The following is a 55788-nucleotide window of genomic DNA, read 5'->3' on the forward strand; positions in this document are numbered from 1 at the left end:
GAATCAGCGCGACCAGCGCCACGCCGGATCGCTCAGGTGCTCGGCGAAGAAATCCGACAGCGCCTTGATCTTCACCGGCCGTGTGCGTGCCGAGGGCGTGACGAAATACAGGCCGCCACGGGTCATGCTCCAGTCCGGCAGCAGCACTTCCAGGCGGCCATCCCTGAGGTATTCACTGGCGATGAATTCCGGCAGCTCGGCGATGGCCAGGCCTTCCAGCAGCACCGGCAACATCGCATCGGAGTTGGTGACCCGCAACGGGCCGGTAGGCACCACGTCTTCTTCGGTGCCGTCGGCGTGGGTGAAGCGCCACACCTGGCTGCGGGCACGGTAGGCATAACTGAGGCAGGTGCGGCTGGCGAGTTCGCGGGGATGTTTGGGTCGACCATGCTGCTCAAGATAGGCAGGCGAGGCGACCAGATACTGCGTCACCGCGCAGATGCGCCGCGCCACCAGCGACGAGTCCGGCAGCGCGGCAATCCGCAGAGCGGCGTCGAAGCCCTCGGCGATCAGGTCCACGGAGGCGTCGGACAGGTGCAGGTCCACCGACAGTTCCGGGTATTTGCGGATCAGGGCCGGCAGCAGCGGGGTGATCCAGCGCAGGCCGAACGACATCGGCACCGCCAGACGCACCTGCCCACGGGGCTGTACCGACAGCTCCTGGGCTTCGCTTTCCACTTCTTCAGCCTGACGATAAATCTCGCCGGCCCTGGCGGCCATGCTGGTGCCGAACTCGGTCAGCGCCAGTTGCCGTGAGGTGCGGTTGAACAGCCGGCCACCGAGACGCTCCTCCAGCCGTGCCACAGCCCGCGACACCGTGGGTACCGAAACGCCCATGATCCGCGCGGCGGCGGCGAACGAACCTTCTTCAGCCACTTTGGCGAACATGGCCAGACCTTCGAAATCGGGAAGTTTGCTCATTTCATTTCTGCAACGATGGATTGCGGACAATTCTATTTTGACAATCGTCCGCCGTCGATATGCTTCTCCCACATCGCAGCCACTACCGGCTGCCAGCAAACGCTTACCTACCTGGAGAAACATCATGACTCGCAAACTCGAAGGCAAAATCGCAGTCGTCACCGGCGGCACCACCGGCATCGGCCTGGCCACCGCGCAACGTTTCGTCGCTGAAGGTGCTCACGTCTACATCACCGGTCGCCGTCAGGCCGAACTCGACGCCGCCGTCGCCAAACTGGGCAACGCCACCGGCGTGCAGGTCGACTCCAGCAAGCTCGATCAGCTTGACGCGCTGTTCGCTCGCATCCAGCAGGCCCACGGCCATATCGACGTGCTGTTTGCCAACGCCGGTGGCGGTTCGATGCTGCCGCTGGGCGCGATCACCGAAGAACACTACTACGACACCTTCGACCGTAACGTCAAAGGCGTGCTGTTCACCGTGCAGAAGGCCTTGCCACTGCTGGCGAAGAAGGCTTCGGTGATCATCACCGGCTCCACCGCCGGCAGCTCGGGCACCGCAGCGTTCAGCGTGTACTCGGCGTCGAAAGCGGCCGTGCGTGCCCTGGCTCGCAGCTGGATTCTCGACCTCAAGGAACGCGACGTGCGGGTCAACATCCTCAGCCCTGGTCCGATCCGTACTCCAGGCCTGGTGGAACTGGCCGGTCCTGATGCGGCGCAACAGCAAGGGCTGCTCGATTACATGGCTGCACAGGTGCCGATGGGCCGTGTCGGCGAGCCGGAAGAAGTGGCGAAGGCAGCGGTGTTCCTGGCGTCCGACGATGCCAGCTTCGTCAACGGCGCCGAACTGTTTGTCGACGGTGGTCTGGCGCAGATCTGAATCCAGCCCGGGGGCGGCGCAACGCCGCTCCCTTTCCGTATCGCTGAAGGACATTCCCATGCATGCATTGAAATTCGCCGTCATGGCACTGGCCGTGACTCTGGGTGTGGCCGCGCACGCCGCCACATTGCCCGCGCAAAGAGCTTCGAACCCGGCCTCCGCGCCGTTGCAGAACGCGCCGTTACATACCTTGGGCATTGATCATGTCGGCATGAACGTGCCGGACATCGACGCGGCCATCCGCTTCTTCACCGAACTGACGGGCGCAAAAGTCATTTCCGACACCCGCCCCGGCGCCATCCCGGCGCAATGGAAACAGCAATTCCGCTGGCACGCCTCCAGCGAGCTGCAGCGCTTCGTCATGCTGCAACTGGCCGGTGGCGCGAAGATCGAGCTGTTTCACTATGAAGGTGCCGACGTCGACCCGCAGTTCCCCCATGGCGATGATGCCGGTGCGAGCCATGTGGCGCTGATGACAGCCGACATCGATCAGAGCCTGGCGGCGATCAAGGCTCGCGGCCTGAAAGTGCTCAACGAGCCGATCACCAACCCGGACGGTGTGCGCTGGTTCTACTTCCTCACGCCGTGGGGCGCGCAGGTCGAACTGGTGTCGCAGACTCGGGTGTGATGCGAGGTGGCCTTGAACGGTGTGGGAGCGAATGAGTTCGCTCCTACAGGTCGAGCCATGGGTTGGCCCAGGCTCCGGTCAGGCCGATGCGCTTTGCGCCGAACGATGCCAGCGCACATCGCTGACACCGGAGCGTTCCGCCGCCGCGACCATCGACGGATAGCTGGCCTGCCACTGGCCCGCCTCGGTGCGAAGGTCGGCGCCGCAATGCAGCAGGGCGTAATAGATGGCGTCATGTCCACACAGGCTGTTTTCGTGGCACTCGATCACTCGCTCGCTTCCTTGAAAGCTGTAGCAAATCGTGAATCCCATAGGGCACCTCCGCAGGTCATGACAAGGCTCGATCATATGCCTGGCCTGTAGGCGGTCGAGTGGCAACCCCGGCATTTATAGTGACCCGCTGAGCCACCTCTGGCGCGGCCGGATGAATGGAGCTATTAGGGAATGCCTTCCAGTTATTAGCAGCCGCCGAACAACACAGGCAGAATCGGCGCTGAAACGTTTTCCTTGCGCTGCCGTGTCGGCGCACCACCCGGAGATGTCTGTCCCATGAGCAAAACCGAATACGTTCCACCGAAGGTCTGGACCCACGAAGCACCGTCCGGCGGTCAGTTCGCCAGCATCAACCGCCCGGTGGCGGGCCCCACTCATGAAAAAGTCCTGCCGGTCGGCAAGCAGCCGCTGCAGCTGTATTCGCTGGCCACGCCCAATGGCGTGAAAGTCACCATCCTCCTCGAAGAGCTGCTGGCTCTCGGCCACAGCGGCGCCGAGTACGACGCTTGGCTGATCCGCATCGGTGAAGGCGAGCAATTCTCCAGCGGTTTCGTCGAGATCAACCCCAACTCGAAAATCCCGGCCTTGCTGGACCGCAGCGTCGAGCCACCGGTACGGGTGTTCGAGTCCGGTTCGATCCTGCTGTATCTGGCGGAAAAATTCGGTGAGTTCCTGCCGAAGAATCCGGCGCAGCGCACCGAGGCCCTGAACTGGCTGTTCTGGCAGATGGGCGCGGCACCGTATCTGGGCGGCGGCTTTGGGCATTTCTACGTGTATGCGCCGGAAAAGATCGAGTACGCGATCAACCGTTTCACCATGGAAGCCAAGCGCCAACTGGACGTGCTCGACCGTCGCCTGGCTGAAACCCCTTACCTGGCCGGCGACGAATACACCATCGCCGACATCGCCGTGTGGTCCTGGTACGGCCAGGTGGTGCGCAACACCGTCTACGGTTCGGCCGAGTTCCTCGATGCCCAGTCCTACACCCATGTGCAGCGCTGGGCCGAGACCATTGCCCAACGTCCGGCCGTGATCCGCGGCCTGCGGGTCAACCGCACCTGGGGCGAGGAAGGCAATCAAGTGCCGGAGCGGCATTCGGCGGCGGATCTGGATTGAGGCGGCGCTCGGGTAGCCGGTAAATCGGCGGTGTGGGAGCGAATTCATTCGCGATACGGCGGTGCAGACGACGAACCTTCGTCGGCTGGAATGGCCAATCGCGAATGAATTCGCTCCCACAATCTACATCCGGGCCGTGCCTACAGGCCTGCCGCCAACAGCCACTGGCGAAACACCTCGGCACAGGGTGACAGCGGGCGGTGCTTCACCGAAACCAGATACTCGCCAAACCCGGTCACGCACTCAAAGCGAGTGACACGCTGCAATTCGCCACGGGCCACCGCTTCGTCACCCATGAAGGTCCAGGCCAGGCCGATGCCCATGCCTTGCTGCACGGCGCGGAAGGCCAGGGTCAGCTGGTTGAACACCGGGGCGTTGTCCGGCGCGGCGTAATCCACCCCCAGATAGCGGAACCACTGGTGCCAGTCCAGGCAGTGCCAGGCCGAGGTGTCGATCTGCACCAGATTGGCCTTGCTCAGTTGCTCCAGGGTTTCGATGCCGGACACGTCCAGCGACGGATGGGCGGCGGGGTAGACCACCTCGGGCAGCAGGAAATCACTGTTCAGCGACGTCCATTCGCCATCGCCATACAGGATGCCGAGGTCGAAATCGTTGAGGCTGGCTTCGTCGATTTCATTGATGGCGTGGACATGCACGGCGATTTCGGGATGGGCCTTGTTGAACTCGATCAGCTTGGGGAACAGCCAGAACTGCGCGAAGGCATGGGTCGCCAGCACCGACACGGCATTGGCCTGATGCACATTGCGGATCCGCGTCACGCTCTGGTGCAGGGACGTGAGCGTCAGATTGACCGTCACCCGCAATTCCTCTCCGGCAGAGGTCAGGGTCACGCCACGGGCCTTGCGTTCGAACAGCGGCACGCCAACGCTTTCCTCCAGCTGGCGCATCTGCTTGCTCACCGCACTTTGCGTGAGGAACAGCTCTGACGCCGCGTGGGTGAAGCTGCCATGGCGCGCCACGGCTTCGAAGGTGATCAGGGTTTCCAGCGGGGGCAGGGCGCGCAGGTAACGATTGATGATGTTCACTCCCGGGTTCAGACATTCTCGACAGGAATGTCTCGCTGACTTTTTATCGCAGGTGAACGGCGCTTGTCACCGCTAGACTCTCGCCAAAATGACCGACCCGAGTGGATGTGATGAAAGGTGCGATGGTGTTTGCAGTGTTGGCGGGGGCCATCTGGGGTGGTGTGATCATCGGCCCGTCGCTGCTGCCCGAGTTCAACGCGGTGCTGATCAGCAGCGTGCGTTTTGCTCTGTATGGCGCGTTTTCCCTGCTGGTTGCCTTGCCCTTCGCCTCGCGGTTGTTGAAGCGGCTGACCCGCGCCGACCTGCTGATGCTGCTGCGTCTGTCACTGACCGGCAACGTACTCAACTACGCCTTGCTCGGCGCTTCCATTCAGCTCAGCGGCGTCACCACCGGCGCGCTGATCAACGGCATGCTGCCGGTGGCGATCACCTTTCTCGGGCGTGGCGACAGCGGCTCGCTGCCTCTGAGCAAGCTCAAGTTGCCGTTGTTGCTGATATTCCTCGGCATCGCATCGACCAGCCTGCAACACGCGGTGGCGCCAAGCACCGCGACCTCGCCGTTCTCCCTGGCGCTGGGCATCGCCTGCGGCTTCAGCGGCGTGGTCAGTTGGTCGTGGTTCGCCACCCGTAATGCCCGCTACCTCAAGCAGAGCCATTTCAACAGCAGCGAATGGTCGACCCTGATGGGCATCGTCACCGGCATCGTCGCCATCGGTTTTGGTCTGGTGGTCTGGGCGCTGTTCCCGGACATGGTGCCGGCCAACCTCGAACACAGCCGCTGGATGATCTTCTTCTGGGTCTGCACCTTCCTCGCACTGTGCGGCTCGTGGCTGGCCAACGCCTTGTGGAACGCCTGTTCGCGGCGCCTGCCGGCGTCCATGGGCGGACAGATGATCGTCTTCGAAACCCTGTTCGCCTGCGTCTACGGCTTCATCTTCGCCCAGCGCCTGCCGGGCCTGATGGAGGTAGCGTCGATCGCCTTGCTGGTGGGCGGCGTGACCTGGGCGGCGCGGCGGCACCGGGTGCCGGCGGTCAAGCTGGAACAGCCGGTGTGCTGAGTGGCGGCGTCGATTGAATCAGAACGGCGAATCTTTGAGCGGGAAGCCTGCGCCTACTTCGCCTTCTTATACTGCTCCTCCCGGCCTATCGAGCACGCCTCCTGAATCTCCAGCACAACGGTGTCAACATTTGGCGCATACGCCGACTATTCAACATAGGGTTGGATGCCAATATTGGTTAAAAAGAGAGTTTTTCAGTAATCAACAGCAAAGTAATTAAAGTCGCCATCGTACCTGTTCCTGTGGCAAAGGGTATCCAAATCCAATACTTCAGACGGAGCGGTAGGCTTTTTACTTCATCGCTGTTTATCAGGCCTTCGCGGGCCCAAAGACTGCTAAATACAATCCCGCTCATCACAGCTGATAAGCGCATCTGGCGCCCCAACAAGCCTGCGCCTGTCCAATTTTTCTTGGCATCAACTATTAATTTGCTATTGCTGAACTTCGCTTCATAGTCGTCAATCTTGAAGCGGGCAATCCAGAACAGAACCAACGCATCAATGATAGATAAGCCCGTCAGTATAGTGATGCTTAACCCCATTGTTTTACCTTCCTAATGTCTCATATAGATATGTGCCAGCCCCATCACCTGCAATGCTGCCTAATTTTCCTCCTGTCCATCCCCCTATAGCTCCACCTACAAGTGCACAAGCCAATGTTGCTGTTCCTCCAGATGGAATCCCTAATCCAACACAAATCGCTGGTCCAATAGTCGTTCCGATCGATCCACCAAGCCAAGCAAGCGATATTCCTGCGGACGCTTTACCACCCTCCACATACTTCGCCTTCGTACACTGCTCCTCCCGCACCATCGAGCACGCCTCCTGAATCTCCAGCGCCCCCGCGCCGACGTCCAGTGCGATGCCGACGTAAGTGCCTTTGCTTAGAAAAAAAGCGGTGTCTCAGTATCGACAAAGCCGCCAAGTATCGTGATCGAACGAGATAGTCCAGCACTTGTCGATACTTTCACCTTTGACTCCCTTCTGCAGAATACTAAAGTTTCTACGCGAAACTCATTGCCACAGATACATGCAAATCAACAGGCACAGCATCAAATACGGTGGAACCAACGCCCAGTATTTTAGCTTCTTAGGGAAACGTCTGAACTCTGCGATGTCGAGAACCCCTCGTCGAATTCACAATCCAGGACACGCCAGACACATGCATACCATACTCAGCCGTAATTGCTTTCCCAAGAACCCTATCCCATGGAGACGGTTATTGGTATTTGTGACGGTTTTGCTTTTTTGCAAATGGGCTTTCATCGCGTGCAACTTGAAGAGCATTGCATAAAGCAGTGCGATGAAGGATGCCATGTATAGGCAGCACAGTATGATCAAATCTGATTTGCTGACGTTTATAGTCATTGCTGGTTGTCTGAGTAGAAAAGGATGCCGGATTTCATCGGTGCACATACATAAATGCGGTTGGCTCTGAAGTTGCGAAGCTAGCGCGTCAACCATATGAGTAGGAAAAAAGACGGTATGTACATGCACATTGGCACGAAAATCCATAGTTTTAGATTTTTGGGAAAAGCTCTTATTTCGGCCCGGTCAACCAGCTTGCGACGAGCCAAAGGGCCGGAAAAAAGTATAGACATACCGATCATATTGAAGGTTAAAATTTTTCCCATGAGCCCGAGATGCTGTTTTTGTTTCTGTATATCTTTTATTAGTTTGCTGTTTTTAAAGCTCTTCAGCGCCTCATTTGTTTTGGTGGCTGCTGCATAAGCAAATAGACTAAACCCTGTCATAAATAACCCACTAAGGGATAGCAGTGCGAAGTCGCTAGCCTGCAGTTTCATGGGAGTTGGCTCTCGTAGATTTTCAATCCTGTTAATTCTCCAAATTCGGAGCCGTATATGCCTCCTGTGTAAGCCCCGGCGGCTCCGCCGACGATCGAACATACCAAAGCGGCTGCTCCACCAGATGGTACTGACAACCCAATACATAGACCTAAAAAAACCGCTTCTCCTATCACAGCGCCTGCTGCAGAACCAGTAATCCCAATACCAGTTTTTACACTATTCACATACTTCGCCTTCGCACACTGCTCCTCCCGGCCTATCGAGCACGCCTCCTGAATCTCCAGCGCCCCCACGCCGACGTCCAGTGCGATGCCGACGTAAGTGCCTTTGCCCAGCACGCTGGCGGTTTTCGAGATCTTTTTCACCGTTTTCGCATAGCCGGCGATTTCTCCTGTGTGCAGGTAACTCTTGCTGGAGATGCCCAACATCTTCTTGATCTTGCCCTGGCGTTTGAGGCCAGAGGCAAAATGGCCGACGCCCTGCAGCTGTTTGTCGAGTCGGCCGAATAGCAGTTGCCGTTGTGCAAAGAACTGATCGTTGCCAATGGCTTTCGACCTCCAGCTCTTGAGCAGGGTTTCTATCTCCTTGAGCGTGCTTTCCAGTTCCTTGAGGTGCTTGCTCCACGCAGCCGTGCTGCTGCCGATACCGATGGACCCGTACGACATGATGCTTTGCAGCAGGTCATAGTTCTGCGTCATCAACTTGCCGCTGGTATAGCCATTGCCGATCATCGACAGATACACATCCCGGGCCAGCGACATCAGTTCCGTTTCTTCCGGCGTATACAGGGGTGAAGGATGGTCGCTGACCAGCACCAGTTGGCCGGGCATGACGACCTGATTGAAGATGTGTGCATTGAGCTGGTCGAACTTTGCGCGTGTGCGGTCATCCGTGACGACGTTATCGCGCAGCGTTGAGTAGTTGATCATTGTATCGTTGATGAACGCATAGGATTTCGACATGCAAGTGCCCCTTACGCATAAGGCTTGCAGGCGATTCGGTCCCAGCCGCCGCAGATATTGCCGCTTGCCTGGCCGGTCGTTCGGGACTGCTGGGTGTAGGTGGTGTTGATGCGTCCGAAGTTGAGGCTGATGACTTCCAGTGGTTCGCCACTGTCACCATTGTGGGAAAAGCTGGAAATCAGGACCTCTTCAAGCTGGATCTTGAAATAGCGAAGTTTCTCACCCCCGGCACGGCTGAGTGACAGCGTCACTTCGCGCAGATGAGAGCCCTTGCAGCCGGCTTCAAAAAGCTTGCTGCTGGCGCTGTCCAGGCGCTTGCTGAAAGTGAAGTCAGGCAGGTTGGCGCCACCAGCCGTTGCACCTCCTGAAGATCGGGCACTGGACGATACACTTTGACTGGCGCCAAAACTGTAGGCGGTGACTTCAATCCAGCCCTTGTGATGTTCATCCAGCGAGTCGCCGGGAATCCCTTCAATTTTGATGAAAGCATCGAATGCCATAAGCGTAACGTCCTTGATCGTCGAATGAGAGCGCGGACGATAGGGGTGCGGTTACGAAGGCGTCATTAAACAAAGCGATGAAAATTCTGCTGCTTTCGAAAATCAGGAATCGTCCGACGGAGATGTATGTGATTGGCCTACAAAAACGCCACCAAGCGATCAAGTCGCTGATGAATTGGGGCGTGTCAGGAGGAGGGCCTCGGGACGGAGCATTGCCCTCGTTCGAAGGTTTCGAACATCTGGCCCAATCCCGTTGTGCGTCTTCGTCGATCCTGTCACTCACTATGGTCGCAACACTCTCCTGAACGAGATCGACCATGCCCAACTCCATGATTTCGACCCTGCTGGCGGCAATGCTGGCCCTCGGTGGCCTGACGTTGCAGAACACCGCGCAGGCGGCCACCACCCTCGACGCTGCCAGCAGCGAACTGACCCAGGCGCGCGCGCTGATTCAGGATGGCAAGACCGAGGTCAACGGCGTGCGCTACCACTACCTGCTGGCCCGTGGCGGCAAGCAGACCGTGGTGCTGTTGCACGGCTGGGGTTCCACTTCCTATATGTGGCGCTTCGTGATGCCGCAACTGGTGGCCAAGGGATACACCGTGCTGGCGCCGGATCTGCGCGGGCTGGGTGACACCGCCAAGCCTTACACTGGCTATGAGAAAACCCAGATCGCCGACGACATCCGCGCACTGGTCAAGGCGCTGAACCTGGGGCCGAGCATCAACCTGATCGGCCATGACATGGGCGGCATGGTCGCTTACGCCTACGCGGCGCAGCACCCGGACGAGATCAGCCATCTGGCGATCCTCGACGTGCCGCTGCCGGGCATCGAGCCGTGGAACACCATCACCCAGACCAGCCGCACCTGGCACTTCCACTTCTACGCGGTGGCCGATGTGCCGGAGATGCTGATCGCCGGCAAGGAACTGGAATACCTGAAGTGGTTCCACAACTCCGAATCGGTCAACTCTCGCGCCTTCGATAACGAAGCCGACGAAGTCTACGGCCGTGCCTACGCAGTACCGGGTGCCTTGCGCGCCGGGTTCGCCTACTACCGCGCATTCCCGGAAGACGTGAAGGCCAACCTCGAATTCGCCAAATACAAACTGACCATGCCCGTGCTGGGCATCGGCGGCGCCGGCAGCTTCGGCCCGATCATCGGCGAACACCTGCGCCATGTGGCCGACAACGTACAGGCAGTGAACATCGAAGGCTCCGGCCACTGGGTCGCCGAAGAACAACCGGCACAAGTGACCGAAGCCCTGCTGAAGTTCCTGCCGGCGGCCCAATAAGCGCAGTTCGATTGGCCGCCGGATCTGTGGGAGCGGGCTTGCCCGCGAAGGCTCTGTTTCTGCCACTGAAGATCTGTTGCCTTCGCGGGCAAGTCCGCTCCTACAGGTAATCTGTGTTACGCCAGCTTTTGATCTTGCTTTGGATTTTGATCTGGGGCCCCGTCCCAGAAGGCCGAACGCAGGCGATGCGCAGTGGGCCGAGCGACAGGATGTCGCGAGAGCCGCGTGGGCCATGGATGGCCCATTCGCGGCGGGCTCACGGAGCGTCGCCGGAGTGAGGGAACACCGAGCATTAGCGAGGTGCCGTATGGCGGGGTGAGAAGCCCTTGGTTACTTGGGGCTTTTCCAAGTAACTCGCCGTCAGGCGAAACAGGGCTGCGTTAGCAGCTAAAGCGTCAGCCCAGACACACCGCATGCACAGGTTTTACGACGACTGCGTCGCCGGTCGCAGGACAAGCCAGCTCCTACAAAGGTCCGCGTAACTCGCCGGAGGCGAAACAAGGCTGCGTTAGCAGGCTCGGCGGAGTATCAGACAGGCCAAAGACACAGGATTTACGACGACTGCGTCGCCGGTCGCAGGACAAGCCAGCTCCTACAAAGATCCGCGTAACTCGCCGTCAGGCGAAACAGGGCTGCGTTAGCAGACTCGGCGGAGTATCAGACAGGCCAAAGACACAGGATTTACGACGACTGCGTCGCCGCTCGCGGGGCAAGCCAGCTCCTACAGGCGTTCGCGTAACTCGCCGCCAAGCGAAACCAAGCTGCGTTAACAGCTACAACGCCAGATCAGACACATCCCAATCGCGGGCAAGCCCGCTCCCACGGCCTTCGGCCAGAAGCGCACATGGCCGTGCCGCCGACCCCGTGGCAGTCCGGTCACGATCTGGCTTTCAACGCATACAAACCGCCAACGATCACCAGCGCCGCGCCGGCCAGTGTCCAGTGGTCGGGGAATTCGCCGAACACCACCAGCCCGACCAGCGTAGCGAACACCAGCAGGGTGTAGTTGAACGGCTGCAAGGTGGCGGCGGGGGCGTATTTCAGGGCCTGGATCAGCAGCACCTGGCCGAGGATGCCGGTGCTCGACAGCACACACAGCATCAGCCATTGCTTCGGCGTCGGCGTGACCCAGGCCGGGATGCCGACACACGACACGGCAATGGCGCCGAACACCGCGACGTAAAGCATGTTGGTGGCGAACGGATCGACCTGACTGATGCGCCGGGTCATCACGTTGAAGCAGGCGAAGGCGAAGGCCGACAGCAACGGAATCACCACCGCCCACTGAAACACGCCAAAGCCGGGGCGCAGGATGATCAGCGTGCCGGTGAAACCGATGGCGGCGGCGATCCAGCGGCGTACGCCGATGGTTTCCCCCAGCGTCCAGCCGGCCAGCGCCAGGGCCATCAACGGAAACACCGCGAACAGCGCGTGCATGTCGGCCATGCCGAGAAAACGCAGGCCAAAGCCGAACAGGGCAATCTCGCCGACACCCACCACCGCGCGAAGGATCTGCAAGCGGGGTGCCTTGCTGCGCGCCGCCTGACGAATACCGCCCTGCCAACTGGCATAGCCCAGGGCGAACAATGCAAACACCCAGTAACGCACCGTGACCATCTGGGTTATGGGCAGGTCGCGAACCAGCACCTTGGTCAGACCGTCCTGGCTGGCGAACACCAGCATCGACAGCAGGCACAACAAGATGCCCAGCCGCGGGTTGGTGCTGTCCACGGCGGGGGTGATGCTTTTCTCCTGGCGAGTCATGAACGGCGGGCTCCGGACGGGCATGCGATGGGGTGAGGGCGACGGTGGACGCACAATCGCCCATGACGATAGTGCCTGTGTGGCGCCAGCGGAAGATGTGTCAAACCGGCATGGTCTCCCTCGCTTACGACATGCACACCGCGAATATCAGTCCTGCCCGCTACCGGCGGTGCGGTGAACCGCAAAGCGGCAGACCAGCCCGCCACGGACCATGCATTCCAGGTGTTCGGTTTCGCCGCCGCCCAGGGCGCCGATCAGGGCCAGATCCAGCTCGCAGACCACCGGGTGAGCCTGGGCCAGATGATGGAACACGCAGTTGTGGGCGACGATTTCCGCTTCGGCGGGGGCGCGGAAAATCACTTCGGCTTCGTAGCCGGACTGGTTCATCCGTTCGACGATGCGCTGTTCGTCCACCACGCTGCGTTCAAGATCGCCAGCCATGCGCCGGCCAAGGTTGCGCATCAGCAGGGTCAGCGCTTCGGGCCCGAGAGCCTCGGCCACTTCGCCGATCAGCAGATTCGCCAGCAGCGAGTACTGACGGGGAAACTGCTCCCGGGCGTATTCGGTCAGTTGATGAAGCTGTTCGGGGCGCCGCCCGGTGGGCCGGGTGGCGCCGCGCATGACCAGGCCGTCGCGCTCCAGCGCTGCCAGATGCTGGCGCACGGCAGTGCGGGTGATCGTCAGGCTCAGCGCCAGATCGTCGATGCTCATTCCGGCCGGCTGATGCAGCAGCGCGTTGAGCAGATCCTGCTGAGTACGGCCCAGTCCTTCCAGCATGTGGTCACCTCGCGAGGGTTGTCAGAACTTGTCCGGAAACTGTTTGACCAGCGCCGCCGTCAGCGCGTCGGCCAGAGCCAGGATGTGTTTGCGCATCATCTGCCAGGTCTGCGCCTCGGCCGTGTAATCGCCGCTGGCGAGCTGGTCGATCTGCGCCACGTGATGGCCGCCGTGGGCGCTGAGCAGGGTCATCAGTGTCGCCTGCGGCAAGTTGGGGTTGGCCTTGGCCAGAAACTCGGCCAGTTGCCCGGCATTGCTGGTCAGCTCGTTGACGGCAGCCTGTTTGCCGGCAGCGTTTTTCGCCACCGTGGCATCGCTGTAATGCTTGACGGCGCCCCAGTGCCCGGCCAACAACTTGAGTAACTGATCGGCCGCCGGCTGACCATAGAGCGGGGCAATGCTGTTGGCGATGGCCGTGGCATTGCTGACCACCTCGCGGGCCGCGACGTCGGCGGCGGAATGGTTGCCGGCCTGGTTGGCGACAGCGTAGTTCCTGATCCAGAACACATGCTCGACCCATAGATCGCGCATGGCCAGCCGTGTGCTCAGGGCCGCGGAATCCGCCGGCGTTGCTGCGGCCGTGGCGGCCGGGCTGAAAAGGGGCAGGGTGAACAGGGCAAGCAGCAGGTAGAGCGCAATTCTTGTTTTCATGACAGCACCCTCGGAAGTGGGAATGTCCAACAAGATTAATTTAAGCATTAAAATATGTTTTTATTGGACGGTTCGAGAGTGGCCGATCAGCGGTCGTGCAGCACATGTCACCGCTGTCCAATTGATCCTGCCTCTGAACGTTAATGGTTTTTTCACACGGCCATCGCTATAGTGGCCACCCTTGTTGGGGAGTAGCCTGCTCAGGACGCTGGTCCTGCGCGTTCACGTCAACATTCTCGGCAGCATGCCGTGGCGTGAACACCTTCCGGTTGGCGAGACCAACGATGCATCCATGCCTGGCGTCGGGCGTGTGGTTGCGTCGTTGACTCACTGCCCGACTGGATACCCGCTGTGAACCTGATTTCCCTGATCTTCCTCGCGCTGGCCATGTCCACGGACGCTTTTGCAGCGGCCATCGGCAAAGGCTCCAGCCTGCACAAGCCACGCATCACCGAAGCGCTGCGCACCGGCCTGATCTTTGGCGTGATCGAGGCCATCACGCCTATCATCGGCTGGAGCATCGGCCAGGTCGCCAATCAGTTTGTCGAAAGCTGGGACCACTGGATCGCCTTCATCCTGCTGCTGGTGCTGGGTCTGCACATGATCTGGAACGGCATCAAGCACGAGGACCCGGAGGAAGAGCGCCCCGATCAGCATTCCTTTTTCATTCTCGCGGTCACTGCCGTCGCCACCAGCATCGACGCGCTGGCCGTCGGCGTCGGGCTGGCCTTCGTCAACGTCAATATCCTGGTGGCGGCGCTGGCTATCGGTATCGCCACCACGGTCATGGTGACCATCGGCGTGATGCTTGGCCGCGTGCTGGGGACGGTAGTCGGCAAGCGCGCCGAGATCGTCGGCGGCGTGGTGCTGATGCTGGTGGGCGCGACCATTCTTTATGAGCATTTGTCGGCGACGGCTTGAGCCGATGGCGCCCGGCAGCCTGGATGTTCTGCGAGAGATTCCATGTTTGCAGGCAACACTCGCAGTGTCTGGCTCGCTGCTACAGAAATCACAGCATCGAACCTGTGGGAGCGGGCTAGCCCGCGAAGGCGATGGGTCAGCCGGCGCGGGGTTGTCTGGGCTGACGCTTTCGCGGGCAAGCCACGCTCCCACGGATTTTGCGTTGGCGATGACTGGCAAGTCAGGCTACTACGGGGTTGGCGTCATGACGACTATCACCCGACATCGCATCGCTTTGTGGGAGGGAGCTCTGCTCGCGAAGGCGTCAGGTCAGGCAGCGACGTATCGACTGGATGAACGCATTCGCGGGCAAGCCCACTCCTACAGGATATGTGTCTGCCTTTTGTTCGATGGGCGCTGCGTATCAGGCGTTCTCGTCACCTGGCCGGGTAAACGAATAGCGGTCGATGTCCGTGCGCAACTGCCAGCCCTGATGCTGCCAATAGGCGGCAGCGCTGGTGTTGGTCTTGAACACATCGAGATGGCATTTGCGGATGCCCAGTTGCGCCAGGCTGTCCAGGCAACGTTGCACCAGTTCGCGGGCCACGCCCTGTTGCCTATACGCCGGCAGCACCAGCAAATGCTGCAGGTAACCGCGCCGCCCGTCGTGGCCGCACATCACACAGGCGCACAACCGTCCGTCGGCTTCGGCGACGAAGCTCATGCCGGGATTACGCTCCAGATAACGCACGGTGGCCTCGCGTGAGTCGGCATCGCGCAGGGAAATACCGGGGGTGTCGCGCATCAGCTCGATGACCGCGTCGTAGTCATCCAGGGTCATGGTGCGGAAGGTGATCATGGGGCTCGGTCCGTCTGGCTTGCGGGCCGGGCAGCGTAGCAGAGCGATTCCGGCAGCAATGTGACAATCGTGCGCGCGCCCTGACAGAGCCTCTCTATCGGCGCGCAATACGCTGACTATTAGAAGTATTGAGGAAGCGGGCTAGGCTTGATTCAGCGTCGGTTCCGGCCGGCCAGTAGGACCTGATCAGGAGAACAGAGCGAGCCAGGCGTGCGTGCCCCGGCGGTGGAGGGCCCTGCGTCATGCGCTCCCGCGACCACGGTGGAGCATCCATGTCAAATGCATCGAAATGCCCGTTCAATCACGCTGCCGGCGGTGGTACGACCAACCGCGACTGGTGGCCCAATCAACTGAACCTGAAAATCCTGCACCAGCACTCGTCGCTGTCCGACCCGATGGGTGAGGATTTCGACTACGCCAAGGCGTTCCAGAGTCTGGATTTCGCGGCAGTGAAAAAAGACCTGCTCGCCGTCATGACCAATTCCCAGGACTGGTGGCCGGCCGACTTCGGTCACTACGGGCCGTTTTTCGTGCGCATGGCCTGGCACAGCGCCGGGACCTACCGCACCGGCGATGGACGCGGTGGCGCCGGTGCCGGTCAGCAGCGTTTCGCGCCGCTCAACAGCTGGCCGGACAACGTCAGCCTGGACAAGGCGCGGCGGCTGATCTGGCCGGTCAAGCAGAAATACGGCCGCAACATTTCCTGGGCCGACCTGATCGTCCTCACCGGCAACGTCGCGCTGGAATCCATGGGCTTCAAGACCTTCGGCTTTTCCGGTGGCCGCCCGGACGTCTGGGAGCCGGACGACGACGTGTACTGGGGTTCAGAAACCACCTGGCTGGGTGGCGAAGACCGTTACGGCGCCCACAAGGACATGCAACAGCCCGGTGACGGCACGCTGGTCGCCGAGCCGGCCAAACACGGTGAGGAAGAAAGCCGCACGACACCACCCGGACGCAATCTGGAAAACCCGCTGGGTGCGGTGCAGATGGGGCTGATTTACGTCAATCCGGAAGGTCCGGAAGGGGTGCCCGACCCGGCGGCTTCGGCCAAGGACATCCGTGAAACCTTCGGCCGCATGGCGATGAACGACGAAGAAACCGTAGCCTTGATTGCCGGCGGCCACGCTTTCGGCAAGACCCACGGCGCCGGTCCTGCCAGCAACGTTGGCCCGGAACCCGAAACCGCCGGTCTGGAGCAACAGGGGCTGGGCTGGAAAAGCACCTTCGGCAGCGGCAAGGGCGCCGATGCCATCACCAGCGGTCTGGAAGTGACCTGGACCTCGACCCCGACCCGCTGGAGCAACGAGTACCTGGAAAACCTGTTCAATTTCGAATGGGAACTGACCAAGAGCCCGGCCGGCGCGAATCAGTGGATTCCGAAAAACGGCGCGGGTGCCGGGCAGATTCCGGATGCCTTCGACGCGAACAAACGTCGCGAACCGCGGATGCTGACCTCCGACCTGGCGCTGCGTTTCGACCCGATCTACGAGCCGATCTCGCGGCGCTTCAAGGACAATCCCGAGCAACTGGCCGACGCTTTCGCCCGCGCCTGGTTCAAGCTGACCCACCGCGACATGGGCCCGTTGGCCCGTTATCTGGGGCCGGAAATGCCGCAGGAAGAACTGCTCTGGCAGGATCCGTTACCGGAGGCGAATCATCAGCCGATCAACGATCAGGACGTCGCCGACCTGAAAGGCAAGGTGGCCGCGTCCGGCCTGTCGGTGTCGCAACTGGTAGCCACCGCCTGGGCCGCCGCGTCGACCTTCCGTGGCTCGGACAAGCGCGGCGGAGCCAACGGTGGCCGGCTGCGTCTGGCACCGCAGAAAGACTGGCCGGTCAACCAGCCGCAACAACTGGCGACGGTGCTGAAAACCCTGGAAGGCATCCAGAGCGCGTTCAATGGCGGGCAATCCGGCGGCAAGAAAGTCTCGCTGGCCGACCTGATCGTGCTGGCCGGTAACGTCGGCATCGAACAGGCAGCGAAAAATGCCGGACACAGCGTGACCGTGCCGTTCAGTCCGGGACGTGTCGATGCGTCACAGGAGCAGACCGATGTCGAATCGTTCGGCTTCCTTGAGCCTATCGCCGACGGCTTCCGTAACTACCTGAAAGGGCAGTACAAGGTGACGGCTGAGGCGTTGCTGGTCGACAAGGCGCAACTGCTGACCCTGACCGCGCCACAGATGACCGTGCTGCTCGGCGGCCTGCGGGTGCTGAACATCAATGCCGGGCAAAGCAAACACGGCGTGTTCACGGACAAGACCGACGCGCTGACCAATGACTTCTTCGTCAACCTGCTGGACATGGGCGTGGAATGGAAAGCCACCTCGGCCGCCAACGATACCTTCGAAGGCGTCGACCGCAAGACCGGCAACGTCAAATGGACCGGCACCCGCGTCGACCTGATCTTTGGTTCCCATGCGCAATTGCGTGCGGTGTCCGAGGTCTATGGCAGTGCTGACGCGCAGGAGAAATTCGTCAGGGACTTTGTGGCGGTATGGGCCAAAGTGATGGACCTGGACCGGTTTGATCTGCGTTGAACGTACCTGCGTCATGAAAACGCCTCCGAGTGGAGGCGTTTTTTATGGGGTTGAAGAATTTCCCGCAGGAGAACGCGCAGAGTTTTTTTGTGGGAGGGCGCTCTGCTCGCGATGGCGTCAGTCCAGACAATGCTGTGCCGTCTGACCCACCGCCATCGCGAGCAGAGCTCACTCCCACGGCCTGCGGCCAGAATCAAAGGCAAATGGCACGCGCCGTTCCGTAGCAGTCCGGCTTGCCGTCGGCGGCGATCTTGAGGACACCTTCGCGGGCGAGCCCGCTCCCACAGGGAATTTGTGTTACGCCGGCTTTTGATCTGGCTTTTGATCTGGCTTTTGATCTTGGGGCCCCGTCCCAGAAGGCCGAACGCAGGCGATGCGCAGTGGGCCGAGCGGCATGGATGCCGCGAGAGCCGCGTGGGCCATGGATGGCCCATTCGCGGCGTGCCCACGGAGCATTGCCGGAGTGAGGGTATGCCGAGCATTAGCGAGGCACCGTATGGCGGGGAAAGAAGCCCTTGGTTACTTGGGGCTTTTCCAAGTAACTCGCCGCCAGGCGAAACAGGGCTGCGTTAGCAGACTCGGCGGAGTGTCAGGCACGCCAAAGACACAGGATTTACGACGACTTCGTCGCCGGTCGCAGGGCAAGCCAGCTCCTACAAGGGACCGCGTAACGTGCCGGAGGCGAAACAGGGCTGCGTTAGCAGACTCGGCGGAGTAACTGACACACCGAGTGCGCAGGATTTACGACGACTGCGTCGCCGGTCGCAGGACAAGCCAGCTCCTACAGGTTCAGCCTTGCAGATCATCTGATCCGTATTTTTAAGATAAACCTGAATCTGTACTGAAACAGCTCTGCGTCGCACAATTTGCCCATTCCCGGCCACTTCAACCGACCTGACCGGCCTGTTTGTGCAGTAACCAGCCACGCTGTACTGCAAACCTTTCTGAAGGAGATTCACATGGGCAAGATGGCGCTTTTCCTGCTTGGATTCCTCGCACTCACCATTGGCATCGGCCTGCTGGCAACGATCTCGCCGGGCTGACAACCACTCAACGCTGCTGCTCGACCGTGAACGTCCCCGAACGGCCGCCGGCCTTGCGCAACAGACCGACGCCCTCGATGGTCATGCCACGGTCGACGGCCTTGCACATGTCGTAAATCGTCAGCGCCGCGATCGACACCGCCGTCAGCGCCCCCAGCTCGACGCCGGTCTGACCGCGCACGCGACACGTGCCGACGATACGGATGCTGTCCGGGGCCACTGCCTTGATGTCGATATTGACGGCGTTGAGCAACAACGCATGACACAGTGGGATCAACTCGTGGGTCTTCTTCGCGGCAAGAATGCCGGCGACCCGCGCCACCGCGAACACATCGCCCTTGGGGTGGCCGTTGCTCTGGATCAGCTTCAGGGTATCGGGCTTCATGCGCACCCAGGCCTGGGCGCTGGCTTCGCGTTCGGTGCATTCCTTGTCGCCGACATCCACCATGGTGGCGCGGCCTTCACTGTCCAGATGCGTCAGTGTCTGACACTCGGCGTCGTTGATGTTTTGCATGTTTGATCCTTGCGCCCGACGGGCGACACGAAATAGACAGCGCACCACGAAGTATCGATATACCCCATCGTGACCGAATCATTAGTTGAGGCGAACGTGATCGCCGCAGGTTTATTTCGAGCGGAACAAGAAAGACGAAAATAAGTTGTCAGACAGCAACTTTCTCCACTCGCGAGAACTTTCCAACATGAAAGTACAGTGGAGAAAGTTTATGAAGCACCCCGAAGTGCGTCCAATCTTTTGTTCCGATGCCTTGATTGGATCTGTCGATCACCCCGGGTGAACAGGGTGATCGAATAACGAATTGTTTATTTGCAGTAAAACCGCTTGGCCTCGCTGTAGCACTTCTCGGCAATGGCCGAACGCGGTTCGGTCGAACGCATCACCACGCCCAGCGGCGCCAGAATGTCGGAGTCCGGCAGCCTGGCGAATGCCAGGTTGTTGTCGGAGTTCTCGATGCCGTTGCCCATCGGCATCACCGCGCAGCAGAAGCCTTCGTGAATGGCCTGCAGCAACTGATAGGTCGAATCGCTCTGCAGCACCGGGCGCGGATTGAGGCCGCGGCTGCGGAAGCTCAGGTCGATGGACTTCCGGAAGTGCATGCCGTCGGTGATCATGCCCAGCGGCAGATCGGCGGCGTCTTCCCAGCTGATCTCGCCCTCTTCGAAATCGAAATGGCGTTTGTCGTACAGCAGACCGACCTTGGTCGAGCCGATCTCGAAAAACTCGAAGTAGTTCTGATTGACGTGCTCCAGATAGCACACGCCCAAGTCCAGCTGGTTGTTGGCCAGGCCTTCGATGATCTCGTCGGAACTCATCGAATGCACCGAGAAGGTCAGTTCCGGGAAGGACTCGGCCAGGTATTGCATGTAGCTGATCGGGTTGAAACTGCTCAGCGGCACCATGCCCAGACGCAGGCTGCCGACCAGTTGCCCGCGACAGGCCGCGACTTCGGCGAACAGGCCGTCGTGGGCCGCGAGCAGGGTGCGCGCCCAGGCCAGTACGCGCTCGCCCGTCTCGGTGAAGCCTTCGAAGCGCTGGCCGCGATTGACCAGAACCACGTCCAGTTCCTCTTCAAGGTTGCGCAGACGCATGGACAGCGTGGGCTGGGTGATGTTGCAGCGTGCTGCGGCCTGGCCGAAGTGGCGGGTCTGGTCCAGCGCGATGAGGAACTTGAGCTGCTTGATGTCCATGGTCAATACCTGCCGTAGCGTCTGCCACTTGAGAAGGGTGCATGGTTGTTTGGGGAGTGAAGACGGTCAAATCGTTTCTGTCGAAGGCATCATCGACGCGGTCTATGTGCGTCTGCGTCATGCTCAAGGGTGATCGACCGTTTCAATCAAACGGTTAAATAGAGTGATTGGACGGCATAGTTGGGCGCTTATTAATATCCCGCACATATAAACGAACCTCACGGGGTATTGCCATGAGCACGCCAGCAGCGGCGCTGTTTGTTCCGTTGAATATTGCGGTATTGACTGTCAGTGATACGCGGGACTATGCCACCGATACATCCGGCCAGTTGTTGGTCAGCCGTCTTCAGGAAGCCGGGCATATTCTGGCCGAGCGCAATCTGTTGAAGGACGACCTGTACAAGATCCGCGCACAGGTCGCGACCTGGATTGCCAGCGAGCAGATTCAGGTGGTGTTGATCACCGGCGGCACCGGTTTTACCGGCCGCGACAGCACGCCGGAAGCGGTGACTTGCCTGCTGGACAAGGTGGTCGACGGCTTTGGCGAATTGTTCCGCGCCAGTTCGATTCTCGACATCGGCACCTCGACCGTGCAATCGCGAGCCCTGGCCGGTCTGGCCAATGGCACGCTGGTGTGCTGCCTGCCCGGTTCCACCGGCGCCTGCCGCACGGCGTGGGAAAGCATCCTCGCCGATCAACTGGACAACCGCTACCGCCCCTGCAACTTCGTCCCGCACCTGAAAAAAGCTGAGCCCTGCGCGACGCGGGGCTGAGCGAGCGCCGCATCTGTAGGAGCGCGCTTGCCCGCGAAGGCTTTGCTTCTGCCACTGAAGGTTTGTTGCCTGACCCGGCGCCATCGCGGGCAAGCCCGCTCCCACAGATCCTGTGCAGTCGCCAGCAAGCCGGACTGCTACGGGTTTTGAGTCACCCGTTGGAGAGGCGGCAAACACACACATCCTGTGGGAGGGAGCTCTGCTCGCGATGACGTCTGTCCTGTCAGCACTGTGTCGCCTGACCCGACGCCATCGCGGGCAAGCGCGCTCCTACGGGTTTTGTGGCGTTTGCAGGATCACCAGTGAAAACCGAAACCCCTGTGGGAGCGAATTTATTCGCGAGACGTCATGCCAGTCGACAGATTGATGTCGTCAGCACTGGCCTCTCGCGAAAGAATTCGCTCCCACAAGGCGCACAAGTTCATTCAGTGAAGGTTATGTAGATGAAGCTGGCCCTCAACCCCCGGTCATGTTCATGAAGCGCAGCACCTGCACTTCGTCATTGACCTGGAAGTTGTGGCGGTAAGGCTTGAGTTTCATCGCTTCGATGATCGCCCGTTCCAGCACGTCCGGTTGATCGGGAAACTCGCGCAGCACCGCGCGCAGATCCGCCGAGTGTTCATTGCCCAGACACAGCAGCAAACGACCTTCGACAGTCAGGCGCACGCGGTTGCAGGTGGCGCAGAAGTTGTGGCTGTGGGGCGAGATGAAGCCGATACGGATGTGCGGCGCGTCGGCCGGGCGGCAGTAGCGCGACGGGCCGCGGGTCGATTCGGCAGAGTCGATCAAGGTGTGCTTCTGCTGGATCACCTTGCGCACCTGATCACTGGAAAAAAACGACTCGGCGCGGCTGTGTTCGCTGATGATGCCCAGCGGCATTTCTTCGATGAAGGTGATGTCCAGATGGCGCTCGATGGCGAAGTCGACCAGGTCGTTGATCTCGTGATCGTTGCGGCCCTTGAGCACCACGCAGTTGAGCTTGGTCTGGCGAAAGCCCGCGTCCCACGCGGCATCGAGACCGTCGATGACCTTGTTCAGGTCGCCGGTGCGGGTCAGTGCCTTGAAGCGCGCCGGGTCGAGGCTGTCGAGGCTGACGTTCATGCGCGCAAGACCGGCTTCGCGCAGTGGCTTCGCCAGCTTGCCCAGCTGCGAACCGTTGGTGGTCATGCACAGTTCCTTCAGGCCGGGCAGGGCGGCGATGCGCGCGCACAGGTCGACGATGCCGGGACGTACCAGCGGCTCGCCACCGGTCAGGCGAATCTTGCGCGTGCCGAGGGCGACGAAGCTTTGTGCGACCTGGAACAGTTCATCGGTGGAAAGGGTTTTTTGCCGCGGCAGAAATTCCATGTCTTCGGCCATGCAATACACACAGCGGAAGTCGCAACGGTCGGTGACTGACATCCTTAAATAATCAACGTTGCGGGCAAAGCCGTCGGTCAATACACGTTGGGACATGTCAGCCTCTTTCCGGCATGAAAACCGGTCGATGAATCGCGTGTGCGCGACAGAATAAAACTTCAGATGTGCAGACTAAACAGGGAGATTGCCAGCGTCCAATCGTTATTAATGACTGGATGATAAGTGCGATCTATCAGCAGTGTCAGGACTACGTTCATATATATTCATCACCCTCAGGTATAGGTGTTCGGCGGTGATAGAAAGCGCTTATTGTTCGGTCGTAAATAGCGATTGGACAGTATGTTCTTTCAAACTTAATGTGTGCTCCATGCCAACCTTGTTCAATTGAAACAACCGGTCTGGCTCATTTCTCTCAAGTTTTAACCGTCCTGAAAATAGGGGTCGTGCGCCTGCTCGTGCGCCGATCATGGAGATATCTCATGAATCAGGTTGACCGTTACAAGCCCTATAAAGGTGCCGCCGCCGGTTGGGGGGCGCTGATTGCCGTGACCAAGAACTGGCTGGGCAGCGAGAACGCCTTCAAGAATATTCGGGCCATGCTCAAGACCAACCAGAACGGTGGTTTCGACTGCCCCGGTTGCGCATGGGGCGAGTCGCCGGAAAACGGCATGGTCAAGTTCTGCGAGAACGGCGCCAAGGCGGTCAACTGGGAAGCCACCGGGCGTAACGTCAATCCGGCGTTCTTCGCCAAATACAGCGTGTCGACACTGCTGCAGCAGACCGATTACTGGCTGGAGTATCAGGGTCGGTTGACCCATCCGATGCGTTATGACGCCGCCACCGACCATTACGTCGAAACCAGCTGGGATGACGCTTTCGCCCTGATCGCCCAACACCTCAACCGCCTCGAATCGCCGGACCATGCCGAGTTCTACACCTCGGGTCGGGCCAGCAACGAGGCGGCGTTTCTCTATCAGTTGTTCGTGCGCGCGTTCGGCACCAACAACTTCCCCGATTGCTCGAACATGTGCCACGAAGCCAGCGCGGTCGGCATGTTTGAATCGATCGGCGTGGGCAAGGGCACCGTGGTGTTCCATGACCTGGAAAAGGCCGACGCGATTTTCGTCATTGGCCAGAACCCCGGCACCAACCACCCGCGCATGCTCGAACCGCTGCGTGAAGCGGTCAAGCGCGGTGCCCAGGTGATCGTCTTCAACCCGCTCAAGGAACGCGGCCTGGAACGTTTCCAGCACCCGCAGCATCCGCTGGAAATGCTCAGCAACGGCTCCGAGCCGACCAACACCGCCTACTTCCGTCCGGCGCTGGGTGGTGACATGGCAGCCATTCGCGGCATGGCCAAGTTTCTTCTGGAGTGGGAAAAGGAAGCGCTGGCCACGGGCGGCGAGCCGGTGTTCGACCGCGAGTTCATCGCCACCCAGACCTCCGGTCTGGATGACTACCTGCGTGCCGTCGAGGCCACGCCGTGGGAGCAGATCGCCGAACAGTCGGGCATGGCGTTGAGCGACATCGAGCTGGCAGCGCGCATGTACGCCAAGGCCAAGAGCGTGATCATGTGCTGGGCCATGGGCCTGACCCAGCACACCCACTCGGTGCCGACCATTCAGGAAGTGATCAACCTGCAACTGCTGCGCGGCAACATGGGCCGTGAAGGTGCCGGGGTATCGCCGGTGCGCGGCCACAGCAACGTGCAGGGCGACCGCACCATGGGCATCAACGAGATCCCGCCGAAGTGGCTGCTCGATGCTCTGGAAAACCGCTTTCAGTTCAAGGTGCCGCGCGAAGAGGGTCACAACACCGTGACCGCGATCAAGGCCATGGAGGAGGGCGTGTCCAAGGTCTTCATCGGGCTGGGCGGCAACTTCTCCCAGGCCACTCCGGACAGCCCGCGCACCCACGCCGCGCTGCGCAACTGCGACCTCACCGTGCAGATTTCGACCAAGCTCAACCGCAGCCATCTGGTGACCGGCAAGGACGCATTGATCCTGCCGACTCTGGGCCGCACCGACATCGACATGCAGGCCACCGGCCCGCAGGGCATCACCGTGGAAGACACCTTCAGCATGGTGCACATTTCCCACGGCCAGTTGCGGCCGAAGTCGAAGCTGATGCGTTCCGAGCCTGCCATTCTCGCCGGCATCGCCAACGCCACGTTAGGCGCCAATCCGGTCGACTGGCTGTGGCTGATCGAAGACTACAGCCGCATCCGCAACCTGATCGCCGATGTCATCCCCGGCTTCAAGGATTTCAACCAGCGCCTTGAGCATCCGGGCGGTTTCCACCTCGGTAATGCCGTCGCCAACCGCGTCTGGCAGACCACCACGAAAAAGGCCCGGTTCATCCCCAGCGCCTTGCCCGAGCACCTGGTCAGCGCGGCGGTGCGCAGCCTCAAGGAAAAACCCGATCTGATCCTGCAGACCATGCGTTCCCACGATCAGTACAACACCACGCTGTACGGCCTCGACGACCGTTATCGCGGGGTCTACGGCATGCGCGAAGTGGTGTTTGCCAACGAAGAAGACATTCGCCGCCTGGGCTTCGAGCCGGGCGAGAAGGTCGACATGATTTCCCTGTGGGACGACGGTCGCGAACGGCGCGTGTCGGGCTTTACCTTGATCGCCTACGACCTGCCCAAGGGCCAGGCCGCCGCCTACTACCCGGAAACCAACCCGCTGGTGCCGCTGGACAGTTACGGCGACCGCACGTACACGCCGACCTCGAAGTTCATCGCGATCAAGTTCGCCAAAGCCAGGGCCAGCAACCTGATCGGCTCGACCGCAGCCTGATCGGCTGCAACGGGCGTCGGCCAACGACGCCCGTCCTCGTCAAACCTTTATCCGCAGACATGGCCGCAAGCCTCGCGCTTGCCACGGCAGGGGATCTCTCATGTTCAATTTGCAGGCGCTGGACCTGGCGCGAATGCAGTTCGCGTTCACCGTTTCGTTTCACATTCTGTTTCCGGCCATCACCATCGGCCTGGCCAGTTTTCTCGCCGTGCTGGAAGGGCTGTGGCTGAAAACCGACAACCCGGTCTACCGCGACCTGTATCAGTTCTGGTCGAAGATCTTCGCCGTCAATTTCGGCATGGGCGTGGTCTCCGGGCTGGTCATGGCCTATGAGTTCGGCACCAACTGGAGCGGCTTTTCCGACTTCGCCGGCAGTGTCACCGGGCCGCTGCTGACCTACGAAGTGCTCACCGCGTTTTTCCTCGAAGCCGGCTTTCTCGGCGTCATGCTGTTCGGCTGGAACCGCGTCGGGCGTGGCTTGCACTTCTTCGCCACGGTGATGGTGGCGATCGGCACGCTGATCTCGACCTTCTGGATTCTGTCGTCCAACAGCTGGATGCAGACACCCCAAGGCTTCAGCATCGTCGACGGCCGGGTGGTGCCGATGGACTGGCTGGCCATCGTGTTCAACCCGTCGTTCCCGCTCCGCCTGGCACACATGGCGATTGCCGCGTTCGTCGCCACGGCGTTCTTCGTCGGCTCGTCGGCGGCCTGGCACCTGTTGCGCGGCAACGACACCCCGCACGTGCGCAAGATGCTGTCGATGGCGATGTGGATGGCGCTGATCGTCGCGCCGATCCAGGCGGTGGTCGGTGATGCCCATGGCCTGAACACCCTGGAGCATCAACCGGCAAAAATCGCCGCTATCGAAGGGCACTGGGAAAACGTCGGCAACGAACCGACCCCGCTGGTGCTGTTCGGTCTGCCGGACATGAAAGAGGAGAAGACCAAATACGCCATCGAAGTGCCGTATCTGGGCAGCCTGATCCTCACCCACAGCCTCGACAAGCAGATCCCGGCATTGAAGTCGTTCCCGCCGGAGGACCGCCCCAACGCGACGATCATCTTCTGGAGCTTCCGCGTCATGGCTGGGCTGGGCATGTTGATGATCCTCACCGGGCTCTTGAGCCTGCTGCTGCGGCGCAAGGGTGCGCTCTATAGAAACCGTGGCTTCCTGCGTTTGGCGCTGGTCATGGGGCCGTCGGGGCTGATCGCCTTGCTCGCCGGCTGGATCACCACCGAAGTCGGCCGCCAGCCGTGGGTGGTCTACGGCCAGCTGCGCACGGCCGACGCGGTGTCGCAGCATTCGGTGGCGCAGATGAGCATCTCCCTGGCGCTGTTCGTGGTCATCTACTTCTCGGTCTTCGCCGTGGGCATCGGCTACATGATGCGCCTGGTGCGCAAGGGCCCGCAGCCACACCACGAACATCCGCCGGTCGGCGGTCCCGGCCAGTCGCGCACACCGCGCCGGCCACTGTCCGCCGTCACCGAAACGCTGACCGCCAGCGACTCCGTACACTGATAGAACAGGATCTTTACTCATGGGTATTCAAGGCATAGACCTGTCGCTGATCTGGGCCTGCATCATCGCCTTTGGCGTAGTGATGTACGTGATCATGGACGGCTTCGATCTGGGGCTGGGCATTCTGTTTCCGCTGATTCCCGACGCGCAGGAGCGCGACGTGATGATGAACACCGTCGCCCCGGTCTGGGACGGCAACGAAACCTGGCTGGTGCTCGGCGGCGCGGCGCTGTTCGGCGCCTTTCCGCTGGCCTACTCGGTGATTCTGGAAGCGCTGTACCTGCCGCTGATCCTGATGCTGGCCGGGTTGATCTTCCGCGGCGTGGCGTTCGAATTCCGCTTCAAGGCCAGCCCGGAAAAGCGTCATATCTGGGACTGGGCCTTCATCGGCGGCTCGCTGCTGGCGACCTTCTGCCAGGGCGTGGTTGGCGGCACCTACCTGTCCGGAATTGCGGTGGTCAATCGCCACTTTGCCGGCGGCTCGCTGGACTGGTTGTCACCGTTCCCGCTGTTCTGCGGCCTGGGCCTGATCGTCGCCTACGCCTTGCTCGGCAGCACCTGGCTGCTGGTCAAGACCGAAGGCATGCTGGAATCGAGAATGCGCCACTACACCCGGCCACTGGCCTTCGCCCTGGCGGGCGTGCTGGTGATCCTGTGCATATGGACGCCGATCCTGCACCCGGAAATCGGCGCCCGCTGGTTCAGCCAAGCCCACACCGTGGCCTTCGCGGTGCTGGTGATCCTCGGCCTGCTGTCGTTCGGCCTGCTGCTCAAGACCCTGAGCCTGCGCCACACCCACTGGCCATTCGTGTTCACCCTGGCGCTGGTGTTCCTCAGCTACATCGCCCTGCTGGTCAGCCTGTGGCCCAACATCATCCCGCCCTCGGTCACCCTGTGGGACGCCGCCTCGCCACCGCAAAGCCAACTGTTCGCCCTGATCGGCGCACTGTTCATCCTGCCGATCATCCTGATGTACACCTTCTGGAGCTACTACGTGTTCCGCGGCAAGGTGCGGATCGGGGATGGGTATCACTGAGAAATGAGTACGGACGGCGCGGTTGATTGAAGTCCTGTGGGAGCGAATTCATTCGCGATGCGTTATGTCAGGCGACAGATTCATGTCTGTCAGGACCGGCCTCTCGCGAATGAATTCGCTCCCACGGTGTTTGCGCGGACTGCTTCAGCCGAAGGTGTTGGTGTTCAGCGTAAACAAGGGCTTTTCCGGGTGGCCCACAATGTCCACCCTTTAAGACATTCCGAGACGACGAGCAGTACCAACATCAACGCAGTACCGTATCGAACGGCGGGATTGCCACCCATGAACAGTATTGAAACGGAGGGTACGAACAGCAAGAGTCGCAGCGGTATTTGCAGCCCTGCGAGCCATCTTGCGATGTGCCATTTTCCTAGAAACAGGATGCTGCTTATGATCATTGAAAGATCCAGAGCCCAACTGAATGACGCCAGAACCTGAGTGCCAATATCTCGGCCTGCCAGTATTTCCATGCTATTCCGAAAATCTTCGATATAAGGCACTCTGCTGTGAAGCACGCTGTAGATGATATAGCGCACAACGTAGAGTGCATCGAAGATCCCCCACATCAACCAGGTTCGACCGGCGTTAGCCATCATGTCAGGCAAGACATCAATCCTCTTTCAATTCGTAAATCACATCGGCCGTTACGGGTTGCCAGTGCCAGGAACTACCGGATATCTGCCAGTCGTCATTCCCTTCCAGATACTGCTGCTTGATCTTGCGCAGCTCTCCAAATTCACGGATCACCGACTTGTGGGCCAGGTGGAGTTGGTCATCTGTGAGTGGCTGCCATTCCTGGATGACCGTGCGGGATGTGTTGGCGTAGTCCTTTCCGTCAGATCCAAATGCGCGGCCTTCGTCGCCCATCGAGGTCAGGCGGTTTGCCAGGAACACCGCAGAGTTTTTGATGCCGTCGTAATCAATCTCTTTTGTCACCCATCTGCCCGGACCTTTTTTATCGTTAATTGGAGGGCGCTCGGATGCCTCATCGATGTACGGGCGTGGCGTCATTAGTGGTGACGGCTGAGAAGGCGATAGCAATCCACATGCGCCGATATGGTCAGTCCATGGAGACCGTTTGCCGGTGATGTGCGCGTACTTGCCAGATGTATCCTCACTCAGAGGGCTAAAGGGATCGCGCGTCGCCAACAGCCAGTCGCCACGGCGTATTTTTTCAAGAACGCGTTTAACAGGAATATGGTTGCCGCATTCGTGTCTAAGGCGGCACTCCCTGATTAGGTCATTAAGTCCATAGATGTCTCTTTGGCCATAGAGTGATCTTTCTATTTTTGATACAGCAAAAAAAGGAGCCTCGATATCTTTCAGATCATATTCTGCGATTCTGTTTCTGGGGGATGACTCTCGATCCAATCATTGGCGACGTCCTGTTGCTCAAATTAAGAGTCGGTTTATTAGCAGTTGTGTGCTGTTCCAAGAATCAGAAGGTGCTTCTTTTTTTGTAGGAATTGTCCTTGGCTAATAGGTGTGCTGATGGGTATGAGCTGAGCGCTATGGAGGGTGTGATTCAATGAGGTCCTGTGGGAGCGGGGTCTTGGCATGGCAACACAACCGGAATGATCACTGCCTGTCTGTAGGAGCTGGCTTGCCCTGCGACCGGCGAGGCACTCGTCGTAAAAACGGTGAGCGCGGTGTGTCAGAAATGCATAGTCGTCAGGGTTAACGACTGCTACGCAGCCGGTCGCAGGACAAGCCAGCTCCTGCAGGGGATTGCGTTCGGCCAGACAGATCGGACGTTAGTCCGCCTCGCAGAGATTTTGATTTTGATGTTGGGGCCCCGTTCCAGAAGGCCGAACGCAGGCGATGCGCAGTGGCGCCGAGCGGCATGGATGCCGCGAGAGCCGCGTGGGCCATGGATGGCCCATTCGCGGCGTGCCCACGGAGCATTGCCGGAGTGAGGGTACACCGAGCATTAGCGAGGTGCCGTATGGCGGGGTAGAAAGCCCTTGGTTACTTGGGGCTTTTCCAAGTAACTCGCCGTCAGGCGAAACAGGCTGCGTTAGCAGACTCAGCAATCAAAATGACACACCGCGTGCACAGGTTTTACGACGACTTCGTCGCCGATCGCAGGACAAGCCAGCTCCTACAGGGGGGCGCGTAACTCGCCGCCAGGCGAAACAAGGCTGCGTTAGCAGACTCGGCGGAGTGTCAGACAAGCCAAGCAGGTTTTACGACGACTCCGGTCGGACGCGACCCCGGCGCGCTCGCAGGGCAAGCCAGCTCCTACAAAGGGTTTGCGTAACGTGCCGAAGGCGAACAGGCCGTGTGGTTGGCGTTTCAGTTTCTGCAATGATCAATTGCCTGTTCATGGGGTTCATTGAACAACCGGTAACGGTGATCATCCTCGCATCGGACCGTCCTGCCTGGTCGGTCGTTGGCTTTTCATGCGCTTAACGGAGATCCCCATGAGCAACACAGCACTGATCGTCGTCGACATCCAGAACGACTACTTCCCCGGCGGCAAATGGCAGCTGAACGGTATCGAAGCCGCTGCCGACAACGGCGCGCGCATCATCGTCGACGCCCGCCGCAAGGGCGATCTGGTGATCCACATTCGCCACGAAACCCCGTCGCCCGACGCGCCATTCTTCGTACCGGGCAGTGACGGCGCGCAACTGCACCCCAAGGCGGCTGCGCAGGGCGACGAGCAGGTGATCCTCAAGCACTTCATGAACCCGTACCGCGAAACCGAACTGCTGAACATCCTCAAGGCGCGCAAGATCGAGAACGTCACCGTAATCGGCAACATGAGCCACATGTGCATCGACGCCGTGACCCGTTCCTCCGACGATTTCGGCTTCAAGACCACCGTGATCCACGACGCCTGCGCCACTCATGATCTGGAATTTAACGGCGTGACCGTGCCTGCCGCGCAGGTGCATGCGGCGTTCATGGCGGCGCTGCGTTTCGGTTACGCCAAAGTCGTGTCTGCTGATGAGTTCATTGGCTGATAGCGCGCCGTTGCGGGTTTGAGCCTCGCCGGGAACGGCAACTCTCGCGCGCACTTGTGGGAGCCGGCTTGCTGGCGAAAGCGTCAGTTCAGACACCACTCGGTTGACTGATCCGACGCCTTCGCCAGCAAGCCGGCTCCTTCGGCCTTTGGCCAGAATCAAAAGCGTCGCGTCAGGCGCATCCCTTGGCCGTCCGGCCTGAACGACCAACGGTCGCTTTTTTGCAGCTGGCACTGTGCATCTGCCGGGCTGGGCTACAGTGCAAGCTCCCCTCTAATGTTGGAGCGATCGTCATGAGTCTCACACTCTACGGTTTCAACGGCAGTCCCTACGTGCGCACGGTCAAGATGCTGCTCAAGGAGAAAGGCGCGAACTTCGATCAGGTCCCGGTCAATGTCATGACAGGCGAGCCGCACCAGCCCGCGCATCTGGCCCGTCATGCTTTCGGCAAGGTGCCGGTGATCGATCACGACGGCTTCAGGGTGATCGAAACCAGCGCTATCACCGCCTATCTGGATGAAGTGCTGCCCGGCACTTCGCTGACCCCCGACAACGCCCGCGACCGCGCCCGCTCGCACATGGCCCAGGGTATCTACGATTCCTACGGCTACGGGTCGATGGCCCAGGTGTTCGGCTATTACCTGTTTCCCGATTTCATCGGCGGCCAGAACGACGAGGCCCTGGCCAAGGGCATCGAAAAGTCGCGGCTGGTGCTGAGCGAAATCATGAAGATCAAGGGCGGCGACCCATTCATCGCCGGCAAGGCGTTGAGCATCGGCGACCTGTATCTGGCGCCGGCCTGCGCCTACCTGTCGATGGTGCCGGATGCCGGGAAAGTGTTCGCCATCGACGGTTTCGCCGACTGGTGGGAGCGCATGCAGGCGCTGCCAAGCTATCAGTCGACGCCGCCGCAGTAAGGCATTCTTTTCCGTTTTGAGCGGCCAACCTGAATCTGTGGGAGCGTGGCTTGCCTGCGAAGATGCCAGAACAGACGCTGCGAAGTTGTCTGACAAATCGCCTTCGCGGGCAAGCCACGCTCCCACCGGATTTGTGTTGATCACACCCCCGCAGGTGAATAGGCCAAACAGACCGCTCCCATACACGACCATGGTCTATCCCACTCAGCGGATGACTGTCTCCCGCACATTGCGACCTCTAATACGAAGCATTACTATTCGCGACCTCCACCCCAGAACCCCGTTCCCCATGACTCTCAAGCTGCCACGCAGTAAAGGCTTTCTTGATCATTACGAAGAGCTCGTGGGCACCTGGACCCGGCGTCTGAAGAATCGTCATCAGGCTGAAGACCTGACCCATGACGCCTTCGTCCGGGTCCTGGAAGCGGGCGGGGCCAGCGTCGAGCAGCCGCGTGCCTACCTGCACAGGACCGCCCGCAATATCGCGGTCGACACCTGGCGTCGGGAAGACCGGCGCAGCGAGCTGGAATTCGACTCCCTCGACAGTTCAGCCGGCCACGCAGGTGACCCGGAGGCGTTCATGCATGCCCTTCAACTGGCCGACTCCGTGGAGCGGGCGCTGGCCGAGTTGCCGCTCAATTGCCGCAAGGTGTTCGTCTGGCAGAAGCTTGAAGGGCTGACGCAGCTGGAGATTGCCGAGCGCCTGGGCTTGAGCAAGAACATGGTGGAGAAGTATATGATTCGCACACTTCGCCACTTGCGTGACCGCTTGGACGCTTCGGCGCCATGAAGCATCGTCACCGGGCGCTGGCCCGCCTTTCATCAGATCAGGACATTTCATGACGACGGACCGTGAATGCACATGCGGTGCAGAGGCTGTACGCGACCAGGCGGCGTTCTGGTTCAGCCGCACCCGCGACAGCGAACTGCCCGCCGAGGAAAACGACAGTTTCCAGGCCTGGCTGGCCGAACATGATCAGCATGCCCATGAATTTCGCCTGCTGCAGAGCCTGTGGGGCGCCGCCGAGCTGTTGCCGCGCGAGCGCCTGCAAGCCTTGTGCGAGGCCGACGAGCCGGTTCCGTTGCGGGCCGCGCCGAAAGCGGCCCGTGGCACGTTCTTTCGCTATGCCGTGGCTGCCAGTCTGGTGGCGATGGTGGTGGGCGGCGGGCTGTGTTTCGGCCTCAACCGCGAGCCCGATTACAGCGCCGAATTCGCCACTGTGCTGGGCGAGCGGCGCCAGGTAGCGTTGCCGGACGGTTCGGTGGTCGATCTCAATGGCCGTACGCGGATGAAAGTGCATTTCTTCGAGCGCAGCCGGCAGATCGAACTGACCCAGGGCGAAGCCATGTTCAGCGTCGAGCACGACACCTCGCGGCCTTTCGTGGTGCAGACCGGCAACGGTTCGGTGACGGTCACTGGCACCCGTTTCGACGTCCGGCGCGACAGCGCGCAGACGCTGGTGGCGGTGGAGTCCGGCACGGTCAAGGTCAAGGGGCGTGGCGATCAGCAGGGCAACCAGGTGACGCTGACGGCCGGGCTGGGGTCGAGCATCGATGCGTCCGGCACGGTCGCGCCTGCCAGCTCGGTCAACACGGCCGCGATCACCGCCTGGCGCGGCGGCAAGCTGGTGTTCGACAACGCCACCCTTGGCGATGTGGCGCGGGAAGTGTCGCGCTACCGCGAGAAACCGCTGCACGTTGCCGCTGGCAAGGCAGAAAATCTGCGCCTGACCAGCGTGTTCAAATCCGACGACACGGATGCTCTGGTCCGGGCCTTGCCGAGCATTTTGCCGGTGGCGGTGCGGACCCTGGCCGACGGCAGTCAGGAAATTTTTTCGCGATAGATTCAGGTTTTTTTCGAGCTCTTCGTCTTCTTGTCCAACTGCGATTGCTTAGCATTTAGATAAGCGCAGCCTTCGGACTTTTCAGGACAAGACTCGACGTGAAAAACAATAGACTCAACGCGCTCCAATTGGCTGTCAGTCGTACGCTTCCCGCACCGCAATCTTCCCGCCTGCTGCCTTGGGTGCTGGCGCTGGCCGTCGGTGCCGTCGCCACTAACAGCTATGCCGAAGGTGCGCCCACGGCCATCCACATTCAGGCGCAGTCGCTGGGCGCCGCGTTGAGTCAACTGGGTCAGCAGACCTCCCTGCAATTGTTCTTCAGCCCCGATCTGGTCGCCGGCAAACAGGCCCCGGCCGTCGATGGCAACCTGTCGCCGGAGCAGGCGCTGCGTACGTTGCTCAAGGGCAGCGGGCTGGACTACGAAATGTCCGCCGACACCGTGGTGCTCAAGCCGGCCGGCAGCAGCGCCGACGCCACCCCAGGCAGCATGGAAATCGCGCCGATGCAGGTCAGCGTGGTCGGTGACTGGCTCGGTGATGCCGATCAGGCCGTGGTGCAGAACCACCCTGGCGCACGCACCGTGGTCCGTCGTCAGGCCATGGTCGAGCAGGGCGCGCAGAACGTCGGCGACGTGCTGCGACGGATTCCCGGTGTGCAGGTGCAGGAATCCAACGGCACCGGCGGCAGCGACATTTCCCTCAACGTTGGTGTGCGCGGTCTGACGTCGCGTCTGTCGCCACGCTCCACCGTGCTGATCGATGGCGTGCCGGCGGCGTTCGCTCCGTATGGCCAGCCGCAACTGTCGATGGCGCCGATTTCTTCGGGCAACCTCGACAGCATCGACGTGGTGCGCGGTGCCGGTTCCGTACGTTACGGGCCGCAGAACGTCGGCGGGGTGATCAACTTCGTGACCCGGGCGATTCCGGAAAAACTCACCGGTGATCTGTCCAGCACCATCGAAACCAGCCGCCACGGCGGTTACAAGAACATGGAAACCATGTTCATCGGCGGCACCGCCGACAACGGTCTGGGCGCGGCGTTGCTGTACTCCACCGTCAACGGTTCCGGCTACCGCTCCAGCAACAACGACAACGATATCGACGACGTGCTGCTCAAGACCCACTGGGCGCTGACCGAGCAGGACGATCTGTCGGTGAACTTCCATTACTACGACGCCAAGGCCGACATGCCCGGCGGCCTGACCCAGAAGCAGTTCGACGCCAACCCGTACCAGTCGGACCGCGATTACGACAACTTCAGCGGCCGGCGCAAGGACATCTCCATCAAGTACAAGCGCCAGATCGACGAGTCGACCCAGGCCGAAGTGCTGACCTACTACACCGACAGTTTCCGCGGCAGCAACATCGCGGCGCGCGACCAGAAAACCCTCGGCTCGTTCCCGCGTACCTACCACACCTTTGGCATCGAGCCGCGGGTGTCCCATGTGCTGGACCTCGGCCCGACCACGCAGGAAGTCAGCGTCGGCGCGCGTTACCTGAAAGAGGCCATGCACGAGCAGGCGTCGCGCCTGGGCCTGGTCAACAACACCCCGGTGGTGATTCCGGGCTCCGACGGCCATGTCTATCAGGACCGCACCGGCGGCACCGAGGCCACGGCGTTCTACATCGACGACAAGATCGACGTCGGCAAGTGGACCATCACCCCGGGCATTCGCTTCGAGCGCATCAGCACCGACTGGCACGAGCGCCCGGTGCTCGGCACCAACGGCGTGCGCGTGCAGGAGAAGGACCGCAGCGTCAACAACAACGAGCCGCTGCCGGCGCTGAGCGTGATGTACCACCTCTCGGACGAGTGGAAACTGTTCGCCAATTACGCGGAGTCGTTCGGCAGCCTGCAGTACTTCCAGTTGGCGCAGGGCGGCATCGGCAACGACACCGCCAACGGCCTGCAGCCGGAAAAGGCCAAGACCTACGAACTTGGCACCCGTTATGACAACGGCACCTGGGGCGGCGAGCTGACCGCGTTCTACATCGACTTCGATGACGAATTGCAATACATCAGCAACGACGTGGGCTGGACCAATCTCGGCGCGACCAAGCACCAGGGCATCGAAGCCTCGGCGCATTACGACCTCAGCGCGCTGGATGCCCGCCTGGCCGGCCTGACCGCCAACGCCGGTTTCACCTACACCCGTGCCACCTATGAAGGCGACATTCCCGGCTTCAAGGGCCGCGACCTGCCGTTCTATTCGCGTCAGGTGGCGACCGTCGGCCTGCGTTACGAAGTCGACCGCTGGACGTACAACATCGACGGTTATGCCCAGTCCAAGCAGCGCGCACCGGGCACTGGCACCAACGCCGATGGCAGTTTCAACGGCAACTACATCACCGAACCGTCCGCCGACGGCCAATACGGCAACATCCCCGGTTATGTGACCTGGAACCTGCGCGGCGCCTACGACTTCGGCAAGCAGTTCTCCAACCTGAAGCTGGGCGCGGGCGTGAAAAACGTCTTCGACCACCAGTACTTCACCCGCTCCAGCGACAACAACGCGGGCATCTACCTGGGCCAGCCACGGACGTTCTTCGTCCAGGCCAGTGTCGGGTTTTGATGGTTTAGTGGTTACGCGCTTTATGTAGGAGCTGGCTTGCCCTGCGAGCGGCGGGGAGCCCGTCGTAAAACCTCAGAATGCGGTTTGCCTGAAACACCGCATTTACCGGGTTTACGACTGCTTCGCAGCCGCTCGCAGGACAAGCCAGCTCCTACAGGTTTTGTGTTGGTTGTTCCGTAGCAGTCCGGCTTGCCGGCGGTGGCGATTTCGAGGGCGCTGACGCTGGCAAGCCAGGCTGCTACGGGGCAGCGAACACCGCTGCTTCTGATTCTGGCCGAAGGCCGTGGGAGCCGGCTTGCTGGCGAAAGCGTTGGATCAGTGACATTGAAGTCGACTGACACAACGGTTCGCCAGCAAGCCGGCTCCTACAGAGGGTTGAGGCGCACCTTCAAATCACCTCGATCCCCAACCGCTTGAGCCGCGACGCCAGTGTCGTTGGCTTCACCCCCAACAATTCCGCTGCGCCGCCTTTGCCGAACAACTTGCCCTTCGCGGCCTTGAGGGCAGCTTGCAGGTTGTTGCGCTCCAGCTCATGCATCTGTGCTTCGGTAAGAAAGCCGCCCACGGGCAGCGCCCCGGCATTACCGCTGTCCACGGTCTTCGCCTCATCGGGCAAATCGAGATTGAGATCGGCGCCAGTCGACGTGATCAGCGCGCGTTCGATGACGTTCTGCAATTCGCGAATATTGCCCGGCCACGAATAACGCTGCAGCCGCTCGATATCGCTATTGCGCAGGCGTCGCCCGGGCATGTTCAGGCGTTTGCCGACCTGTTTGAGAAAGTGCGCGGCCAGCGGCGCGATGTCCATCGGCCGGTCGCGCAGGGCAGGGGACTGGATCGGGAACACGTTGAGGCGAAAGTACAGATCCTCACGGAAATGCCGGGCGCCGACTTCCTGTCTGAGATCGCGATTGGTCGCCGCAATGATGCGCACGTCGACCTTGCGCGTGCACTCTTCGCCGACCCGTTCGAACTGGCCCTCCTGCAACACCCGCAACAATTTGCTTTGCAGCTCCAGGGGAATCTCGCCGATCTCGTCGAGAAACAACGTCCCGCCATCGGCCAGCTCGAAACGGCCGACCCGATCACGCACCGCGCCGGTGAACGCGCCGCGAATGTGGCCGAAGAATTCGCTCTCGAAAAGCTCGGTGGGAATCGCCGCGCAGTTGACCCGGATCAGCGGGTGGGCGCTACGGCGGCTGGCCTGGTGAATGGCGCGGGCGATCAGTTCCTTGCCGGTGCCGGATTCGCCGTTGATCAACACACTCGCATCGGTCGGCGCGACCACGTCGATCTGCTTGATGATCTTCAGGATCGGCGCACTCTGCCCGACGATTTCGCGGAAGTTGTGCTCGATGTGGATTTCTTCCTGCAAGTAGGCGTTCTGCTCCTCAAGGCGCTGTTTGAGCACCTTGAGTTCGTCCAGCGCGGTCTGTAGTTGGCTTTCGGTGCTGCGCCGTTCGGTGATGTCGCGAAACACCACCACGGCCCCGGCGATGCGGCCGTCGGAGATCACCGGCGTGCTGGTGAATTCCACCGGGAAAAAGCTGCCGTCGCGGCGCCAGAACACCTCCTGCCGACCCTCATGCACCACGCCGTCGTGCACGGCCTTGTAGATCGGGCAGTCCTCCACCGGGTAGTGGCTGCCGTCTTCGTGGCTGTGGTGATGAATGCGGTGGATGTTCTTGCCGATCATGTCTTTCACCTCCCAGCCGAGCATGCGCGCGCCGGCCGGGTTGACGAAGGTCGCCAGGCCCTCGCTGTCGATGGCGTAGATGCCGTCGCCCACTGAACTGAGCAGCAACTGGTTGTCGCGCTCGGACTCCTGAAACAGGTTGAGGATGTTGCGCCATTCGATCAGGCCGCCGCGCATGGTCCGTTCGGTGTGGGCCTGGTCCTGCTGGTACTTCTGCTGGCTGGCTTCGCGCATCACCAGGATCAATTGCGGGCTGCCTTTGACTTGCAGCGTGGTCGCCGAGATTTCCAGCTCGATGCGTTCGCCGGTCTTGATGTTGCAACTCAGATCGTCGGTCCAGCCGCGCCCTTTGTCCATCACCGCCTGGGTGAACACGATCAGGTCCGCCAACTGATGGCCGAACAGCTTGCTCACCGGCAGTTCCAGCAATTCCTGACGCGGATAGCCGAGCAGCTTGCAGGCGGCGATGTTGAGGTCGCCGAAATGGTCGGAAAACGGGTCGAGCAGGGCGATGGCTTCGGCGCAGTGCTCGAACACCATGTGCCGCGACGAGTACGCCAGGTCGGCCCAGCCAATCAGTGAATCCGGCTCGTTCATCGCTACGAAATCTCGTGGTTTGTCAGTACGAAGAATCGTAGTTCTACGGGAATGCGTAGTGCGCCGAAAGCATCAGACGGTCGACAAAAAACAGGATCAGATAGGGATCTTCCGTGAAATCAGCAGGTTAGCGCATCGTCGAAACCGATTTTATTTTCTGGCACGGCGTTCGCTCTATCAGGTTGTCACCCGGTGATCGATCCAGACCACCGACAACACCTGAGAGAACGGAGCGACGACATGCCAAGCGTAGACATCAACCACTATCAAGACGGCGACTTCCTGGTCAATTACGAAGAGAAGGTCTTCGAGGACGTCAAAGCCGAGCCGGGCGAAAAAGCCCTGCTGACCTTCCACACCATCGCGTTCGAAGGGTCGATCGGTCTGGTCAACATGCTGCAGGCCAAGCGCCTGCTGCGCAAAGGCTTCGAAACCAAAGTGCTGCTGTACGGACCGGGCGTGCAACTGGGTGTGCAGCGCGGCTTCCCGACTCTGGGCGCCGAAGCGTTTCCTGGCCATCTGGCGGTGAACAACCAGATCAAGGCGTTCATGGCCGAGGGCGGCGAAGTGTACGCCTGCCGTTTCGCTCTGCAGGCGCTGTACGGCCAGACCGAAAAAGCGCTGATCGAAGGCATCCGCCCGATCAACCCGCTGGACGTCATGGACCTGCGCCTGCTGATGCGCCGCGAAGGCGCGATGATCATCGATACCTGGACGGCGTAAGCCCCGACAGCGCCGATTGGGCAGGCTGACGCCAATCCTTGTGGGAGCGGATTTATCCGCGAGAGGCCGGTACATCCGACGCAACCTTGTCGCCCGTACGCCTTCGCGAATGAATTCGCTCCCACAGAAATCGCGTCCGGCGACGTATCTATGAATGCCTGCCGCCAACAATTAACGCCTGATCAGGACACACCCGCCATGACCACCATCCGCGCCGCCGCCGTTCAGTTCAGCCCCGTGCTGTACTCCCGCGAAGCCACCGTCGCCAAGTTGTGCGACACCTTGCTCGCACTGGGTCGCGAGGGTGTGCAGTTCGCGGTTTTTCCGGAAACCGTGGTGCCGTACTACCCCTATTTTTCCTTCGTCCAACCGCCGTTCGCGATGGGCAAGGAACACCTGCAACTGCTGGAACAGTCGGTCAGCGTACCGTCCGATGTCACCCGGCAGATCGGCGAGGCCTGCCGTGAAGCGGGCATCGTCGCCGCCATCGGCGTCAACGAGCGCGAAGGCGGCACGATCTACAACGCGCAACTGCTGTTCGACGCCGACGGCACGTTGATTCAACACCGGCGCAAGATCACCCCGACCTACCACGAACGCATGGTCTGGGGGCAGGGCGACGGCTCCGGTCTGCGCGCCATTGACAGCGCCGTGGGCCGCATCGGCTCGCTGGCCTGCTGGGAGCATTACAACCCGCTGGCCCGTTACGCCCTGATGGCCGACGGCGAACAGATTCACGTGGCGATGTTCCCCGGCTCGCTGGTCGGCGACATTTTCGCCGAACAGATCGAAGTCACCATTCGCCACCATGCGCTGGAATCCGGCTGCTTCGTGGTCAACGCCACTGCCTGGCTCGATGCCGACCAGCAAGGCCAGATCATGCAGGACACCGGTTGTGCCCTCGGGCCGATCTCCGGTGGTTGCTTCACCGCCATCGTTTCGCCGGAAGGCAAATTGCTCGGCGAGCCGCTGCGCAAGGGCGAGGGCTGGGTCATCGCCGACCTGGACCTGAAGCTGATCGACAAGCGCAAACGCATGATGGATTCGGTCGGTCATTACAGCCGCCCGGAGCTGCTCAGCCTGCTGATCGACCGCACGCCGACCGCCAAACTGCATGAGCGCAGCGCGCACCCGATGCTGCCGGTTCGTGAGGAGCTCGACCATGCAAACCAATGAGCTGCTCGCCGAACTGCAATGCCACGGCGTGCGCTGGCCCGCTGCGCAGAATGGCCTGTCGCGGCAGGGCGGTGCCGGGCCGTCCGACCACAAGGCGCTGACGTTCGGCAGCCGGACCATGATGGTGCCGATCCTCAATCAGGCCTCGCAAAGCTCGCCCTATCAGGCGCAGCCCAGTGTCGATGGCAGCGAGGCGCTGATCTTCCGCGAAGGCGTGCAGGTCGGTCAGGTGAAGATGCCTGGCGTGCCGAACTTCTACGGCCTGAGCACCGCCGACGGCATTCCGTACTGGAAGATCGCCACCCTGCACAGCGCCGACGTGCTGGCGACCACTGTGTTGCAGCACTGCATCCGCTTCAACGATCGCAGCACTTCCTGTCAGTTCTGCGCCATCGGCCAGTCGCTGGCGGCGGGCAAGACCATCGCCCGCAAGCGCCCGCAGCAGTTGGCTGAAGTGGCGAAAGCGGCGGTGGAGCTGGACGGCGTCAAACACATGGTGATGACCACCGGCACGCCGCAGACGCTCGACCGAGGCGCGGCGATTCTGTGTGAGTCGGCAGCGGCGGTGACGGCCGCGGTGGACCTGCCGATCCAGGCGCAATGCGAGCCGCCGGACGACGACCGCTGGTTCCAGCGTCTGGCCGACAGCGGCGTGGTGTCGCTGGGCATGCACCTGGAAGCGGTCACCGACGACGTGCGCCAGCGGATCATGCCGGGCAAGGCCGAAGTGCCGCTGAGTCGTTATTTCGAGGCGTTTGAAGCGGCGGTGAAGGTGTTCGGTCGCGGCCAGGTCAGCACCTACATCCTCGCCGGATTGGGCGACAGCGAGAGTGCAATCGTCGACATGAGCGAACGCCTGAGCGCGTTGGGCGTGTACCCGTTCGTGGTGCCGTTCGTGCCCATTGACGGCACGCCGCTGGCCCATCACCCGAAACCCGACAGCGCGATGATGGCCCGGCTCTATCCGCAGATCGGCGCCAGCCTGCGTCGCCACGGCCTGCACTCCGAACAGATCAACGCCGGCTGCGCCAAGTGCGGTGCCTGTTCGGCGTTGAAGAATTACGAATAGCCCACGGGCTGGTGTAGGAGTGAGCTTGCTCGCGATAGCAGATTGACAGACGCCATTGCGGTGCCGGTGCGGACGCAATCGCGGGCAAGCGCGCTCCTACAGGCGGTATTCATTTCACGGGAGACGGATCATGCACAACCTGGCCTTTGCCCTTGTCGACAGTACGTTCGAACCGTTTCGCGCCGGGGATCTGGTGGTCAAGCCGGCCACCGAACACTGGGAGAAACAGGCGTACTTCGCCCTGCGCCGTGCGGTGTTTTCCGATGAGCAGCAACTGCTGGCCCAGGACAAGGACAGCCACGACTTCCAGGCCATCGCCATCGTCGCCCTGGCCGGCAGTTGTGGCATGGCCGACGCGGTGGTTGGCGCGGTGCGCATCTATCAACCCGAACCGGGCCTGTGGTACGGCGGCCGTCTGTGCGTGGCCCAGGCTTATCGGCGCCACAGCATGATCGGCAAGGCGCTGGTCAACGAGGCGGTGTCGCGGGCCAAGGAGTTGGGTTGCGACACCTTCCGTGCCACTGTGCAGGCGCCCAACGAGGCTTATTTTCACGGCCTGCGCTGGCACACCCTCGATCACCTGCAGTTGCTCGGCCAGCCGCATTGCCTGATGCAGGCTGACCTCGCGAGTTACCCGTTGATGCCACGTCAGGTGTCGCTGCGCGCCTTGAAGGACAAACGCCATGACTGAGCCTCTGGATCTGTCGGCGCTGCTGGACGTCTTGCGCAACACCCCGGCGATGCTGTCCAAACAGGCCATTCAGCAACCGGCGCGAGTGGTTGCCACTCAGGACAAAACACTGTCCCGCGCCGAGCTGTACGCGCTGCCAGGCGACGACACTGCCGCGATTGCCTGCGGCGATCATTTCCAGCTGCTGGCCATCGAAGGCATGCTGCCCGGCTTCGTCAAGGCGGCGCCGTGGTTCGCCGGTTGGTCGGCGGTGATGGCCAACGTCAGCGACATCACCGCCATGGGCGGACGGCCGACGGCGGTGGTCAATGCCTACTGGCACCACGACGACGCCGCTGCCGGGGAAATCCTCGCCGGCATTCGCGCGGCCTGCGATGCCTACGGCTTGCTGCTGGCCGGCGGACACACCAGTCAGGCGGCGAATAACCCGACCGCGCTGGCGGTGGCGATCACCGGTGTCGCCAGCCGCCTGCTGTCGACCTTGCACGTCAAACCGGGGCAGGTCATCGCCATGGCCGTCGACCTTGAAGGTGTCTGGCATGCCGACAGCACCTACTGGAAAGCCTTCGAAGGCGTGCCCGCCCAACGCCTGCGCAGCAAGCTGGAAGTGCTACCACGGCTGGCCGAAGCCGGGCTGTTGCACGCGGCCAAGGACATCAGCAACGCCGGGGTGCTGGGCAGCCTGCTGATGCTGCTGGAAACCACTGGCTGCGGCGGCGATATCGATCTGACCCGCCTGCCATGCCCGGTCGACGGTGATTTGCAGCGCTGGCTGCAGGTGTTCCCCAGCTACGGCTTTCTCATGACCCTGGACGAAGCCGACTGGCCCAACGTGCAGACCGCGTTCGCCTTCGAAGGGCTGCGCTGCGAGCGCATCGGCCAGGTCAACGACAGCGCCGAACTCAGCGTCCAGCACGGCCTGCAACGGCGCACCTTCTGGGATCTCAAGGAGCAGCCGTTTACCGGCTTCAGTTATGCCGATTTCGATCTTTCCCCTCTATTTGCGCAACAGGAGCACTGACATGCCCGCTGTCAATTTCAAGATCCGCTGGCCCGATGGCAAGGAAGCCGCTGGCTACTCGCCCTCGACGGTCATCTACGACCACCTGCAGGAAGGCGCCCGTTATCCGCTGGCGGATTTTCTGCAACGCATCGAAGGTGGCCTGAACAACGCCTCGGAGCGGGTGAAACAGGTCAAGGGCTTCTACTGCAGCTCGGCCATGGACACCCTCGGCTCGCTCAAGGGCCAGGCCCATTACCAGCAGGACGGCGAGGTGGAAATCCTCAGCATGCGCACCGAAGGCGGCGGCCGGGTCAGTGGCGCTGGCTGGGGTTCCTTTTAACTGGAAGCACATCACCCCTTGTAGGAGTGAGCTTGCCCGCGATCACATGCTGTCAAACACCTCATCCGTGTCTGGAAAAAACATCGCGAGCAAGCTCACTCCTACAAGGTCCTGTTTCACACACAGATTCTGAATACCCTGGAGACTCGACCATGCCCAGCCATCTCACGTCCATCAAAACTCCCCACCACAGCGTCATCATCGTCGGCGGCGGGCAGGCCGGGTTGTCGGCCAGTCATTACCTGCAACAGCAGGGCGTCGACCATCTGGTGCTGGAGAAACACAGCGTCACCCACACCTGGCGCAACCAGCGCTGGGATGCCTTCAGCCTGGTCACGCCGAACTGGCAGTGTGCGCTGCCGGGCTATCGCTACAGCGACGAGCACGGCGGGCAAGATCCTCACGGCTTCATGAAAAAGGACGAGATCAACGACTACCTGGCCGGCTTCGTCAAAGCCGTCAACGCGCCGGTACGCGAGGGCGTTGCGGTCAAGCGCGTGGTGCCGCGCGCGGCGGGCGGTTTCGATGTGCATACGTCCCACGGCGATTTCACTGCCGATCAGGTGATCTGCGCTTCGGGTGGCTACCACACGCCGATCATCCCGCGCCTGGCCGAGCGCCTGCCCGCCGGCATTACCCAGATTCACTCCGAGCAATACCGCAACCCGCAGGCGCTGCCAGAGGGCAATGTACTGGTGGTCGGTTCCGGGCAGTCCGGCGCGCAGATCGCCGAGGACCTGCACCTGGCCGGGCGCAAGGTGTATCTGGCGGTGGGCGATGCACCCCGTTGCGCGCGTTTCTATCGCGGCAAGGACGTGGTCGACTGGCTGGCCGAGATGGGCTACTACCAGATTGGCGTCGACACCCATCCGCTGCGCGAAGGCGTGCGCGACAACACCAACCACTACGTCACCGGTCGCGATGGCGGGCGCGATATCGACCTGCGCAAATTCGCGCTGGAAGGCATGGAGCTGTTCGGTCGGCTGGATGGGTTAGAGGGTGAGGTCATGCAGTTCGAAGGCAATCTGCGCGAGAGCCTCGACAGTGCCGACGCGGTGTACAACCGCATCAACACGTCCATCGACAAATACATCGCCGAACATGGCATCGACGCGCCGGCGGGCGAGCGTTATGAGCCGGTGTGGGCGCCGCAGACTGAGCGCGGCGAGTTGAACCTGAGCGAGGCAGGAATCACCAGCATCATCTGGTGCATCGGCTTCAGCCCGGATTTTTCCTGGGTCGACGCGCCGGTGTTCAACGGCCGCGGCCATCCCGGCCATGTGCGTGGCGTGACCGCGCAGCCGGGTCTGTATTTCCTCGGTCTGCCGTGGCTGTACACCTGGGGTTCGGGACGTTTCTCCGGAGTGGCGCGGGATGCGGAGTACCTGGTGGAACACATTGTCGGCGTGGGGCAGGGGCGGAAGGTGGTCAATCGCTGACTGCTAAACCTTGTAGGAGCTGGCTTGCCCTGCGACCGGCGGGGAACCCGTCGTAAAACCTGCGGACGTGGTGAATCGGATGTACCGCGTACACAGGTTTTACTGCCGGTTCCCGGCAGGTCGCAGGGCAAGCCAGCTCCTACAGGGAGCCATACCGCTTATCTTCCCGGTGCTTGACGATCAGATGTAACGGCATAATACTTCGCGCAGATTCATATAGATGACTAGATAAATACAACAGCGAAGCATTGCCATGAACCGACTTTCCAGTGATGTCCGTCTGCCGCTTTACCAACGTCTGCGCGACCAGTTGGCCGAACAGATCGCCAACAACCGCTGGCGTCCGGGGGAAGCCATTCCCACCGAAGCCGCCTTGTCCAGCGAGTATTGCCTGTCCACCGGCACCGTACGCAAGGCCATCGACATGTTGGTCAACGAGAATATCCTCGAACGCCAACAGGGTCGCGGCACTTTTATTCGTCGCCCGCAATTTCAGTCTTCACTGTTCCGCTTCTTCCGTTTCCAGAGCGTGTCCGGCGAGCGTCAGGTGCCGGAAAGCCGCATCCTGTCCATCGAACCGGTCAGCGCGCCGTCGGCGGTGTCCCAGGCTTTGGGCCTGCCGCTGGATGCCCCGGTGATCCGCATGATCCGCCTGCGTCTGCTTGAAGCGCAACCGGTGCTGGCCGAGGAAATCTGGCTGCCACGGGTGCAATTCCAGACGCTTTTGGAAACCGACCTGAGCAAACAGGGCCCGCTGCTCTATCCGATCTACGAAGAGCTGTGCGGCCAGGTCGTCGCCTACGCCGAAGAAACCCTCACCGCCGAAGCCATCAGCGATGTCCACGCCCGCCTGTTGCAGGTGCCGGCGGGCAGCCCGGTGGTGGTGATCGAGCGTCTGGCCCGCAACTACGCCGGCCAGCCGCTGGAATGGCGCCGCTCGCGCGGGCATGCCAGCCATTTCCGTTACAGCGTCGACATCCGCTAGGTCTGCATCAAACCCTTGTGGGAGAGAATTCATTCGGGAGAGGCCGGTTCATCCGACACAGATCTGTGGGATGTGCCACCGCATCGCGAATGAATTCGCTCCCACAAAGAGCAGCACCGCAGGCGTCCCGGGATTTTCACAAGCCTGTCACCGAGAACAGGCTCCACAACAACTGCCGCACACACGTATAAGGACAAGAACCATGTTCAACTGGTATCGCCAAGTCACTCCCCGGGAACGCAAGACGTTCTGGGCCTGTTTCGGCGGGTGGTCGCTGGACGCCCTCGAAGTTCAAATGTTCGGCCTGGCGATCCCTGCGCTGATCGCCGCGTTCGCCCTGAGCAAGGGTGATGCCGGCCTGATCAGCGGCGTGACCCTGGTCACGTCCGCCCTCGGTGGCTGGGTCGGCGGTACGCTGTCGGACCGTTACGGTCGCGTGCGCACCCTGCAGTGGATGATCCTCTGGTTCTCCGCGTTCACCTTTCTCTCGGCCTTCGTCACCGGTTTCTATCCGCTGCTGATCGTCAAGGCGCTGCAAGGCTTCGGCATCGGCGGCGAGTGGGCGGCGGGCGCGGTGCTGATGGCCGAAACCATCAACCCGAAATACCGCGGCAAGGTCATGGGCACCGTGCAAAGCGCCTGGGCCGTGGGTTGGGGCCTGGCGGTCGGCGTGTTCACGCTGATCTATTCGCTGGTGCCACAAGACATGGCCTGGCGGGTGATGTTCCTGGTCGGCCTGCTGCCGTCGCTGCTGATCATCTGGGTGCGTCGCAACGTCGAGGAGCCGGACAGCTTCCAGCGTCTGCAAAAGACCAACGCCATTCCACAGAGCTTCTTCAAATCCCTGGCCGGCATCTTCCGTCCGGAACTGCTGCGCGTGACCCTGCTGGGCGGCCTGCTGGGCCTCGGTGCCCACGGTGGCTATCACGCGGTGATGACCTGGCTGCCGACCTTCCTCAAGACCGAGCGCAACCTGTCGGTACTGAACTCCGGCGGCTACCTGGCAGTGATCATCTTCGCCTTCTGGTGCGGCTGCGTGGCCAGTGGCTTCCTGATCGACCGCATCGGCCGACGCATGAACATCGTGCTGTTCGCCCTGTGCTGCGTGATCACCGTGCAGTGCTACGTGTTCCTGCCGCTGACCAACACGCAGATGCTGTTCCTCGGCTTTCCGCTGGGCTTCTTCGCCGCCGGTATTCCGGCCAGCCTCGGCGCGCTGTTCAACGAGCTGTACCCGGCTGACGTGCGCGGGGCAGGGGTGGGCTTCTGCTACAACTTCGGCCGCGTGCTGTCCTCGGTGTTTCCGTTCCTGGTCGGCCACATGAGCGAATCCATGTCGCTGGGTTCAGCCATCGGCATCGACGCCGGCATTGCCTACGGCGTCGCGGTGATCGCTGCGCTGTGCCTGCCGGAAACCCGTGGTCGCAGCCTGGAAACCGGTGCCGCTGCAACCCAAGGCGCCAGCGCTCACAACGAGACGGCCCGCGCCTGATGTTTTCCCCTGTGCGGTGGTCCGGGCTACGACAGCCGGGCGCCGCGCATTCCTTGCAAAGATGAGATCCATGTCCGAGACCTTTTCCTCGTCGATCCTCGGTATCGACGGCCATGCACACGTATTCAGCAGGGAGCTGGATCTGACCTCGGCACGACGCTATTCCCCCGACTACGATGCCACCCTGGCGATGTACCGGGACAACCTGCAACACCACGGCCTGAGCCACGGCGTACTGGTGCAACCGAGCTTTCTCGGCACCGACAACAGCTACCTGCTCAATGCGCTGCAACAGGCGCCGCAGCAGTTGCGCGGCGTGGTGGTGGTCGAGCGTGGCATCAGCCGCGCCGAGCTCGACGACATGGACCGCCTCGGCGTGGTCGGCATTCGTCTGAACCTGATGGGCAAGGCCTTGCCGGACTTCAGCGAGCCGGAATGGGCGAGCCTATTCCGGCATATCGCCGAACTGGACTGGCACGTCGAACTGCACCGCCATGTCGCCGACCTGCCGGGGGTGATTCGTGGCCTGCTGCCGTTTGGCGTGAAGATCGTCATCGACCATTTCGGTCGTCCGGACGCGCGCCTGGGCCTGGATCAGCCGGGCTTTCGCGAGATGCTGGAATTGGCGTGCGGTGGGCAGTTGTGGATGAAGGTTTCGGGGATCTATCGGCTGGAAGGCAATGCGCAGGAAAACCTCGACTTCGCCCGCGCCGCCATGCCGCTGCTGCTGGACAGCTTCGGCGCCCAGCGTCTGGTCTGGGGCAGCGACTGGCCGCACACCCAGCACGAAGAGCGCGTCAGCTACACCAGCGTGGTCGAACAGCTGCAAGCGCTGGGTTGCTCCCCGCAAGTGATGCGCTCGCTGCTGATCGAAGCACCGCAAGTGTTGTTCGATTTTGCGGTGGTTGAGGCCTGACCCCGGTTTGCCGGTTTTCGTAGGAGTGCGGCTTGTCCCGCGACCTGCCAGGAACCGGTAGCATGCCCGATGAACGCGGTGTATCAGACAAGCCGCATGCACAGTTTTTACGACTGCTACGCAGCCGGTCGCAGGACAAGCCAGCTCCTACAGGCCTGTGTGACGTGCTTTGTAGGAGTGAGCTTGCTCGCGATGGCTGTGGGTCAGTCAACATCGCAGCGTTGGATTTGACGCCATCGCGAGCAAGCTCACTCCTACTCGTAATACACGAGTCTTCGCCGGGCGCTCGTTATCCGTTTTTCCATCCCCCTCCCAACGCCACCATCAACCCCACGCTCGCCTGCAAGCGCTGGGTATCGACCTCCTGCAAGCGGCGCTGGGCCTGTAGCGCGGTGGTTTGGGCGGTGACCACGTCGAGATAATTCAACGCACCGGCTTCGTAGCTGGCGGTGGCCATGTGTTCGGCGCTTTGTGCGGCGTCGACGGCGGCTTGCTGGTCGGCGGATTCCCGTTGCAGGTCGCGCAATTGGCCGAGGTTGTCTTCCACTTCTCGCACTGCCTTGAGCACCTGGCTGTGGTAATGCGCGGCGGCTTCTTCAAACTCGGCTTTGGCCTGACGCTCGTCGGCGCTGCGCCGGCCGCCGTCGAAGATCGGCAGGTTGACCAGCGGCCCCAATGCCCAGTAGCGGTTGGCGGCGGCCAGCAGGTTGCCGCTGCCCTGGGTCTGGCCGCCGAGCAGGCCGGTCAGGCTGAAGTCCGGGTACCACGCGGCTTTGGCCACGCCGATATTGGCGTTGGCGGCGAACACCCGGCGTTCGGCGGCGGCGATGTCCGGGCGTTGCTGCAACAGGCTGCCGGGCAGCGCTTGCGGAATCGGCGGCAGTGGCAGCGGCGCACTGTCGTGAACCAGAGTGAAATCGCTTGGCAGCACGCCGACCAGTTCGGCGATGGCGTGTTCGCTGAGGTTGCCTTGTGCGGTGACGTCATCCAGCTGCGCCTGGGCTTCGGCCAATTGGCTTTGGGCGCGGGTCAGGTCCAGTTCTGAAGCGATCTTGCCTTCGAAGCGGTCGCGGGTCAGTTGCAGGGCCTGGGTGTAATCGTCCAGCGAGGTCTTGAGGATCTGCCGCTGCGCATCCAGCCCGCGGGCCTGTACATACAGCGTCGCCAGTTGTTTTTGCAGGCTCAGCCGCGCCACTGCCAGATCGTCCGCCGAGGCCTGGGCCTGAGCATCGCCAGCGGCGACCTGATTACGGATCTTGCCCCACAGGTCGGCATCGAAACTCAGGCTGAAACCGGCGGTGTCACTGTTGTAGATCGACGGTTGGGTGTCGCCGCGCAACGGGCGGCGATCCGACTGGCGCTGGCGCAACGGGCTGACGCTGGCGCCGATCTGCGGAAACAGCCCGGCGTGCAACTGGCTGGCGTAGGCCACCGAGGCGTCGTAGTGAGCCAGTGCGGCAGCCAGATCCGGGTTGGCCTTGAGCAGCCTCTGTTGCAGGTCATCGAGCTGCTGGTCGCCGAAGGTCTGCCACCACTGCGCATTCATCTGGTCGGCGGGTTGCGCCGGGTGCCAGCCAGCTTGCTCCTTGTAGTGCGTGGGCATCGCCACTGTCGGCGCATGGTAAGTCGGTGCCAGCGAACAGCCTTGCAGAGTCACGGCGATGGCTAATGCCAGCACTTCAAGCCTTGGGCGCATGCTCACCTCCGGCGTCGGCCAGCTGCACCGCATCGTTTTCGCGCAGGGCGTCGGGCGGGTTATCGACCACCCGGTCGGAAGTGCGCAGACCCTGGTCGATGACCAGTCTGTCGCCCAGATCCATGGCGATGTGGATATCGCGCAGATGCACATGGCCGGCGCTGTTTAGGGTCGCCACTTGCGTGCCTTTGGCACGGAAGATCAGCGCGCTGGCCGGGATGCTCACGCCGTGATTGCCACTGCCCACCGGCAGGGTCGCGTCGGCATAGTCGCCGGGCAGCAGGGCGCCATCGGGGTTGTCGGCGACGAACTGGGCGAGCAGGGTGCCAGAGTGCGGATCGACCGCGGTGGAGTCGCCCAGCAAGGTCGCGCTGTACTGCTGGCCGGGATGCTCCGGCACGCTCAACTGCACCTGCATGCCGGGGCGGACCACGCTGGCGTAGTTCTGCGGGATCGGCACGTACAGGCGCAGGCGATGGGTGTCGGCCATGCCGAACAGCGGCACGCCGCCACCGGCATCGGCCTTGATCAACTGGCCGATGTCGGTGTTGCGCGCGGTGATGGTGCCGCTGAACGGCGCGCGCAAAGTCTTGTACGCGGCCAGATCGGTGAGGCGCTGACAATCGGCAGCGGCGGCCTGCACATCGGCGTGAGCGGCGGTGGCGCTGGCGACTTTCTCGTCGACCTCCTGTTGCGACACCGAATGGCTCGCCAGCAGGTGCTGCCAGCGTTCGGCGGTGGTCTCGGCGATCCGTGCGGTGGCCTGTTGCTGGGCCAGACGGGCGCGGGCCTGGGCCAGTTGTTGGTCGAGTTCGGGGCTGTCGATATGCGCCAGCACCTGGCCGGCCTGGACGTGCGTGCCGATGTCGGCGCTCCAGTCTTTCAGGTAGCCGCTGACCCGCGCGTTGATCGCGGCAGTGCTCCAGGCCTCAAGGCGGGCCGGCAGGCGCAGGCTGTCGCCCTGGGCACTTTGCGACGGCGACACCACGGTGACCACCGGCATGGCCTGCTGTTCGGTCCAGGCGCTGACGGCGTGTTCATGGCGGGTGCGCGCGGCCAGGCCGTTGGCGACCAGCAGCGCCGCCAGGGTCAGGCCGCCGATGCCGGTGAGCATCAGGCGTTTGCGCGAAGGGGCGTGTTCAGACGACATGGGGTGTTTCTCCATCAGTGGCGCGGTCTTGGGTGGCAGCTTTATGTTGCGAATGGCGGTGCACGAGGCTGAACACCACCGGCACGAACAGCAGGGTGGCGGTGGTGGCGAGGATCAGCCCACCGATCACCGCACGGCCCAGCGGCGCGTTCTGTTCCTGGGAAATGGCCAGCGGCAGCATGCCGATGATCATCGCCAGCGCCGTCATGCACACCGGGCGGAAACGGGTGTAGCCGCCTTCCAGCGCGGCGAGCAGGGCATCGCCGTGTTCGGCCAGGCGCTCACGGCAGAAGCTCACCACCAGAATCGAGTTGGCGGTGGCCACGCCCATGCACAGAATCGCCCCGGTCAGCGCCGGCACCGACAGCGAAGTGCCGCTCAGGAACAGCATCCAGACGATGCCAGCCAGCGCCGCCGGTAATGCCGTGATAATCACAAAAGGATCGATCCACGACTGGAAGTTGACCACGATCAGCAGGTAGATCAGCACCACCGCGCCGAGCAGGCCGAAGCTCAGGCCGCTGAAGGCTTCGTGCAGGGCATCGATCTGGCCGTGCAGGCTGATCGTCGCGCCTTTGGGCCGCAGGTGAGCCATGCCGTCGATGACCTTTTGCACGTCTTTGGCAACGCCGCCGAGGTCGCGCTCTTGCACGTTGGCGAACAGGTCCAGGGTCGGCTGGATGTTGTAGTGAGTGACCACCGCCGGGCTGTCGACGCGCTTGATCGTCGCCAGGCCGCCGAGGATCTGCGACTGGCCGTCGCTGCCGGTGATCGGCAGGGCTTCCAGGCTCGGCAGGCTGTCCAGACGGTATTGCGGGGTGGCGGCGACCACCGAGTACGACACGCCGTTTTTCGGGTTCAGCCAGTAGGTCGGTGCCACCTGCGAGGTGCCGGCCAGCGAGGCGCCGAGGCTGCTGGTCACGTCTTTTTCGGTGATGCCCAGCTGCTTGGCGCGCAGGCGGTCGACGTCCACCTGCAACGACGGATAGCCGGTGGACTGCTGGATGCGCAGGTCGGCGATGCCCGGCACATGTTGCAGGCGGCGTTGCAGTTCCACGGCATAGGCGCGGTTGGCGTCGCCGTCGGGGCCGGAGATTTTCACGTCCAGCGGTGCGGGCGAGCCGAAGTTGAGGATCTGGCTGCTGATGTCGGCCGGCAGAAAGGCGAACTGGCTGCCGGGGAAACTCTGCGGCAACGCCTCGCGCAGGCGTTTGACGTAGTCGGCAGTCGGCGCATGGCCTTCCTTGAGCGTGACCTGAATGTCACCGTCCTGCGGGCCGATGGTGCCGCTGGCGCTGTAGGCCATGTCGATGCCGCTGAGCGGGATGCCGATGTTGTCGATCACCGTGTCCAGCTCGTTGGCCGGGATGATTTCGCGGATGCGTTGTTCGATGCGGTCGAAGGCGGCAGCGCTTTCCTCGATACGCGTACCCAGTGGCAGGCGCACGTGCATCGACAGCGCGCCGGCGTCGGTGGCCGGGAAGAAATCCTCGCCCAGGCTCGGCAGCAGGGCAAAGCTGGCCAGCACGCAGGCGAGGAAGCCGAGCAGAAAGGTCTTGCGTCGTTTCAGCGCCAGCCCCAGCAAGCCGTGATAAACATCGCGGATTGCCGAAAAACGCTGCTCGAAACCTTGCTGAAACCCCAGCAGGCCACGCAGCAGGGCATTGCGCTGACGGCCATGTTGATCGCCCTCGTGGTGGTTGATGAAGGCGTCTTCCGGGTGATGGCCGGGGCCGCTCTCCAGCACATGGGGCTTGAGCAGAAACATCGCCAGGGTCGGCACCAGGGTGCGCGACAGCAGGAACGAGCTGCCCATGGCGAAGATCACCGCCAGTGCCATCGGCCGGAACAGGTAACCGGCGATGCCCTGCAGCATGAACATCGGCACGAAGACGATGCAGATGCACAGCAGCGAGACGAACGCCGGGCCGACGATCTGCCTCGCGCCGTCGAGAATCGCGTCCTTGACCGCCTTGCCCTGTTCCAGGTGCCAGTTGATGTTTTCGATGGTCACCGTGGCGTCATCCACCAGAATCCCCACCGCCAGCGCCAGGCCGCCGAGGGTCATGACGTTCAGCGTCTGCCCGCTGACGGCCAGCAGCGCGATGGCAGACAACACCGCCAGCGGAATCGACGCGGCGATGATGATCGTGGAACGCCAACTGCCGAGAAACAGCAGGATCATCGCGCTGGTGAGCAGGGCGGCAATGATGCCTTCGCGGGCCACGCTGCCCACCGATTCCTTGACGAACACCGAGGCATCGCCCAGCAGCGAGGTCTTCAGCGCCGGCGGCAGGGTTTCGTCGATCACCGGCAGCATGCTGCGAATGTCGTCGATGATCGACAGCGTCGAGATATTGCCGTTCTTCAGCGCCGGCATCAGCACTGCACGACGGCCATCGACGCGCACCACGTTGGTTTGTGGTGGCGAGCCGTCCCGCACGTGGGCGACCTGGCCGATGGTGATCAGCGCGCCATCGACGGTCTTGATCGGCAGGTCATTGAGTTCGTCGATGGCCTGCGGGCTGTTGTTCAGTAGCACGGTGTATTCGTCCTGGCCCATTTTCGCCGTGCCCACCGGAATGATCTGGTTGCCGGCGGCCAGCGCATTGCCGACGTCCTGCGCCGACAGGCCCTTGGCGGCCAGCGCCTGGGGGTCGAGGTCGAGGGTGATCTGGCGCTGCTTGCCGCCCATCGGCGTCGGCATCGCCAGGCCCGGCACCGCGCTGAGCGGCAGACGAATGCTGTTCTGCACCAGATCGCGGATCTTCGCCTCCGACAGGGTCGGGCTGGAAAACGCCATCTGCAGGATCGGCACCGTCGAGGCGTTGTAGTTGAGGATCAGCGGCGGGGTGATGCCGGCCGGCATCTGCTTGAGCACCGTTTGCGACACCGCCGTGACCTGCGCGTTGGCGGTGCGGATGTCGACCCCCGGCTGGAAGAAGATCTTGACGATGCCCATGCCCGGCAACGACTGCGACTCGATGTGTTCGATGTCGTTGACAGTCGTGCTGAGCGAGCGTTCGTAGGTGTAGATCACCCGCCCGGCCATGGCGTCCGGCGACAGCCCGGCGTACTGCCAGACCACCGCCACCACCGGAATGCCGATGTCGGGGAATACGTCGGTGGGCGTCTTGAGCGCGGCCAGTGGCCCGACGATACAGATGAAAATCGCCAACACGATGAACGTGTATGGCTTGAGCAATGCAGTCTTGACCAGCCCGAGCATGCCGGAAACCTCCCATTTCGAATGGGCGAAGTCTTCTCGCAAACACCTAACAGGCCGCTTTCGGCCAGATGAACAAATCGTTAGTCCGGCGCGCAAAGAGTTTCATGGGGGATTCATTTGTCGTTTATCCAGGTCAGGCGCAGGCTGGATCCATCGAAAACCACCCTGCACCACAGGGCTCTTTTCAAACCACTGAGGGTTACGTCCATGAATGCCAAATCGTTATTGCTGGTGCCCATGCTGGGTCTGGTCGCCGTGCTGTCGGCCTGCGCCGGCCCCATGCCCAAAGCCGACCCGAGCGAAGCCTGGATCGGCCTGCAAGAAGAGCCGTCCGGCGTGTTGATGGCCGAAGACGTCGACGGCCATCGCCTGAATGACGGGCGTTACTTCGACGTGAAACCCGGCGCGCACAAACTGGACGTCAACCTGATCGTCGAAGGCAACGGCGACGACGGCCAGATGAACTGCGAAGCCGGTATCAAATTCAACCAGTTCAAGGCCGGTGGGCATTACAAGCTGGTCGAGTCGAGCCTGGGCGAGGAATACAGCGTCAAGCTGGAAGATGCCCAAGGCCACCAATTGGGCCACAGCAAGGACTTCACCTGCATGCCGGGCTGAACCGAAGCTCCCTTCATCAACGGTTTTCGTTGGGCCCATGGCGGGGACGTCGTGGGCTTTTTTTTGTTTAAGCCAGGGGCAGATCCGTGTAGGAGCGTGGCTCGTCCCGCGACCGGCGACGGAGTCGTCGTAAATTCGGTAAACGCGGTGTGCCAGGCATGCATGGTTGGCAGGATTTACGACCGCTGCGGTCGAGCGCGACCCCGGTCCGCTCGCAGGGCAAGCCAGCGCCTACAAACGGTCGGAGGGGATGGCAAAAAGTGGTGGCCTGCCACGAACCCCTGTGGGAGGGAGCTCTGCTCGCGAAAGCGGTGGGTCAGTTCATACCGTATCTACCGGGCTGACGCCTTCGCGAGCAGAGCTTGTGTCTTTAGCTGAGGTAATGTCAGAGGTGAGAGGGGTGGATGGCAGCTGATGAGCAGCGGTGCCTTTTGAGCACGTGAG

47 protein-coding genes and 1 riboswitch are annotated in these 55788 nt (G+C 61.7%); of the genes, 27 read left to right on the forward strand and 20 right to left on the reverse strand.

Going from position 1 to position 55788, the window contains the following annotated elements:
* Window positions 1–3 precede the first annotated feature (3 nt).
* Complete coding sequence (locus ACIPL0_RS27360) at window positions 4–921, reverse strand: LysR family transcriptional regulator (protein WP_400601181.1); 918 nt, start codon at window positions 919–921, stop codon at window positions 4–6.
* 124 nt (window positions 922–1045) lie between these two features.
* Here ACIPL0_RS27360 and ACIPL0_RS27365 point away from each other — a divergent pair, with 124 nt between their 5' ends.
* Together ACIPL0_RS27365 and ACIPL0_RS27370 are read left to right on the forward strand one after the other, a co-directional pair.
* Window positions 1046–1798 (forward strand): SDR family NAD(P)-dependent oxidoreductase, encoded by a 753-nt coding sequence (locus tag ACIPL0_RS27365; RefSeq protein ID WP_400601183.1) that lies wholly within the window; start codon window positions 1046–1048, stop codon window positions 1796–1798.
* Between the two features lie 58 nt (window positions 1799–1856).
* Entirely contained in the window at window positions 1857–2426 is a 570-nt protein-coding gene (locus ACIPL0_RS27370; protein WP_400601185.1) for a VOC family protein, read from the forward strand.
* A gap of 78 nt (window positions 2427–2504) precedes the next feature.
* Here the strand turns inward: ACIPL0_RS27370 and ACIPL0_RS27375 are convergent, their stop codons facing one another.
* A complete protein-coding gene (locus ACIPL0_RS27375; RefSeq protein ID WP_400601187.1) occupies window positions 2505–2738 on the reverse strand; it encodes a hypothetical protein in 234 nt (77 codons plus the stop codon).
* 237 nt (window positions 2739–2975) lie between these two features.
* Here ACIPL0_RS27375 and yghU point away from each other — a divergent pair, with 237 nt between their 5' ends.
* Window positions 2976–3815, forward strand: a complete 840-nt coding sequence (gene yghU, locus ACIPL0_RS27380; protein ID WP_400601189.1) for a glutathione-dependent disulfide-bond oxidoreductase — start codon at window positions 2976–2978, stop codon at window positions 3813–3815.
* Window positions 3816–3955: 140 nt separating this feature from the next.
* On the opposite strand, the gene ACIPL0_RS27385 is transcribed toward yghU, so the two are convergent.
* Window positions 3956–4852 (reverse strand): LysR substrate-binding domain-containing protein, encoded by an 897-nt coding sequence (locus ACIPL0_RS27385; protein ID WP_400601219.1) that lies wholly within the window; start codon window positions 4850–4852, stop codon window positions 3956–3958.
* A 119-nt stretch (window positions 4853–4971) separates the two neighbouring features.
* On the opposite strand from ACIPL0_RS27385, the gene ACIPL0_RS27390 reads away from it, so the two are divergent.
* On the forward strand, window positions 4972–5919 hold the full coding sequence (locus ACIPL0_RS27390) for a DMT family transporter (RefSeq protein ID WP_400601191.1): 948 nt from the start codon (window positions 4972–4974) through the stop codon (window positions 5917–5919).
* A 178-nt stretch (window positions 5920–6097) separates the two neighbouring features.
* Here the strand turns inward: ACIPL0_RS27390 and ACIPL0_RS27395 are convergent, their stop codons facing one another.
* The 4 genes from ACIPL0_RS27395 to ACIPL0_RS27410 form a co-directional block, all read right to left on the reverse strand.
* On the reverse strand, window positions 6098–6460 hold the full coding sequence (locus ACIPL0_RS27395; RefSeq protein WP_400601192.1) for a hypothetical protein: 363 nt from the start codon (window positions 6458–6460) through the stop codon (window positions 6098–6100).
* A gap of 906 nt (window positions 6461–7366) precedes the next feature.
* The gene (locus ACIPL0_RS27400; RefSeq protein WP_400601194.1) at window positions 7367–7723 is read right to left on the reverse strand and encodes a hypothetical protein; all 357 of its coding nucleotides are present in this window, start codon (window positions 7721–7723) and stop codon (window positions 7367–7369) included.
* Window positions 7720–8688, reverse strand: a complete 969-nt coding sequence (locus tag ACIPL0_RS27405; protein WP_400601196.1) for a hypothetical protein — start codon at window positions 8686–8688, stop codon at window positions 7720–7722. Before ACIPL0_RS27405 ends, ACIPL0_RS27400 begins: the two co-directional genes overlap by 4 nt.
* Before the next feature lie 11 nt (window positions 8689–8699).
* Window positions 8700–9188, reverse strand: a complete 489-nt coding sequence (locus tag ACIPL0_RS27410; RefSeq protein WP_400601198.1) for an Hcp family type VI secretion system effector — start codon at window positions 9186–9188, stop codon at window positions 8700–8702.
* 317 nt (window positions 9189–9505) lie between these two features.
* Between ACIPL0_RS27410 and ACIPL0_RS27415 the strand changes: the two genes are divergently transcribed.
* A complete protein-coding gene (locus ACIPL0_RS27415; protein WP_400601200.1) occupies window positions 9506–10483 on the forward strand; it encodes an alpha/beta fold hydrolase in 978 nt (325 codons plus the stop codon).
* An 876-nt stretch (window positions 10484–11359) separates the two neighbouring features.
* On the opposite strand, the gene ACIPL0_RS27420 is transcribed toward ACIPL0_RS27415, so the two are convergent.
* The 3 genes from ACIPL0_RS27420 to ACIPL0_RS27430 all read right to left on the reverse strand — a co-directional run bounded on the left by ACIPL0_RS27420 (window position 11360) and on the right by ACIPL0_RS27430 (window position 13675).
* On the reverse strand, window positions 11360–12247 hold the full coding sequence (locus ACIPL0_RS27420) for a DMT family transporter (protein ID WP_400601202.1): 888 nt from the start codon (window positions 12245–12247) through the stop codon (window positions 11360–11362).
* 147 nt (window positions 12248–12394) lie between these two features.
* Complete coding sequence (locus tag ACIPL0_RS27425; RefSeq protein WP_400601204.1) at window positions 12395–13024, reverse strand: helix-turn-helix transcriptional regulator; 630 nt, start codon at window positions 13022–13024, stop codon at window positions 12395–12397.
* A 21-nt stretch (window positions 13025–13045) separates the two neighbouring features.
* Complete coding sequence (locus ACIPL0_RS27430; protein WP_400601206.1) at window positions 13046–13675, reverse strand: hypothetical protein; 630 nt, start codon at window positions 13673–13675, stop codon at window positions 13046–13048.
* Between the two features lie 179 nt (window positions 13676–13854).
* A riboswitch (yybP-ykoY riboswitch) is annotated at window positions 13855–14018 on the forward strand.
* Window positions 14019–14026: 8 nt separating this feature from the next.
* Here ACIPL0_RS27430 and mntP point away from each other — a divergent pair.
* Window positions 14027–14596 (forward strand): manganese efflux pump MntP, encoded by a 570-nt coding sequence (gene mntP, locus ACIPL0_RS27435; protein WP_400601208.1) that lies wholly within the window; start codon window positions 14027–14029, stop codon window positions 14594–14596.
* A gap of 403 nt (window positions 14597–14999) precedes the next feature.
* Here the strand turns inward: mntP and ACIPL0_RS27440 are convergent, their stop codons facing one another.
* Window positions 15000–15434: a GNAT family N-acetyltransferase gene (locus ACIPL0_RS27440; protein ID WP_400601210.1), complete on the reverse strand. Its 435-nt coding sequence runs from the start codon at window positions 15432–15434 to the stop codon at window positions 15000–15002.
* 272 nt (window positions 15435–15706) lie between these two features.
* Between ACIPL0_RS27440 and katG the strand changes: the two genes are divergently transcribed.
* Entirely contained in the window at window positions 15707–17977 is a 2271-nt protein-coding gene (gene katG, locus ACIPL0_RS27445) for a catalase/peroxidase HPI (protein WP_400731629.1), read from the forward strand.
* Between the two features lie 1050 nt (window positions 17978–19027).
* Here katG and moaC read toward each other — a convergent pair.
* Both moaC and ACIPL0_RS27455 read right to left on the reverse strand, forming a co-directional pair.
* Complete coding sequence (gene moaC, locus ACIPL0_RS27450) at window positions 19028–19534, reverse strand: cyclic pyranopterin monophosphate synthase MoaC (RefSeq protein WP_400602746.1); 507 nt, start codon at window positions 19532–19534, stop codon at window positions 19028–19030.
* 308 nt (window positions 19535–19842) lie between these two features.
* A complete protein-coding gene (locus ACIPL0_RS27455) occupies window positions 19843–20727 on the reverse strand; it encodes a LysR family transcriptional regulator (protein WP_400602748.1) in 885 nt (294 codons plus the stop codon).
* Between the two features lie 233 nt (window positions 20728–20960).
* On the opposite strand from ACIPL0_RS27455, the gene moaB reads away from it, so the two are divergent.
* On the forward strand, window positions 20961–21500 hold the full coding sequence (gene moaB / locus ACIPL0_RS27460; protein WP_400602750.1) for a molybdenum cofactor biosynthesis protein B: 540 nt from the start codon (window positions 20961–20963) through the stop codon (window positions 21498–21500).
* 456 nt (window positions 21501–21956) lie between these two features.
* Here moaB and moaA read toward each other — a convergent pair whose 3' ends face one another.
* Window positions 21957–22955, reverse strand: coding sequence for a GTP 3',8-cyclase MoaA (moaA, locus tag ACIPL0_RS27465; protein WP_400602752.1), 999 nt, complete (start codon window positions 22953–22955; stop codon window positions 21957–21959).
* 383 nt (window positions 22956–23338) lie between these two features.
* On the opposite strand from moaA, the gene ACIPL0_RS27470 reads away from it, so the two are divergent.
* The 3 genes from ACIPL0_RS27470 (at window position 23339) to cydB (ending at window position 28221) form a co-directional block, all read left to right on the forward strand.
* Window positions 23339–25663 (forward strand): FdhF/YdeP family oxidoreductase, encoded by a 2325-nt coding sequence (locus ACIPL0_RS27470; protein ID WP_400602754.1) that lies wholly within the window; start codon window positions 23339–23341, stop codon window positions 25661–25663.
* 100 nt (window positions 25664–25763) lie between these two features.
* Window positions 25764–27185 (forward strand): cytochrome ubiquinol oxidase subunit I, encoded by a 1422-nt coding sequence (locus ACIPL0_RS27475; RefSeq protein WP_400602756.1) that lies wholly within the window; start codon window positions 25764–25766, stop codon window positions 27183–27185.
* Window positions 27186–27204: 19 nt separating this feature from the next.
* Window positions 27205–28221 carry a cytochrome d ubiquinol oxidase subunit II gene (cydB, locus tag ACIPL0_RS27480; RefSeq protein ID WP_400602758.1) on the forward strand — a complete coding sequence of 339 codons (1017 nt, stop codon included), beginning with the start codon at window positions 27205–27207 and terminating at the stop codon, window positions 28219–28221.
* A 164-nt stretch (window positions 28222–28385) separates the two neighbouring features.
* Here cydB and ACIPL0_RS27485 read toward each other — a convergent pair whose 3' ends face one another.
* Together ACIPL0_RS27485 and ACIPL0_RS27490 are read right to left on the reverse strand one after the other, a co-directional pair.
* Window positions 28386–28826, reverse strand: a complete 441-nt coding sequence (locus ACIPL0_RS27485; RefSeq protein WP_400602760.1) for a hypothetical protein — start codon at window positions 28824–28826, stop codon at window positions 28386–28388.
* Between the two features lie 4 nt (window positions 28827–28830).
* Entirely contained in the window at window positions 28831–29592 is a 762-nt protein-coding gene (locus ACIPL0_RS27490) for a hypothetical protein (protein WP_400731630.1), read from the reverse strand.
* Between the two features lie 1052 nt (window positions 29593–30644).
* Between ACIPL0_RS27490 and ACIPL0_RS27495 the strand changes: the two genes are divergently transcribed.
* The 5 genes from ACIPL0_RS27495 (at window position 30645) to ACIPL0_RS27515 (ending at window position 36524) form a co-directional block, all read left to right on the forward strand.
* Window positions 30645–31190 carry a cysteine hydrolase family protein gene (locus tag ACIPL0_RS27495; RefSeq protein WP_400602764.1) on the forward strand — a complete coding sequence of 182 codons (546 nt, stop codon included), beginning with the start codon at window positions 30645–30647 and terminating at the stop codon, window positions 31188–31190.
* A gap of 293 nt (window positions 31191–31483) precedes the next feature.
* Entirely contained in the window at window positions 31484–32107 is a 624-nt protein-coding gene (locus ACIPL0_RS27500; RefSeq protein WP_400602765.1) for a glutathione S-transferase family protein, read from the forward strand.
* 289 nt (window positions 32108–32396) lie between these two features.
* Complete coding sequence (locus ACIPL0_RS27505) at window positions 32397–32897, forward strand: sigma-70 family RNA polymerase sigma factor (RefSeq protein WP_400602767.1); 501 nt, start codon at window positions 32397–32399, stop codon at window positions 32895–32897.
* A 49-nt stretch (window positions 32898–32946) separates the two neighbouring features.
* Window positions 32947–33951 (forward strand): FecR family protein, encoded by a 1005-nt coding sequence (locus tag ACIPL0_RS27510; RefSeq protein ID WP_400602769.1) that lies wholly within the window; start codon window positions 32947–32949, stop codon window positions 33949–33951.
* Between the two features lie 128 nt (window positions 33952–34079).
* Window positions 34080–36524, forward strand: a complete 2445-nt coding sequence (locus ACIPL0_RS27515) for a TonB-dependent siderophore receptor (RefSeq protein ID WP_400602798.1) — start codon at window positions 34080–34082, stop codon at window positions 36522–36524.
* A gap of 388 nt (window positions 36525–36912) precedes the next feature.
* Here the strand turns inward: ACIPL0_RS27515 and ACIPL0_RS27520 are convergent, their stop codons facing one another.
* Entirely contained in the window at window positions 36913–38817 is a 1905-nt protein-coding gene (locus ACIPL0_RS27520; protein WP_400602771.1) for a sigma 54-interacting transcriptional regulator, read from the reverse strand.
* Window positions 38818–39057: 240 nt separating this feature from the next.
* Here ACIPL0_RS27520 and ACIPL0_RS27525 point away from each other — a divergent pair, with 240 nt between their 5' ends.
* The 10 genes from ACIPL0_RS27525 (at window position 39058) to ACIPL0_RS27570 (ending at window position 48651) form a co-directional block, all read left to right on the forward strand.
* On the forward strand, window positions 39058–39540 hold the full coding sequence (locus ACIPL0_RS27525; RefSeq protein ID WP_062387355.1) for an MSMEG_0572/Sll0783 family nitrogen starvation response protein: 483 nt from the start codon (window positions 39058–39060) through the stop codon (window positions 39538–39540).
* A 198-nt stretch (window positions 39541–39738) separates the two neighbouring features.
* Entirely contained in the window at window positions 39739–40716 is a 978-nt protein-coding gene (locus ACIPL0_RS27530; RefSeq protein ID WP_400602773.1) for a Nit6803 family nitrilase, read from the forward strand.
* Window positions 40703–41785, forward strand: a complete 1083-nt coding sequence (locus ACIPL0_RS27535; RefSeq protein WP_400602775.1) for an MSMEG_0568 family radical SAM protein — start codon at window positions 40703–40705, stop codon at window positions 41783–41785. The genes ACIPL0_RS27530 and ACIPL0_RS27535 overlap by 14 nt, the downstream gene beginning before the upstream one ends.
* A gap of 130 nt (window positions 41786–41915) precedes the next feature.
* Window positions 41916–42476 carry an MSMEG_0567/Sll0786 family nitrogen starvation N-acetyltransferase gene (locus ACIPL0_RS27540; protein WP_400602777.1) on the forward strand — a complete coding sequence of 187 codons (561 nt, stop codon included), beginning with the start codon at window positions 41916–41918 and terminating at the stop codon, window positions 42474–42476.
* Window positions 42469–43497, forward strand: coding sequence for a sll0787 family AIR synthase-like protein (locus ACIPL0_RS27545; RefSeq protein ID WP_400602778.1), 1029 nt, complete (start codon window positions 42469–42471; stop codon window positions 43495–43497). The genes ACIPL0_RS27540 and ACIPL0_RS27545 overlap by 8 nt, the downstream gene beginning before the upstream one ends.
* Window position 43498: 1 nt before the next feature.
* The gene (locus ACIPL0_RS27550; protein ID WP_400602780.1) at window positions 43499–43819 is read left to right on the forward strand and encodes an MSMEG_0570 family nitrogen starvation response protein; all 321 of its coding nucleotides are present in this window, start codon (window positions 43499–43501) and stop codon (window positions 43817–43819) included.
* A 152-nt stretch (window positions 43820–43971) separates the two neighbouring features.
* Window positions 43972–45258 carry an MSMEG_0569 family flavin-dependent oxidoreductase gene (locus ACIPL0_RS27555; RefSeq protein ID WP_400602782.1) on the forward strand — a complete coding sequence of 429 codons (1287 nt, stop codon included), beginning with the start codon at window positions 43972–43974 and terminating at the stop codon, window positions 45256–45258.
* A 253-nt stretch (window positions 45259–45511) separates the two neighbouring features.
* Window positions 45512–46243, forward strand: coding sequence for a GntR family transcriptional regulator (locus ACIPL0_RS27560; RefSeq protein ID WP_400602784.1), 732 nt, complete (start codon window positions 45512–45514; stop codon window positions 46241–46243).
* A gap of 202 nt (window positions 46244–46445) precedes the next feature.
* The gene (locus tag ACIPL0_RS27565) at window positions 46446–47735 is read left to right on the forward strand and encodes an MFS transporter (protein WP_400602786.1); all 1290 of its coding nucleotides are present in this window, start codon (window positions 46446–46448) and stop codon (window positions 47733–47735) included.
* A 70-nt stretch (window positions 47736–47805) separates the two neighbouring features.
* Window positions 47806–48651: an amidohydrolase family protein gene (locus ACIPL0_RS27570; protein ID WP_400602788.1), complete on the forward strand. Its 846-nt coding sequence runs from the start codon at window positions 47806–47808 to the stop codon at window positions 48649–48651.
* Window positions 48652–48940: 289 nt separating this feature from the next.
* Here the strand turns inward: ACIPL0_RS27570 and ACIPL0_RS27575 are convergent, their stop codons facing one another.
* From ACIPL0_RS27575 to ACIPL0_RS27585, 3 genes are read right to left on the reverse strand one after another with little or no spacing between them, the layout of a single operon-like run.
* Window positions 48941–50347: an efflux transporter outer membrane subunit gene (locus tag ACIPL0_RS27575; protein ID WP_400602790.1), complete on the reverse strand. Its 1407-nt coding sequence runs from the start codon at window positions 50345–50347 to the stop codon at window positions 48941–48943.
* A complete protein-coding gene (locus tag ACIPL0_RS27580) occupies window positions 50331–51497 on the reverse strand; it encodes an efflux RND transporter periplasmic adaptor subunit (protein WP_400602792.1) in 1167 nt (388 codons plus the stop codon). The genes ACIPL0_RS27575 and ACIPL0_RS27580 overlap by 17 nt, the downstream gene beginning before the upstream one ends.
* Window positions 51487–54726 (reverse strand): efflux RND transporter permease subunit, encoded by a 3240-nt coding sequence (locus ACIPL0_RS27585; protein WP_400602794.1) that lies wholly within the window; start codon window positions 54724–54726, stop codon window positions 51487–51489. The genes ACIPL0_RS27580 and ACIPL0_RS27585 overlap by 11 nt, the downstream gene beginning before the upstream one ends.
* A 207-nt stretch (window positions 54727–54933) precedes the next feature.
* Between ACIPL0_RS27585 and ACIPL0_RS27590 the strand changes: the two genes are divergently transcribed.
* Window positions 54934–55344 (forward strand): hypothetical protein, encoded by a 411-nt coding sequence (locus ACIPL0_RS27590; protein WP_400602796.1) that lies wholly within the window; start codon window positions 54934–54936, stop codon window positions 55342–55344.
* Window positions 55345–55788: the final 444 nt, after the last annotated feature.

The sequence above is a fragment of the Pseudomonas sp. NPDC090208 genome (assembly GCF_044746785.1).
GTDB lineage: Bacteria > Pseudomonadota > Gammaproteobacteria > Pseudomonadales > Pseudomonadaceae > Aquipseudomonas.

Coding starts and splice junctions, on each gene's coding strand:
- ACIPL0_RS27360 (WP_400601181.1), bottom strand. CDS start 921: ATGAGCAAACTTCCCGATTTCGAAGGTCTGGCCATGTTCGCCAAAGTG.
- ACIPL0_RS27365 (WP_400601183.1), top strand. CDS start 1,046: ATGACTCGCAAACTCGAAGGCAAAATCGCAGTCGTCACCGGCGGCACC.
- ACIPL0_RS27370 (WP_400601185.1), top strand. CDS start 1,857: ATGCATGCATTGAAATTCGCCGTCATGGCACTGGCCGTGACTCTGGGT.
- ACIPL0_RS27375 (WP_400601187.1), bottom strand. CDS start 2,738: ATGGGATTCACGATTTGCTACAGCTTTCAAGGAAGCGAGCGAGTGATC.
- yghU (WP_400601189.1), top strand. CDS start 2,976: ATGAGCAAAACCGAATACGTTCCACCGAAGGTCTGGACCCACGAAGCA.
- ACIPL0_RS27390 (WP_400601191.1), top strand. CDS start 4,972: ATGAAAGGTGCGATGGTGTTTGCAGTGTTGGCGGGGGCCATCTGGGGT.
- ACIPL0_RS27395 (WP_400601192.1), bottom strand. CDS start 6,460: ATGGGGTTAAGCATCACTATACTGACGGGCTTATCTATCATTGATGCG.
- ACIPL0_RS27400 (WP_400601194.1), bottom strand. CDS start 7,723: ATGAAACTGCAGGCTAGCGACTTCGCACTGCTATCCCTTAGTGGGTTA.
- ACIPL0_RS27405 (WP_400601196.1), bottom strand. CDS start 8,688: ATGTCGAAATCCTATGCGTTCATCAACGATACAATGATCAACTACTCA.
- ACIPL0_RS27410 (WP_400601198.1), bottom strand. CDS start 9,188: ATGGCATTCGATGCTTTCATCAAAATTGAAGGGATTCCCGGCGACTCG.
- ACIPL0_RS27415 (WP_400601200.1), top strand. CDS start 9,506: ATGCCCAACTCCATGATTTCGACCCTGCTGGCGGCAATGCTGGCCCTC.
- ACIPL0_RS27420 (WP_400601202.1), bottom strand. CDS start 12,247: ATGACTCGCCAGGAGAAAAGCATCACCCCCGCCGTGGACAGCACCAAC.
- ACIPL0_RS27425 (WP_400601204.1), bottom strand. CDS start 13,024: ATGCTGGAAGGACTGGGCCGTACTCAGCAGGATCTGCTCAACGCGCTG.
- ACIPL0_RS27430 (WP_400601206.1), bottom strand. CDS start 13,675: ATGAAAACAAGAATTGCGCTCTACCTGCTGCTTGCCCTGTTCACCCTG.
- ACIPL0_RS27440 (WP_400601210.1), bottom strand. CDS start 15,434: ATGATCACCTTCCGCACCATGACCCTGGATGACTACGACGCGGTCATC.
- katG (WP_400731629.1), top strand. CDS start 15,707: ATGTCAAATGCATCGAAATGCCCGTTCAATCACGCTGCCGGCGGTGGT.
- moaC (WP_400602746.1), bottom strand. CDS start 19,534: ATGCAAAACATCAACGACGCCGAGTGTCAGACACTGACGCATCTGGAC.
- ACIPL0_RS27455 (WP_400602748.1), bottom strand. CDS start 20,727: ATGGACATCAAGCAGCTCAAGTTCCTCATCGCGCTGGACCAGACCCGC.
- moaB (WP_400602750.1), top strand. CDS start 20,961: ATGAGCACGCCAGCAGCGGCGCTGTTTGTTCCGTTGAATATTGCGGTA.
- moaA (WP_400602752.1), bottom strand. CDS start 22,955: ATGTCCCAACGTGTATTGACCGACGGCTTTGCCCGCAACGTTGATTAT.
- ACIPL0_RS27470 (WP_400602754.1), top strand. CDS start 23,339: ATGAATCAGGTTGACCGTTACAAGCCCTATAAAGGTGCCGCCGCCGGT.
- ACIPL0_RS27475 (WP_400602756.1), top strand. CDS start 25,764: ATGTTCAATTTGCAGGCGCTGGACCTGGCGCGAATGCAGTTCGCGTTC.
- cydB (WP_400602758.1), top strand. CDS start 27,205: ATGGGTATTCAAGGCATAGACCTGTCGCTGATCTGGGCCTGCATCATC.
- ACIPL0_RS27495 (WP_400602764.1), top strand. CDS start 30,645: ATGAGCAACACAGCACTGATCGTCGTCGACATCCAGAACGACTACTTC.
- ACIPL0_RS27500 (WP_400602765.1), top strand. CDS start 31,484: ATGAGTCTCACACTCTACGGTTTCAACGGCAGTCCCTACGTGCGCACG.
- ACIPL0_RS27505 (WP_400602767.1), top strand. CDS start 32,397: ATGACTCTCAAGCTGCCACGCAGTAAAGGCTTTCTTGATCATTACGAA.
- ACIPL0_RS27510 (WP_400602769.1), top strand. CDS start 32,947: ATGACGACGGACCGTGAATGCACATGCGGTGCAGAGGCTGTACGCGAC.
- ACIPL0_RS27520 (WP_400602771.1), bottom strand. CDS start 38,817: ATGAACGAGCCGGATTCACTGATTGGCTGGGCCGACCTGGCGTACTCG.
- ACIPL0_RS27525 (WP_062387355.1), top strand. CDS start 39,058: ATGCCAAGCGTAGACATCAACCACTATCAAGACGGCGACTTCCTGGTC.
- ACIPL0_RS27530 (WP_400602773.1), top strand. CDS start 39,739: ATGACCACCATCCGCGCCGCCGCCGTTCAGTTCAGCCCCGTGCTGTAC.
- ACIPL0_RS27535 (WP_400602775.1), top strand. CDS start 40,703: ATGCAAACCAATGAGCTGCTCGCCGAACTGCAATGCCACGGCGTGCGC.
- ACIPL0_RS27540 (WP_400602777.1), top strand. CDS start 41,916: ATGCACAACCTGGCCTTTGCCCTTGTCGACAGTACGTTCGAACCGTTT.
- ACIPL0_RS27545 (WP_400602778.1), top strand. CDS start 42,469: ATGACTGAGCCTCTGGATCTGTCGGCGCTGCTGGACGTCTTGCGCAAC.
- ACIPL0_RS27550 (WP_400602780.1), top strand. CDS start 43,499: ATGCCCGCTGTCAATTTCAAGATCCGCTGGCCCGATGGCAAGGAAGCC.
- ACIPL0_RS27555 (WP_400602782.1), top strand. CDS start 43,972: ATGCCCAGCCATCTCACGTCCATCAAAACTCCCCACCACAGCGTCATC.
- ACIPL0_RS27560 (WP_400602784.1), top strand. CDS start 45,512: ATGAACCGACTTTCCAGTGATGTCCGTCTGCCGCTTTACCAACGTCTG.
- ACIPL0_RS27565 (WP_400602786.1), top strand. CDS start 46,446: ATGTTCAACTGGTATCGCCAAGTCACTCCCCGGGAACGCAAGACGTTC.
- ACIPL0_RS27570 (WP_400602788.1), top strand. CDS start 47,806: ATGTCCGAGACCTTTTCCTCGTCGATCCTCGGTATCGACGGCCATGCA.
- ACIPL0_RS27575 (WP_400602790.1), bottom strand. CDS start 50,347: ATGCGCCCAAGGCTTGAAGTGCTGGCATTAGCCATCGCCGTGACTCTG.
- ACIPL0_RS27580 (WP_400602792.1), bottom strand. CDS start 51,497: ATGTCGTCTGAACACGCCCCTTCGCGCAAACGCCTGATGCTCACCGGC.
- ACIPL0_RS27585 (WP_400602794.1), bottom strand. CDS start 54,726: ATGCTCGGGCTGGTCAAGACTGCATTGCTCAAGCCATACACGTTCATC.
- ACIPL0_RS27590 (WP_400602796.1), top strand. CDS start 54,934: ATGAATGCCAAATCGTTATTGCTGGTGCCCATGCTGGGTCTGGTCGCC.